Annotated in this window: 56 protein-coding genes (1 of these 56 only partly in view); 40 read left to right on the top strand and 16 right to left on the bottom strand. The window is 32.5% G+C overall.

Going from position 1 to position 57,671, the window contains the following annotated elements:
- The first annotated feature begins 54 nt into the window (after window positions 1-54).
- From hisG to hisIE, 8 genes are all read left to right on the top strand, one after another.
- On the top strand, window positions 55-912 hold the full coding sequence (gene hisG, locus EDB96_RS13335) for an ATP phosphoribosyltransferase (RefSeq protein WP_057118009.1): 858 nt from the start codon (window positions 55-57) through the stop codon (window positions 910-912).
- A gap of 102 nt (window positions 913-1,014) precedes the next feature.
- Window positions 1,015-2,298 carry a histidinol dehydrogenase gene (gene hisD, locus EDB96_RS13330; protein ID WP_057118008.1) on the top strand — a complete coding sequence of 428 codons (1,284 nt, stop codon included), beginning with the start codon at window positions 1,015-1,017 and terminating at the stop codon, window positions 2,296-2,298.
- 124 nt (window positions 2,299-2,422) lie between these two features.
- On the top strand, window positions 2,423-3,469 hold the full coding sequence (gene hisC, locus EDB96_RS13325; RefSeq protein ID WP_134141310.1) for a histidinol-phosphate transaminase: 1,047 nt from the start codon (window positions 2,423-2,425) through the stop codon (window positions 3,467-3,469).
- Between the two features lie 145 nt (window positions 3,470-3,614).
- The gene (gene hisB, locus EDB96_RS13320) at window positions 3,615-4,751 is read left to right on the top strand and encodes a bifunctional histidinol-phosphatase/imidazoleglycerol-phosphate dehydratase HisB (protein WP_134141309.1); all 1,137 of its coding nucleotides are present in this window, start codon (window positions 3,615-3,617) and stop codon (window positions 4,749-4,751) included.
- A gap of 68 nt (window positions 4,752-4,819) precedes the next feature.
- Window positions 4,820-5,413 carry an imidazole glycerol phosphate synthase subunit HisH gene (gene hisH, locus EDB96_RS13315; protein WP_134141308.1) on the top strand — a complete coding sequence of 198 codons (594 nt, stop codon included), beginning with the start codon at window positions 4,820-4,822 and terminating at the stop codon, window positions 5,411-5,413.
- A gap of 115 nt (window positions 5,414-5,528) precedes the next feature.
- Window positions 5,529-6,254 (top strand): 1-(5-phosphoribosyl)-5-[(5-phosphoribosylamino)methylideneamino]imidazole-4-carboxamide isomerase, encoded by a 726-nt coding sequence (gene hisA, locus EDB96_RS13310; RefSeq protein WP_134141306.1) that lies wholly within the window; start codon window positions 5,529-5,531, stop codon window positions 6,252-6,254.
- Between the two features lie 81 nt (window positions 6,255-6,335).
- A complete protein-coding gene (hisF, locus tag EDB96_RS13305; protein ID WP_134141305.1) occupies window positions 6,336-7,091 on the top strand; it encodes an imidazole glycerol phosphate synthase subunit HisF in 756 nt (251 codons plus the stop codon).
- Between the two features lie 95 nt (window positions 7,092-7,186).
- Complete coding sequence (gene hisIE / locus EDB96_RS13300) at window positions 7,187-7,783, top strand: bifunctional phosphoribosyl-AMP cyclohydrolase/phosphoribosyl-ATP diphosphatase HisIE (RefSeq protein WP_057118002.1); 597 nt, start codon at window positions 7,187-7,189, stop codon at window positions 7,781-7,783.
- Between the two features lie 83 nt (window positions 7,784-7,866).
- Here the strand turns inward: hisIE and EDB96_RS13295 are convergent, their stop codons facing one another.
- A complete protein-coding gene (locus EDB96_RS13295) occupies window positions 7,867-8,565 on the bottom strand; it encodes a carbohydrate-binding family 9-like protein (protein WP_057118001.1) in 699 nt (232 codons plus the stop codon).
- A gap of 164 nt (window positions 8,566-8,729) precedes the next feature.
- Between EDB96_RS13295 and EDB96_RS13290 the strand changes: the two genes are divergently transcribed.
- Window positions 8,730-10,385, top strand: coding sequence for a M1 family metallopeptidase (locus EDB96_RS13290; RefSeq protein ID WP_134141304.1), 1,656 nt, complete (start codon window positions 8,730-8,732; stop codon window positions 10,383-10,385).
- A gap of 247 nt (window positions 10,386-10,632) precedes the next feature.
- Here EDB96_RS13290 and EDB96_RS13285 read toward each other — a convergent pair whose 3' ends face one another.
- On the bottom strand, window positions 10,633-12,177 hold the full coding sequence (locus tag EDB96_RS13285) for a hypothetical protein (protein WP_134141302.1): 1,545 nt from the start codon (window positions 12,175-12,177) through the stop codon (window positions 10,633-10,635).
- Between the two features lie 155 nt (window positions 12,178-12,332).
- On the opposite strand from EDB96_RS13285, the gene EDB96_RS13280 reads away from it, so the two are divergent.
- The 7 genes from EDB96_RS13280 to acs all read left to right on the top strand — a co-directional run bounded on the left by EDB96_RS13280 (window position 12,333) and on the right by acs (window position 22,963).
- Complete coding sequence (locus tag EDB96_RS13280; protein ID WP_057117998.1) at window positions 12,333-13,508, top strand: 2-isopropylmalate synthase; 1,176 nt, start codon at window positions 12,333-12,335, stop codon at window positions 13,506-13,508.
- A 79-nt stretch (window positions 13,509-13,587) separates the two neighbouring features.
- Window positions 13,588-14,706 (top strand): 3-isopropylmalate dehydrogenase, encoded by a 1,119-nt coding sequence (leuB, locus tag EDB96_RS13275; RefSeq protein WP_134141301.1) that lies wholly within the window; start codon window positions 13,588-13,590, stop codon window positions 14,704-14,706.
- Between the two features lie 268 nt (window positions 14,707-14,974).
- Window positions 14,975-16,648: a dihydroxy-acid dehydratase gene (gene ilvD, locus EDB96_RS13270; RefSeq protein WP_057117996.1), complete on the top strand. Its 1,674-nt coding sequence runs from the start codon at window positions 14,975-14,977 to the stop codon at window positions 16,646-16,648.
- A 103-nt stretch (window positions 16,649-16,751) separates the two neighbouring features.
- On the top strand, window positions 16,752-18,440 hold the full coding sequence (gene ilvB, locus EDB96_RS13265; protein ID WP_134141300.1) for a biosynthetic-type acetolactate synthase large subunit: 1,689 nt from the start codon (window positions 16,752-16,754) through the stop codon (window positions 18,438-18,440).
- A gap of 84 nt (window positions 18,441-18,524) precedes the next feature.
- Window positions 18,525-19,046 (top strand): acetolactate synthase small subunit, encoded by a 522-nt coding sequence (ilvN, locus tag EDB96_RS13260; protein WP_057117994.1) that lies wholly within the window; start codon window positions 18,525-18,527, stop codon window positions 19,044-19,046.
- Between the two features lie 45 nt (window positions 19,047-19,091).
- The gene (gene ilvC / locus EDB96_RS13255; RefSeq protein WP_134141299.1) at window positions 19,092-20,561 is read left to right on the top strand and encodes a ketol-acid reductoisomerase; all 1,470 of its coding nucleotides are present in this window, start codon (window positions 19,092-19,094) and stop codon (window positions 20,559-20,561) included.
- Window positions 20,562-21,052: 491 nt separating this feature from the next.
- Entirely contained in the window at window positions 21,053-22,963 is a 1,911-nt protein-coding gene (gene acs / locus EDB96_RS13250) for an acetate--CoA ligase (protein WP_057117992.1), read from the top strand.
- 207 nt (window positions 22,964-23,170) lie between these two features.
- Here the strand turns inward: acs and EDB96_RS13245 are convergent, their stop codons facing one another.
- The 4 genes from EDB96_RS13245 to EDB96_RS13230 form a co-directional block, all read right to left on the bottom strand.
- Window positions 23,171-23,767 (bottom strand): 3'-5' exonuclease, encoded by a 597-nt coding sequence (locus EDB96_RS13245; RefSeq protein WP_134141297.1) that lies wholly within the window; start codon window positions 23,765-23,767, stop codon window positions 23,171-23,173.
- Window positions 23,768-23,770: 3 nt separating this feature from the next.
- Window positions 23,771-25,684: a DUF294 nucleotidyltransferase-like domain-containing protein gene (locus EDB96_RS13240; protein WP_057117990.1), complete on the bottom strand. Its 1,914-nt coding sequence runs from the start codon at window positions 25,682-25,684 to the stop codon at window positions 23,771-23,773.
- Between the two features lie 358 nt (window positions 25,685-26,042).
- Window positions 26,043-26,426 carry a hypothetical protein gene (locus EDB96_RS13235; protein WP_057119777.1) on the bottom strand — a complete coding sequence of 128 codons (384 nt, stop codon included), beginning with the start codon at window positions 26,424-26,426 and terminating at the stop codon, window positions 26,043-26,045.
- Window positions 26,427-26,512: 86 nt separating this feature from the next.
- Window positions 26,513-26,929 (bottom strand): hypothetical protein, encoded by a 417-nt coding sequence (locus tag EDB96_RS13230; protein ID WP_057117978.1) that lies wholly within the window; start codon window positions 26,927-26,929, stop codon window positions 26,513-26,515.
- A 143-nt stretch (window positions 26,930-27,072) separates the two neighbouring features.
- Between EDB96_RS13230 and EDB96_RS13225 the strand changes: the two genes are divergently transcribed.
- Window positions 27,073-28,302: a multidrug effflux MFS transporter gene (locus tag EDB96_RS13225; protein WP_134141295.1), complete on the top strand. Its 1,230-nt coding sequence runs from the start codon at window positions 27,073-27,075 to the stop codon at window positions 28,300-28,302.
- A 147-nt stretch (window positions 28,303-28,449) separates the two neighbouring features.
- Here EDB96_RS13225 and EDB96_RS13220 read toward each other — a convergent pair whose 3' ends face one another.
- The 4 genes from EDB96_RS13220 to EDB96_RS13205 form a co-directional block, all read right to left on the bottom strand.
- Window positions 28,450-29,715, bottom strand: a complete 1,266-nt coding sequence (locus tag EDB96_RS13220; protein ID WP_057117976.1) for an NAD(P)/FAD-dependent oxidoreductase — start codon at window positions 29,713-29,715, stop codon at window positions 28,450-28,452.
- Window positions 29,716-29,798: 83 nt separating this feature from the next.
- Complete coding sequence (locus EDB96_RS13215) at window positions 29,799-31,133, bottom strand: DEAD/DEAH box helicase (protein ID WP_134141293.1); 1,335 nt, start codon at window positions 31,131-31,133, stop codon at window positions 29,799-29,801.
- Window positions 31,134-31,307: 174 nt separating this feature from the next.
- Window positions 31,308-32,846 (bottom strand): DEAD/DEAH box helicase, encoded by a 1,539-nt coding sequence (locus EDB96_RS13210; protein ID WP_057117974.1) that lies wholly within the window; start codon window positions 32,844-32,846, stop codon window positions 31,308-31,310.
- Between the two features lie 109 nt (window positions 32,847-32,955).
- On the bottom strand, window positions 32,956-33,489 hold the full coding sequence (locus EDB96_RS13205; protein ID WP_134141291.1) for a DUF6155 family protein: 534 nt from the start codon (window positions 33,487-33,489) through the stop codon (window positions 32,956-32,958).
- A 104-nt stretch (window positions 33,490-33,593) separates the two neighbouring features.
- Here EDB96_RS13205 and EDB96_RS13200 point away from each other — a divergent pair, with 104 nt between their 5' ends.
- Both EDB96_RS13200 and EDB96_RS13195 read left to right on the top strand, forming a co-directional pair.
- Window positions 33,594-33,878, top strand: a complete 285-nt coding sequence (locus tag EDB96_RS13200; RefSeq protein WP_057117972.1) for a DUF3817 domain-containing protein — start codon at window positions 33,594-33,596, stop codon at window positions 33,876-33,878.
- On the top strand, window positions 33,871-35,127 hold the full coding sequence (locus EDB96_RS13195; protein ID WP_057117971.1) for a mechanosensitive ion channel family protein: 1,257 nt from the start codon (window positions 33,871-33,873) through the stop codon (window positions 35,125-35,127). Before EDB96_RS13200 ends, EDB96_RS13195 begins: the two co-directional genes overlap by 8 nt.
- Window positions 35,128-35,206: 79 nt before the next feature.
- Here the strand turns inward: EDB96_RS13195 and EDB96_RS13190 are convergent, their stop codons facing one another.
- Window positions 35,207-35,623, bottom strand: coding sequence for a hypothetical protein (locus tag EDB96_RS13190; RefSeq protein WP_134141289.1), 417 nt, complete (start codon window positions 35,621-35,623; stop codon window positions 35,207-35,209).
- A gap of 70 nt (window positions 35,624-35,693) precedes the next feature.
- Here EDB96_RS13190 and EDB96_RS13185 point away from each other — a divergent pair, with 70 nt between their 5' ends.
- From EDB96_RS13185 to EDB96_RS13170, 4 genes are all read left to right on the top strand, one after another.
- Window positions 35,694-36,098: a glyoxalase gene (locus EDB96_RS13185; protein ID WP_134141288.1), complete on the top strand. Its 405-nt coding sequence runs from the start codon at window positions 35,694-35,696 to the stop codon at window positions 36,096-36,098.
- Window positions 36,099-36,143: 45 nt separating this feature from the next.
- Window positions 36,144-38,282, top strand: coding sequence for a P-loop NTPase fold protein (locus tag EDB96_RS13180; protein WP_134141287.1), 2,139 nt, complete (start codon window positions 36,144-36,146; stop codon window positions 38,280-38,282).
- A gap of 25 nt (window positions 38,283-38,307) precedes the next feature.
- A complete protein-coding gene (locus EDB96_RS13175; RefSeq protein WP_134141285.1) occupies window positions 38,308-38,883 on the top strand; it encodes a Crp/Fnr family transcriptional regulator in 576 nt (191 codons plus the stop codon).
- Between the two features lie 77 nt (window positions 38,884-38,960).
- Window positions 38,961-39,932 carry a zinc-binding alcohol dehydrogenase family protein gene (locus tag EDB96_RS13170; RefSeq protein WP_134141284.1) on the top strand — a complete coding sequence of 324 codons (972 nt, stop codon included), beginning with the start codon at window positions 38,961-38,963 and terminating at the stop codon, window positions 39,930-39,932.
- Between the two features lie 66 nt (window positions 39,933-39,998).
- On the opposite strand, the gene EDB96_RS13165 is transcribed toward EDB96_RS13170, so the two are convergent.
- Window positions 39,999-41,975 carry a thiamine pyrophosphate-dependent enzyme gene (locus EDB96_RS13165; RefSeq protein ID WP_134141282.1) on the bottom strand — a complete coding sequence of 659 codons (1,977 nt, stop codon included), beginning with the start codon at window positions 41,973-41,975 and terminating at the stop codon, window positions 39,999-40,001.
- 187 nt (window positions 41,976-42,162) lie between these two features.
- Between EDB96_RS13165 and EDB96_RS13160 the strand changes: the two genes are divergently transcribed.
- From EDB96_RS13160 to EDB96_RS13090, 15 genes are all read left to right on the top strand, one after another.
- Window positions 42,163-43,113 carry an isopenicillin N synthase family dioxygenase gene (locus EDB96_RS13160; RefSeq protein ID WP_057117965.1) on the top strand — a complete coding sequence of 317 codons (951 nt, stop codon included), beginning with the start codon at window positions 42,163-42,165 and terminating at the stop codon, window positions 43,111-43,113.
- Window positions 43,114-43,223: 110 nt separating this feature from the next.
- Window positions 43,224-43,556: a translation initiation factor gene (locus EDB96_RS13155; RefSeq protein WP_057117964.1), complete on the top strand. Its 333-nt coding sequence runs from the start codon at window positions 43,224-43,226 to the stop codon at window positions 43,554-43,556.
- Window positions 43,557-43,695: 139 nt separating this feature from the next.
- On the top strand, window positions 43,696-44,565 hold the full coding sequence (locus tag EDB96_RS13150; RefSeq protein ID WP_134141281.1) for a nucleoside phosphorylase: 870 nt from the start codon (window positions 43,696-43,698) through the stop codon (window positions 44,563-44,565).
- Between the two features lie 51 nt (window positions 44,566-44,616).
- Window positions 44,617-45,009: a VOC family protein gene (locus EDB96_RS13145; RefSeq protein WP_134141279.1), complete on the top strand. Its 393-nt coding sequence runs from the start codon at window positions 44,617-44,619 to the stop codon at window positions 45,007-45,009.
- Entirely contained in the window at window positions 45,009-45,482 is a 474-nt protein-coding gene (locus tag EDB96_RS13140) for a DUF4265 domain-containing protein (RefSeq protein ID WP_057117961.1), read from the top strand. The genes EDB96_RS13145 and EDB96_RS13140 overlap by 1 nt, the downstream gene beginning before the upstream one ends.
- A gap of 57 nt (window positions 45,483-45,539) precedes the next feature.
- On the top strand, window positions 45,540-46,391 hold the full coding sequence (locus EDB96_RS13135; protein WP_134141278.1) for a substrate-binding domain-containing protein: 852 nt from the start codon (window positions 45,540-45,542) through the stop codon (window positions 46,389-46,391).
- A gap of 19 nt (window positions 46,392-46,410) precedes the next feature.
- Complete coding sequence (locus EDB96_RS13130) at window positions 46,411-47,343, top strand: hypothetical protein (RefSeq protein ID WP_057117959.1); 933 nt, start codon at window positions 46,411-46,413, stop codon at window positions 47,341-47,343.
- A 126-nt stretch (window positions 47,344-47,469) separates the two neighbouring features.
- Window positions 47,470-47,838 carry a hypothetical protein gene (locus tag EDB96_RS13125; protein ID WP_241774379.1) on the top strand — a complete coding sequence of 123 codons (369 nt, stop codon included), beginning with the start codon at window positions 47,470-47,472 and terminating at the stop codon, window positions 47,836-47,838.
- A 202-nt stretch (window positions 47,839-48,040) separates the two neighbouring features.
- Window positions 48,041-49,627 carry a ribosomal protection-like ABC-F family protein gene (abc-f, locus tag EDB96_RS13120; protein ID WP_134141276.1) on the top strand — a complete coding sequence of 529 codons (1,587 nt, stop codon included), beginning with the start codon at window positions 48,041-48,043 and terminating at the stop codon, window positions 49,625-49,627.
- A 221-nt stretch (window positions 49,628-49,848) separates the two neighbouring features.
- Window positions 49,849-50,898 (top strand): linear amide C-N hydrolase, encoded by a 1,050-nt coding sequence (locus tag EDB96_RS13115; RefSeq protein WP_134141274.1) that lies wholly within the window; start codon window positions 49,849-49,851, stop codon window positions 50,896-50,898.
- Between the two features lie 107 nt (window positions 50,899-51,005).
- Window positions 51,006-52,370: a hypothetical protein gene (locus EDB96_RS13110; RefSeq protein ID WP_134141272.1), complete on the top strand. Its 1,365-nt coding sequence runs from the start codon at window positions 51,006-51,008 to the stop codon at window positions 52,368-52,370.
- 125 nt (window positions 52,371-52,495) lie between these two features.
- Entirely contained in the window at window positions 52,496-52,813 is a 318-nt protein-coding gene (locus tag EDB96_RS13105) for an ArsR/SmtB family transcription factor (RefSeq protein WP_057117955.1), read from the top strand.
- Between the two features lie 4 nt (window positions 52,814-52,817).
- Window positions 52,818-53,285 (top strand): SRPBCC domain-containing protein, encoded by a 468-nt coding sequence (locus tag EDB96_RS13100; RefSeq protein ID WP_057117954.1) that lies wholly within the window; start codon window positions 52,818-52,820, stop codon window positions 53,283-53,285.
- A gap of 5 nt (window positions 53,286-53,290) precedes the next feature.
- Window positions 53,291-53,677, top strand: a complete 387-nt coding sequence (locus tag EDB96_RS13095) for a DoxX family protein (RefSeq protein WP_134141271.1) — start codon at window positions 53,291-53,293, stop codon at window positions 53,675-53,677.
- A gap of 4 nt (window positions 53,678-53,681) precedes the next feature.
- A complete protein-coding gene (locus EDB96_RS13090) occupies window positions 53,682-54,239 on the top strand; it encodes a DUF4256 domain-containing protein (RefSeq protein WP_134141270.1) in 558 nt (185 codons plus the stop codon).
- Window positions 54,240-54,281: 42 nt separating this feature from the next.
- Here the strand turns inward: EDB96_RS13090 and EDB96_RS13085 are convergent, their stop codons facing one another.
- Window positions 54,282-54,632, bottom strand: a complete 351-nt coding sequence (locus EDB96_RS13085; RefSeq protein WP_134141268.1) for a DUF2200 domain-containing protein — start codon at window positions 54,630-54,632, stop codon at window positions 54,282-54,284.
- A 132-nt stretch (window positions 54,633-54,764) separates the two neighbouring features.
- On the opposite strand from EDB96_RS13085, the gene EDB96_RS13080 reads away from it, so the two are divergent.
- On the top strand, window positions 54,765-55,172 hold the full coding sequence (locus EDB96_RS13080; protein ID WP_057117950.1) for a VOC family protein: 408 nt from the start codon (window positions 54,765-54,767) through the stop codon (window positions 55,170-55,172).
- Between the two features lie 104 nt (window positions 55,173-55,276).
- On the opposite strand, the gene map is transcribed toward EDB96_RS13080, so the two are convergent.
- From map to EDB96_RS13065, 3 genes are all read right to left on the bottom strand, one after another.
- Window positions 55,277-56,041 (bottom strand): type I methionyl aminopeptidase, encoded by a 765-nt coding sequence (map, locus tag EDB96_RS13075; protein WP_134141267.1) that lies wholly within the window; start codon window positions 56,039-56,041, stop codon window positions 55,277-55,279.
- 118 nt (window positions 56,042-56,159) lie between these two features.
- The gene (locus EDB96_RS13070) at window positions 56,160-56,897 is read right to left on the bottom strand and encodes an SDR family oxidoreductase (protein ID WP_134141265.1); all 738 of its coding nucleotides are present in this window, start codon (window positions 56,895-56,897) and stop codon (window positions 56,160-56,162) included.
- Between the two features lie 80 nt (window positions 56,898-56,977).
- The gene (locus EDB96_RS13065; protein WP_134141264.1) at window positions 56,978-57,547 is read right to left on the bottom strand and encodes a Crp/Fnr family transcriptional regulator; all 570 of its coding nucleotides are present in this window, start codon (window positions 57,545-57,547) and stop codon (window positions 56,978-56,980) included.
- A gap of 123 nt (window positions 57,548-57,670) precedes the next feature.
- Here EDB96_RS13065 and EDB96_RS13060 point away from each other — a divergent pair, with 123 nt between their 5' ends.
- Window position 57,671: a 1-nt sliver of a hypothetical protein gene (locus tag EDB96_RS13060; RefSeq protein WP_134141262.1), read on the top strand. The gene runs 1,211 nt beyond the window's last position; a 1-nt sliver of its 1,212-nt coding sequence is all that appears in the window; its start codon straddles the right edge of the window (only 1 of its three bases is visible, at window position 57,671); its stop codon lies off the right edge, out of view.

The following is a 57,671-nucleotide window of genomic DNA, read 5'->3' as shown; positions in this document are numbered from 1 at the left end:
TTTTTATTCTAACTCTTTGTACTCAAACTATAAACCCAACAAACAACTAAAAAAATGAGTACTTTAAAAATTGCAATTCAAAAATCAGGTCGTTTAAACGAAGACAGCATCCAAATCTTAAAAGACTGCGGTATTTCGATCAACAACGGAATCGACCAGCTAAAGGCCGAAGCTTCTAATTTTCCTCTTGAAGTTTTGTATCTTAGAAATTCAGATATTCCTCAATATTTAATTGATGGAGTAGTAGATCTAGCTATTGTTGGCGACAATCTTTTGGTAGAAAAAGGAAAAGGAATCGAAGTGGTTCAAAAATTAGGATTCTCAAAATGTAAAGTTTCTGTTGCTGTTCCTAAAACTTTGGAATATAATTCAATACAAGATTTAGCTGGATTGCGTATTGCAACTTCTTATCCCAATACAGTTAACGAATATTTTAATAAATTTGGTTTAAGTGTAGACATTCACCAAATTTCTGGTTCTGTAGAAATCGCTCCAAACATTGGTCTTGCAGATGCAATTGTAGATATCGTTTCAAGCGGAAGCACTTTATTCAAGAACAATTTAAAAGAAGTTGAAGTTATCTTGAAAAGTGAAGCAGTTTTAGCCGTTTCTCCAAAAGTTTCTCCAGAAATTCAAAAACACATTGATACTTTAAAATTCAGAATTCAGGCGGTTTTAAGAGCTAGAAATTCAAAATACATTTTAATGAACGTTCCAAACGACAAGATTGATGCTGTTGGAAAAATTCTTCCGGTTTTAAGAAGTTTAACCGTTTTGCCATTGGCACAGGAAGGCTGGAGCAGTGTGCACTCGGTAATCGATAAAGATACTTTTTGGGATGTAATCGACCAGTTAAAAGAAGTTGGAGCAGAAGGAATTTTGGTTTGCCCAATTGAGAAAATGGTTCTTTAAAGCTTTAAGCTTTAGGCAATAGGCTTTAAGCTTTTGCCAAAGAAATTAAAGATAGTTTAAAAAGCTTAAAGCCTACAGCTTATAGCATAAAGCATAAAAATAATGAATAAGATAAACAATCCAAAACCAGAAACCTGGTCTGAAATATTAAAGAGACCAACTCAAACCATTGATGATATTGAGGTTACGGTAAAAGAAATCTTCAAAGAAGTTCAGAAAAAAGGAGATGAAGCAGTTGCAAAATACACTTCAATCTTTGATGGAATTTCCTTAGATAATTATGAAGTTTCTAAAGAAGAAATTAGTGAAGCAATTAATCTGATTCCGAACGAATTAAAAGAGGCAATCAAATTAGCAAAAGACAATATTTATAAATTTCACAAAGCTCAAAAAACAGATAGAATTGAACTAGATACTATCGAAGGCGTAAACTGCTGGCAGGAAAAAAGACCAATTCAGAAAATTGGTTTGTATATTCCAGGAGGAACAGCCCCTTTGTTTTCAACAGTTTTAATGCTTGCTGTTCCTGCTGAAATTGCGGGCTGCAAAGAAATTGTTTTGTGTTCGCCGCCAGATAAATCAGGAAAAATTAATCCAGCAATTTTATATGCAGCAAATTTATGCGGTGTAACTAAGATTTTAAAAGTAGGCGGAATTCAGGCGATCGCCGGAATGACATTTGGAACACAATCTATTCCAAAAGTGTATAAAATTTTCGGCCCTGGAAATCAGTTTGTAACCGTAGCTAAGCAATTAGCAACTCAATTTGGTGTTGCAATTGACATGCCTGCTGGTCCTTCAGAATTATTAATTGTTGCTGATGATACGGCGGTTCCTGCATTTGTAGCATCAGATTTATTGTCTCAGGCAGAACATGGAACTGATAGTCAGGTAATTTTGGTTTCGACTTCAAAGAAATTAATTGATGAAGTAGAAAAGGAAATCCAATCTCAAATAGAAGTTCTTCCCAGAAAAGCAATTGCAGAAAAAGCAATTGAAAATTCGAAATTGATTTATGTGGAAAATGATAAGATTGCTTTAGATTTAATCAACGAATACGGGCCAGAGCACTTTATCATCTGTTCTCAATACGATGATTTTTACTGCAACGGAATCGTAAATGCAGGTTCTGTTTTTATTGGGAATTATACTCCTGAAAGTGCTGGAGATTATGCATCAGGAACCAATCACACCTTGCCAACAAACGGATACGCTAAAAATTACAGTGGTGTAAATCTAGATAGTTTTATGAAATCGATGACCTTTCAAAAGATTTCAGAAAAAGGGATTCAAAATATTGGAAAAGCAATTGAGCTTATGGCTGAAGCGGAAGGTTTGCAAGCGCATAAGAATGCTGTTACCTTAAGATTGAAGAGTTTAGAATAAAGAACACAGAATATAGAACACAGAATATAGAAAATAGAAGAAAGAACATAGAATAGAAAATAAATAGGTAAGGTGGCAAGTCTATTCTCTTTATTCTATTCTCTATATTCTAAAAATTAAAATAATGAAATTCGATATAAATACAATTACACGTGAAAACGTAAAATCTTTAAAACCATATTCTTCGGCGAGAGATGAGTTTGAAGATTTTGATACTGCCGATATGATTTTTTTGGATGCAAATGAAAATCCGTTTCAAAATGGAGTAAATCGTTATCCAGATCCACAACAGAATTCGGTTAAAGCAATTTTAGCCAAAAATAACAATACAAAACAGAGTCAGATTTTGTTAGGAAACGGAAGTGACGAAGTTTTAGATTTGATTTTCAGAGCTTTCTGCGAACCAAAAACAGATAATATTATTACGTTGCCGCCTACGTACGGAATGTACAGCGTTTTAGCGAATATCAACGCAGTAGAAAACAGAGAAATTCTGCTTACAAATGATTTTCAGCCTCAAGTAGAAAAAATTTTAGAAGCTGTTGATGAAAATACAAAAATTATCTTTTTATGTTCGCCCAATAACCCAACTGGAAATTCTTTTTCAGACGAAAGTATTGTAAAATTACTTCAAAACTTTAAAGGTTTAATTGTAATTGATGAAGCTTATATTGACTTTTCAGAAAAAGAAAGCTGGCTTGTAGAAATTGATGAATATCCAAATTTGGTAATTACTCAGACGCTTTCAAAAGCCTATGGTTTAGCTGGAATTCGTTTAGGAATTTGTTATGCATCAGAAGCTGTTATTTCGGTTTTGAATAAAATTAAACCGCCTTATAATGTAAACGAATTAACACAGCAAAGAGCTATTGAACGTTTAAAAGATTCTGAAAAGATAAAACAGGAAATAGCTTCTATTATCAAGCAAAGAGAAGAATTACTTAAAGTGTTACTTGAGGTAGATTTTGTAGAAAAAATTTATCCTACAGAAGCTAATTTTGTTTTGGTAAAAGTAGATGATGCTAACAAAAGATACGATCAATTAATTGAAAAAGGAATTGTAATTCGTAACAGAACCACACAGCCTTTATGCGAAAACTGCCTTCGCTTTACAATTGGAACAAAAGAGGAAAATGCTGTTTTAATTAAAGAATTGAAGTTGTTGAAATAGAAAAAATAGAGTAAAGAATATAGAAAAAAGAATATAGAAAAAAGAATCTAGAAAGAAAGAAAAGAATATAAGGACTTTAAAAATAGGATAAAAGTCTATCCTCTTTACTCTATTTTCTATACTCTTTATTCTCAAAAAATACAACATGAAAAAAGTACTTTTTATCGATCGTGATGGAACGATCGTTTTAGAACCTGAAAATTACCAATTAGACAGCTTAGATAAACTGGAATTTTACCCAAAAGCTTTTCAATATCTAGCAAAAATTGCCAGCGAATTAGACTACGAATTAGCAATGGTAACCAATCAGGACGGATTAGGAACAGATAGTTTTCCTGAAGATACGTTTTGGCCAACGCAGAATTTTATACTTAAAGCCTTTGAAAATGAAGGAGTTGTTTTTGATGAAATTTTTGTTGACAGATCTTTTCCAGAAGAAAATGCGCCAACACGCAAGCCTAGAACAGGAATGCTTACGAAATACTTGAATAATCCAGAATATGATTTAGAAAATTCTTTTGTTTTAGGAGATCGTTTAACCGATGTTGAATTGGCTAAAAATCTGGGAGCAAAAGCGATCTACATGAATGATATCGATGGAATTGGCAGTAACGAAATTTCATTAAAACGCGAAGAATTAAATGAAACAATCGTTTTGCAAACCATGGATTGGAAAAAAATCTATGAGTTTTTAAAGTTAGAAGCACGTTCTGCGTCAATAACTCGTAAAACAAATGAAACGGATATTTATATCAATTTAAACTTGGATGGAACCGGAAAAAGTAAAATTGATACTGGAATTGCTTTTTTTGATCACATGTTAGACCAGATTTCACGTCACGGTCAAATGGATCTGGAAATTCTTGTAAAAGGCGATTTAGAGGTTGATGAGCACCATACAATTGAAGATACGGCAATTGCTTTAGGAGAAGTTTTCGCAAAAGCATTGGGAAATAAACTAGGAATCGAGCGTTACGGATTCTGTTTGCCAATGGACGATTGTTTAGCGCAGGCTGCAATTGATTTTGGAGGAAGAAATTGGCTAATCTGGGAAACCGAATTTAAACGTGAAATGGTGGGTAAAATGCCAACTGAAATGTTTTATCATTTCTTCAAATCGTTCACAGATGGCGCAAAAGCGAACTTAAATATCAAAGCAGAAGGAATCAACGAACATCATAAAATTGAAGCGATCTTTAAAGCTTTCGCGAAAGCAATAAAAGTTGCCGTAAAAAGAGATACCGAAAAAATGATTTTGCCTTCGACGAAAGGAATGTTGTAAAACGCTACAAGCAATAGGCTGTAGGCATTAGGCCTAAAGCTTATGGCTTAAAGCTTAAAGCTTTTTTAATGAAAATAGTAATTATAAATTACGGAGCAGGAAATATTCAGAGCATTATGTTTGCTATTGAAAGATTGGGATTTAAAGCTGTTTTGAGTAACAATCCTAATGAAATTAAATCGGCAGATAAAGTGATTTTTCCTGGTGTAGGTGAGGCGAGTTCGGCGATGTTTAAACTTCGCGAAAGCGGTTTAGATAGTTTGATTCCGCAATTGAAACAACCCGTTTTAGGCATTTGTTTGGGAATGCAGTTAATGTGTAATTCGTCTGAAGAGGGAAATACAAAAGGTTTAGGTATTTTTGATATTGATGTTGTAAAATTCTCAAACAGCGTTAAAGTCCCGCAAATGGGATGGAACCAGATTTATGACTTAAAATCGGATTTATTTAAGGGAATTTCGGAAAATGAATTCATGTATTTAGTGCATAGTTTTTACGCGCCAAATTGCGATGAAGCCATTGCTACAACGAATTACGATCTGGAATATGCATCGGCTTTGCAAAAAGATAATTTTTACGGAACTCAATTTCATCCAGAAAAAAGTGGCGATATTGGAGAGAAGATCCTTGGAAATTTTTTGAAACTAAATCCCAAAGATTAAATTCCAAATTCCAATATAAAAATCAATTTTAATCAAAAATTAATTTTAGAAATTAGTAATTCAATATTTTTTTTGAATAATCTAAATTCTAAAATCAACAATCTAAAATATAAAAATGAGAATAATACCAGCCATAGATATCATTGAAGGAAAATGTGTTCGTTTGTCCAAAGGTGATTATGATACGAAAATAATTTACAATGAGAATCCGCTTGAAGTAGCGAAATCATTTGAAGCACACGGAATTGAATATCTGCATTTAGTGGATCTTGACGGTGCAAAATCAAGTAAAATTGTCAATTATAAAATCTTAGAACAAATTGCAACGCAAACCAGTTTAAAAATTGATTTTGGAGGCGGATTAAAATCGGATGATGATTTGAGAATTGCTTTTGAAAGCGGTGCCAACCAAATTACGGGTGGCAGTATTGCGGTAAAAAACAGAGCAATTTTTGAAAAATGGATTGCCGAATACGGATCAGATAAAATCATTCTGGGAGCAGATGCTAAAGATGAAAAAATAGCAGTTTCAGGCTGGCTGGAAGAATCAAATGAAGATTTAGTTCCGTTTATTCAGGATTATCAAACAAAAGGAATTCAGTATGTTATCTGTACTGATATTGCAAAAGACGGAATGCTTCAAGGTCCGAGTTTTGATTTGTACAGCAAAATTTTAGCGGAAGCAAAAGGAATAAAATTAATAGCTTCTGGCGGAATTTCAACCTTCGACGAACTTCCAAAATTAGCAGAATTAGGCTGCGAAGGAACAATCATAGGAAAAGCGATTTACGAAGGAAGAATCACTTTAAAACAGTTAGAGGATTTTATAATTAGAAAATGAGAAAATTTGATAATTAGATAATTTATGCGTGACGAAAATAATTATCTAATTGACTAATTATCTAATTAACACATTAAAGAAATGTTAGCAAAAAGAATAATACCTTGCTTAGATATAAAAAATGGAAGAACCGTAAAAGGCGTCAATTTCGTGGATTTGCGCGATGCAGGAGATCCTGTGGAATTAGCTGAAATTTATTCAAAAGAAGGCGCAGATGAATTAGTTTTTCTGGATATTTCGGCAACGGAAGAAAGACGCAAAACACTTGTAAATATGGTGCGAAGCGTGGCAGAAAAAATCAATATTCCGTTTACAGTTGGCGGCGGAATTTCATCTGTTGAAGATGTTGACATTCTGCTGAATAACGGCGCAGATAAAGTTTCGATTAATTCATCAGCAGTCAAAAATCCGCAATTAATTAATGATTTGGCTCAGAAATTTGGAAGTCAATGCGTTGTTGTCGCAATCGACGCCAAACAAATTGATGGACAATGGATTGTACATTTAGTAGGAGGAAAAGTACCAACAGAACTAAATCTATTCGATTGGGCTGTTGAAGTGGCAGAACGCGGTGCCGGCGAAATTTTATTTACTTCAATGGACAATGACGGAACTAAAAATGGGTTTGCAAATGAAGCTTTGGCAAAACTATCAGAATTAGTAAATATTCCGATTATTGCGTCGGGCGGAGCTGGAAATATACAACATTTTCTAGATTCGTTTAAAGAAGGAAAAGCTGATGCGGCTTTGGCAGCAAGCGTTTTTCACTTTAAAGAAATCGAAATTAAAGCTTTGAAAGAAGAACTGAAGAATAATGGAGTGGAAGTTAGACTTTAAAGAGAATCAAGAAACAAGAAGAAAGATTAGATTTAATCTAAAATAACAAGAATTCAGAGAATCTAAAATCTGAAATCTAAAATCTAAAATAAAAAATGGATATCGATATCAAAAGCGCACACGGATTAATTCCGGCTATAATCCAAGATTCAGAGACAAAAAATGTTTTGATGCTGGGCTATATGAATGAAGAATCGCTTCAAAAAACAATAGAGACACAGAAAGTAACTTTTTTCAGTCGTTCCAAACAAAGACTTTGGACAAAAGGCGAGGAGAGTGGTAACTTTTTAAATTTGGTAAGTATTAAAAATGACTGCGATGGCGATACGCTTTTGATTCAGGCAAAACCTGTTGGGCCAACTTGCCATACTGGTGCAGATACGTGCTGGCAGGAACCAAATGAAGCGAATTATGGCTTCATTTCTCAATTAGAAAACACAATTAAAACTCGTAGAGAAAACGCTGATTCTGAAAAAAGTTATGTAGCTTCTTTATTCGAAAAAGGAATCAATAAAATTGCTCAAAAAGTGGGTGAAGAAGCTGTAGAAGTGGTTATTGAAGCAAAAGATAATAACGATGATTTGTTTCTTAGTGAAAGCGCCGATTTGCTTTTTCATTACCTAATTTTATTGCAGGCAAAAGGTTATCAGCTGAATGATGTTGTAGATGTTTTAAAGAAACGTCAGAAGTAAAAGTTTTGTTTCAAGTTTCAGGTTTCAGGTTTCAGGTTTCGGGCTAACGTGCGTAACCTGAAACCTGAAACAAATGAAACTAATTACTCCACAAACTCAAAAACCGCAAATTCTGCTGGCTGATGAAAACCAAATTTTAAACTCTTATAAGGTTGTAATGCAAGGTATTCGATACTGTTACCGTAATCTATTCTAAAAGCACTTCCTTTCCATTTTGTACCAATTTCTGGTTTTAAAAAATTACCGTTTTTAATATTTTTAAGGCTTGAAAAAGGAATTTTAATTTCGACACAATAACCATCAGGATTTATTTTACTTACAGATTCTAGTCTTTTAATATCAAAATCCATTGCGGTTTTCCATCCGCCGCATTCTGGCGAAATACATTTTAAAAGCAGATCATAGTTACTTGAAAAAGCGTTTACTCCAATTTCAATATAATTCTGCCCATCTCCATCTGGATCAAGAAAAAGTTCTACTAAATCATCGGTGTAAAAAATCTGGGAATCTTTCTTTTGAGGTTTTCCAATAATTTTAGAATCGATGCAATTGTAAGCTATATAAAGATTTTCGTCATTCCACGAAAGTGAAACAAATGTATTTTGAGCAGCTTTTTCTCCAGAATCGTGAATCGCAAACGGACCTAGAAAAGGTGTTTCCCAATCTGATAAATTTCCATCAATGCTGATTTTATTTTTCGTTTTATGAATAGCTATATTTTGTGAATTTACAGCTGTCGATAACATTACAACCAAAAAAGAAGCTATTACATCAAATCTCATATTTAAATTTTATTGATTAAAAACACTAAAATATAGAAGAATAATGAATTTAGGTGTTATTTTTTCATCCTTAAAACATAAAATTTAAAATACTTGATCTGAATGTTTACATTTGTTGAAGATTAAGTGGTTTAATTACCTTATTTATTACAAATTTATAAATAATGAAAAAATACTTTGGTGGCGTATTTATCGCCTTTTTAGTTGGTTTCACGGCAAATGCCCAAGGACTTTTAAATAAGTCTGAAACTGTTTTTACGCATCAGGATACATTACGTGGCAGTATTACAAAAGAAAGAGCTTGGTGGGATTTAAAATACTATCATTTAGATGTAAAAGTAAAACCATCTGAGAAAACAATTTCGGGTTCAAATACTGTTCGTTATACTGTTTTGACAGAAAATAATAAAATGCAGATCGATTTGCAGCAGCCAATGCAGATTACTAAAGTTACTCAAAACGGAAAAGAAGTAAAATTTGAAAGAGATGGAAATGCTTTCTTTATTACTTTGACTGAAAAGCAAAAAGTTGGAGACACAAAAGAAATTATCATCTCTTTTGAAGGAAAACCAAAAGAAGCGGTTAGAGCACCATGGGATGGCGGATTTTCTTGGAAAAAAGATAAAAACGGAAAAGATTTTATTGCTACTTCTTGCCAGGGCTTAGGCGCAAGTGTTTGGTGGCCGTGTAAAGATCATATGTACGATGAAGTAGAAAATATGCTGATCAGCGTGAATGTTCCCGGAGATTTGACAGAAGTTTCAAATGGAAGGTTAAAAAGCGTTAAAAAAGAAAAAGACGGAACTAAAACTTTTAATTGGTATGTTTCTAATCCGATTAATAACTACGGCGTAAATATCAATATTGGCGATTACGTTAATTTCTCTGAAATATTTAAAGGAGAAAAAGGTAATTTAGATTGTAATTATTATGTTTTAAGAGATAATTTGGCTTTAGCAAAAGAACATTTTAAAGATGCTCCAAAAATGCTGAAAGCTTTTGAAGATTGGTTTGGACCTTATCCATTTTACGAAGACAGTTACAAATTAGTAGAAGTGCCTTATTTAGGAATGGAACACCAAAGCTCTGTGACATACGGGAATCAATATAAACAGGGTTATTTAGGAAAAGATTTAAGCAGAACAGGCTGGGGACTAAAATTTGATTTTATTATCATTCATGAGTCTGGACACGAGTGGTTTGCAAACAACATCACTTATAAAGACATCGCAGACATGTGGATTCACGAGAGTTTTACAAACTATTCTGAAAGTTTATTTTTGGAATATTATTACGGAAAAGAGGCTGGCGCTGAATATGTTATTGGATGCAGAAGAGGTATTGAAAACGACAAACCAATTATCGGTCATTATGATGTAAATAATGAAGGTTCAGGAGATATGTATCCAAAAGGTGCAAATATGCTGCACACCATTCGTCAGATTGTTAATGATGATGCGAAATGGAAATCGATTTTAAGAGGCTTAAATAAGACCTTTTATCATCAAACGGTAACTTCTAAGCAAATTGAGGATTATATCAACGATCAGTCTGGAATTAACTTCAACAGAGTGTATGCACAGTATTTAACTACTACTAAAATTCCTGTTTTTGAATATATGTTTAAAAATGGAACTTTAGGATATCATTGGACCAATTGTGTTTCAAAATTTGATATGCCTGTAAAAGTAAAAATAAGTGGTGTAGAAACTTGGTTGAAACCAACTACAGACTGGCAGTCTATTAAAACTGAAAATGAAGATAGAAAACTCGAAGTTGATAAGAATTTCTATGTAACTACTTCGAATATTGTCGAATAAAGTTTTTGAAAATTCCAATAAAAAAAAATCCAATAAAAAAATCCCAAATTCCAATTAAGTGGAGTTTGGGATTTTATTTTAAGTCCTTCAGTAAACCCGACAGGTTTGTAAATCCTGTCTGGTTTATTGTTTTCGTAACGTTTTGTCATTTCGACCGAAGGCAGAAATTAAAAAAAAGGCTGAAAAACTTATTGTTTTTCAGCCTTTTTTTTATTGGAATTTGGAATTTCTCTATTGGAATTTAATCTTAACGATTATTTAATTTCGCTTTTTCCTTTATAATATCAGCAATTTTTCTATTTTCTATTTTGCTTTCAAGCCACGAAATAATATCAAGATATAAGAATGCTCTTTTCTCATAAGTGTTCTTCTCAAGCTCTACAAAGCGATCGTGCATTTTTTTGAATTCCTTCTTAATATCGGCTGGATAAAAGTTATTTAAATTTTTAAGGAATTTGATGATTTCTTTCTGAACTTCATGTAAATCATTCATTTTCAATAAAAACTTATACGTGCTTTTAAGATGATTTTCTAAGTAATAATCTTTTCCTAACTCATAATGCGCAATTAAAGACAATAATCTTGCAAAACACATCAAGTCTTCTCGCATTGTTAAGTTCTTGTTGTTGATGATTTTATCTAAATAATTGATGCATTCATTGTATTTTTCATTTCCAAAATAAATGGAAGCAATTTTATAGAAAAACAGCATTTCGTGGTGCTCATCAAGATGTTCACTATGTACTTTAAGTTTGCTTAAAATCTCAGGAATTAGATATTCGCTTTCCGCAAAAGTTCCTTCCAAGATGTGCAGATTTAGTTTATTGTTATATACATATAAAAATGACAGTGATGCAATATTATCGTTTACAGGAAATTTAGGATCTGCAATAGTTTCTTCTAAAAGATTCAGATACTTCTTGAAATTAGATTTATACTTTAACATATAAAGCGATTCTAAGAAATAATGATTTCCTTTCAAGAAAAATACAGGATTAAGATAAATCATGTTCGGATTATCATAAAACAATGTAACCCATTTATAGGCATATTTATAACTGGCCAAAAAGTCTTGAACTAGAAAGCTTCGCCACAAGTTGGCATTATAAAACCAGTATTTTTCGCGAAAGCCAAATTTACTTTCATCTAATTTTGAAATATGTCTATTGAAATAATCGTCAATATATTTGTATTCGGCGTCACTTTTTACGTATCCCGTTTTTAGCATGATTCCGTACAGTTGAAGCGATAAATTTGACAGTTTGCTTGAAATCGTATTTCGGTAATTCAATTCTTTAGCCTGCACAACCAATTCGTCTGCACGACCTTGAATACTTCGGGTAATATATTGGGATTCTATTAGTTTTTCAAATTCAACAATTTCATACGCCATATATTTTTCATCATTCTCCAGCGCTTGTTGTTTGGTCTTATCTAAAATTTTCAAACTCTGCTTATACAATCCTTTATTATAAAGAATCACAGCAAAATCCATTTGTTCACGAAGCTGGTAGCGAATATTCTGGCTGGGAATATTCAATCTTATACTTACTAAGATTTGCTTGTATAAGTATGATTTTAAGTTAGATAGCTGAACTTTTTGGATAATGCCGCTTTTAAGAATGAGCTTTTCATCATAAACTTCAGATTTATCAAGAATGTTGAATAATTCAATAAATTTTGTATTTGAACTCGTCTCTAATCGGCTTGCAAAAATTTTAAACTGTCTTTTTTCTGATTTCGAAAGTGATTTGATTAAAACAAATAAGAAATCTTTTTGATGGTTAGCCATTGTAAAAAATAATAATGTAACTTATTGATAATAAATTAGTTAATAAGGTATAAATCGTTTTATGAACAGTATAATTTCATTAAAATGAATTTCGTACTGCGATAGTACGATATATATTTGTTATCAAGATGTGAAATTACATTAAATAAATGAATATGAATAGAGAGAAAGTTCAAATTTTTGACACCACTTTGCGAGATGGTGAACAAGTTCCAGGATGTAAGTTAGATACTAAACAAAAATTAGTTATCGCAGAAAGACTTGACAAAATGGGAGTTGATATCATCGAAGCAGGCTTTCCTGTATCAAGTCCAGGCGATTTTTTATCCGTCTCTGAGATTTGTAAAATTGTAGAAAATGCAACCGTCTGCGGACTAACAAGAGCCGTAAAAAACGACATTGATGTTGCTGCAGCTGCTTTAAAGCACGCTAAGAAACCAAGAATCCATACTGGAATCGGAACTTCACAATCTCACATACTCCACAAATTAAATACTACGCCGGAAGATATTATTGCAAGAGCAAAATATGCTGTAGCACACGCAAAATCTTATGTAGAAGATGTTGAATTCTACGCAGAAGATGCTGGGAGAACAGACAACGCTTTCTTGGCCAAAGTTTGTGAGGAAGTTATTAAATCTGGAGCAACAGTATTGAATATTCCTGATACTACTGGATATTGTCTTCCAGAAGAATACGGAGCAAAAATTAAATATTTAAAAGAAAACGTAAAAGGAATCGAAAACGTAATCCTTTCATGTCACTGTCATAATGATTTAGGAATGGCAACTGCAAACTCGATTGCAGGGGCTATAAATGGAGCAAGACAAATAGAATGTACTATTAATGGTATTGGTGAAAGAGCTGGAAATACTGCACTTGAAGAAGTGGTAATGATTTTCAAACAACACCCATATTTAAATTTAGATACAAACATTAATACTAGAGAATTGAACGAAATGAGCCGTTTGGTTTCTGAAAGTATGGGAATGATTGTACAGCCAAATAAAGCGATTGTAGGAGCAAATGCTTTTGCACACAGTTCTGGTATTCACCAAGATGGTGTAATCAAAAACAGAGCAACTTACGAGATCATGGATCCGCTTGATGTTGGTGTAAACGAATCTTCAATTATTTTGACTGCAAGAAGCGGAAGAGCTGCTTTGGCTTATAGAGCTAAAAAAGTGGGTTACGAACTTACAAAAACACAGTTAGATATTGTATATGTTGAATTTTTGAAATTTGCAGATATTAAAAAAGAAGTTTTAGATGCTGATATTCATCAAATCATCGAGGCTTCTAAAATTGAAGGTGAATTAATTAGAAGCTAGTTAAGAAGAGAATAGAAAATAGAGCAAAGAAGAAAGAGAAAAATAATAAAGGATTTAAATACATAAAGAACGAGACGTTATGAATTTGAAAATTGCAGTTTTGCCAGGAGATGGAATTGGACCTGAGGTTATTTTACAAGCCAAAAAAGCATTGTATGCTATTGCTGAAGTTTATAATCATGAATTTGTTTTTGAAGATGCGCTCATGGGAGCAGTTGCAATTGATAAAACAGGAAGCCCTTTGCCGGAACAAACACTAAATCTATGTTTAAATACAGATGCAGTTTTGCTTGGTGCAATCGGAGATCCTAAATATGATAATAATCCGAATGCAAAAGTTCGACCTGAACAAGGTTTATTGAAGCTTCGTAAAGAATTAGGTTTGTTTGCGAATATTCGTCCGATAAAACCTTACAAAGCGTTAATTGAAGCTTCTCCTTTAAAAAGAGAAATTATTGAAGGAGCTGATTTTACAATTTTCAGAGAATTAACAGGCGGTGCTTATTTCGGAACTAAAACACTTAATGAAGAAGGAACACATGCTTCAGATTTATGTGAATATTCAGAAGAAGAAATCACCAGAATTGCACATTTAGCTTTTAAATCGGCACAAAAACGACGCAAAAAGTTAACAATGGTAGACAAAGCCAATGTTTTGGAAACTTCAAGATTGTGGAGAAAAGTAGTTCAGAAAGTGAGCGAAAATTATCCAGATGTTAAGCTTGATTTTTTATTTGTTGATAATGCGGCAATGCAGTTGATTTTAAATCCGAAACAATTTGATGTGATTTTGACTGAGAACTTATTCGGAGATATTTTATCTGATGAAGCTAGTGTAATCACAGGATCTATTGGTTTACTGCCATCGGTATCTTTAGGAGAAAAAAATGCTTTGTTTGAACCAATTCACGGATCATATCCGCAGGCAAAAGGAAAAAACATCGCTAATCCGATTGCTTCGATTTTAGCCGCAGCGCTTTTGTTAGAGCATTTTGGATTAACTAAAGAAGCTAATGTAATCTATAAAGCGGTAGAAAAAGCAATTGAATACAAAGTTGTAACAGTTGACTTAAAACCAGATTCAAAATTCGGAACAAACGAAGTAGGGGAGTTCGTTTCTAATTTTATTTTCAGTAAAGATGATTTACTGTATTTTAATAATGACAATGTAAGTATTGGACAATCTACAATTGTTTAATATTTTTTGTTAAAAAGTGAATTTAATAACAAGAAGTATCTGAAATGTTGAGATTTTATTTTTTTAGTTCCTAAAGTTTCTGTACTTTTGTGACACTAAAAAATAAATGATGCAAATCTCAATTATTATTATTTCTGTCGTTGTTGTCAATGTGATTCACACATCTGCATCGGGAATGTTATAAATATAATTGAAAAACTATATTACAAACCTTCCAAATACTGGAAGGTTTTTTTTTGAATAAAAATTAAAATAAAATAAAGCAATAATGGAATTAAATAAGTACAGCAAGACCATCACTCAAGATCAAACACAGCCTGCGGCGCAAGCAATGTTGTACGGAATTGGTTTAACTGAAGAAGATTTAAAAAAAGCACAAGTTGGAATTGTGAGCATGGGTTACGATGGTAACACTTGTAATATGCACTTGAACGATTTAGCAAAAGATGTTAAAAAAGGTGTTTGGGATGCAGATCTTGTCGGACTTATTTTTAATACCATTGGTGTCAGTGACGGAATTTCAAACGGAACTGAAGGAATGCGTTATTCATTGGTTTCTCGTGATGTAATTGCAGATTCTATTGAAACAGTTGTTGGAGCGCAATGGTACGATGGTGTAATTGCAATTCCAGGCTGTGATAAAAATATGCCGGGAGCTTTAATCGCAATGGGACGATTAAACCGTCCAGCAATGATGGTTTACGGAGGATCTATTCACTCTGGAAAGTGGAAAGGTGAATCTTTAAATATTGTGTCAGCATTTGAAGCTTTAGGAAAAAAGGTTAAAAACGAAATTACTCCAGAAGATTTTAAAGGAGTTATTCAAAATGCTTGTCCAGGTGCTGGTGCATGCGGTGGTATGTATACGGCAAACACAATGTCTTCTGCAATTGAAGCATTAGGAATGAGCTTACCATACAGTTCATCAAACCCTGCTTTAAGCCAGGAAAAAAGAGACGAATGTCTTGCCGCCGGAGCTGCAATTAAAGTTTTATTAGAAAAAGATATTAAGCCAAGAGATATTATGACTCGCAAGGCTTTCGAAAATGCTATTACAATTGTAGCAGTTTTAGGAGGTTCTACAAATGCAGTTATGCACTTAATCGCAATGGCTCACTCTGTTGATATCAAAATTACTTTGGATGATTTCCAAGCAATTAATGACAGAACACCAGTTTTGGCTGATATGAAACCAAGTGGTAAATACATGATGGAAGATATTCATGAAGTTGGAGGAATTCCAGCTGTAATGAAATATTTATTGAAAGCAGGACTTATTCACGGAGATTGTTTAACAGTAACAGGAAAAACAGTTGCTGAAAATTTAGCTTCAACTCCAGATTTACAAGACGGACAAGAAGTAATTCATGAAATTCAAAAAGCGTTAAAACCAACTGGAAATATTCAAGTTTTATACGGAAACCTTGCTTCTGAAGGAGCTGTTGCAAAAATCAGCGGAAAAGAAGGAGAGTATTTCGAAGGTCCAGCTGTAGTATTTGAAGGTGAATTTGAAGTAATTCCAGGTCTTCAAGCCGGAAAAATTAAACCAGGTAATGTAGTCGTCATCAGGTATTGCGGGCCAAAAGGTGGTCCAGGGATGCCTGAAATGCTGAAACCTACATCTGCTATTATTGGTGCTGGATTAGGAAGCAGCTGTGCTCTTATTACAGATGGAAGGTTCTCTGGAGGTTCGCATGGATTCGTGGTAGGACACGTTACACCAGAAGCTTATGATGGTGGTGGTATTGCTCTAGTAAAAGATGGCGATTTAATTGCGATCGATGCTGTAAAAAATACTATTGACCTGAAAATTTCCGACGAAGAATTTGCAGCTAGAAAAGCGGCTTGGGTACAACCACCGTTAAAAGTTACAAAAGGAGTTTTACTTAAATACGCAAGATCGGTTTCTAGTGCATCAACAGGCTGTGTTACCGATAATTAATTAATAAAATAACAATATCAAAAATCAATTGCAATAACAATATTAATCGAAATATAAAATTGATATTGAAATTTGAAATTGATTTTTGAAAACAAAATATACTATGAAAATATCAGGGGCAGAAGCCGTTATAAGATGTTTATTAGCAGAAGGTGTAGACTTGGTTTATGGTTATCCGGGAGGAGCAATCATGCCAGTTTATGATGAATTGTATAAATTTCAAGATCAGTTACACCATGTATTAGTACGCCACGAACAAGGTGCAACGCATGCAGCTCAAGGGTATGCAAGAGCTACAGGAAAAGTAGGTGTGGCAATTGCAACATCAGGACCAGGTGCAACAAACCTTGTAACAGGAATTGCAGATGCTCAAATCGATTCAACTCCGTTAGTTTGTATTACAGGACAAGTTGGAAGACATTTATTAGGATCTGATGCTTTTCAGGAAACAGATATTATCGGAATTTCGACTCCGGTTACAAAATGGAATTTTCAGGTAACTGAAGCTTCTCAAATTCCAGAAATTATTGCTAAAGCATTTTATATTGCTCGTTCTGGACGTCCAGGACCTGTATTAATTGATATTACTAAAAACGCTCAATTTGATGAGTTTGATTTTAGTTATGAAAAATGTACTGGAATTAGAAGTTATGTTCCAGTTCCGAAATTAAAATTAGATAAAGTTGCCGAAGCTGCAGCTATAATTAATAGTGCGCAAAAACCACTTATCGTTTTTGGTCAGGGAATTATTTTAGGTCAAGCAGAAGCTGAGTTTAAAGCTTTTGTAGAAAAATCTGGAATTCCTGCTGCATGGACAATTTTAGGATTATCGGCATTGCCAACAGATCATCCTTTGAATGTGGGAATGCTGGGAATGCACGGGAATTACGCACCAAATTTGCTTACAAACGAATGTGACGTTTTAATTGCATTGGGAATGCGTTTTGATGACCGTGTTACTGGAAATTTAAAAACGTACGCTAAACAAGCAAAAGTAATTCACTTTGAAATTGATCCAGCAGAGGTTGATAAAAATGTAAAAACAGAAGTTGCAGTTTTAGGAGATGTAAAAGAATCTTTAGCAGCTTTACTTCCTTTAGTTGATGCAAAATCTCATGACTTGTGGTTCAACCAATTTAGAGAATTAAGAAATATTGAATTTGAATCTGTAATAAAAGAAGAATTAAATCCAACGAATGGCAAAGGAATTTCAATGGGAGAAACTATTGAAATGATTAATAAACATTCAAATGGAGATGCAATTATCGTTTCAGATGTTGGGCAGCATCAAATGTTTGCTTGCCGTTATGCTAAATTTAATTCTACTAAAAGTAATATTACTTCAGGAGGTTTAGGAACTATGGGATTTGCTCTGCCTGCTGCTATTGGGGCAAAAATGGGAAAACCAGAACGTGAAGTAGTTGCGATTATTGGTGATGGAGGCTTCCAGATGACAATTCAAGAGCTTGGAACAATTTTTCAAACCAAAGTTCCAGTGAAAATTGTGATTTTAAACAATGAATTCTTAGGAATGGTTCGTCAATGGCAGGAATTGTTCTTTGATAACAGATATGCTTCAACAAAAATGATTAATCCAAATTTCATTGCAATTGCCGAAGGATATTATATCAAATCTAAAAAAGTTACGCAAAGAGAAGATTTAGATGCAGCGGTCGCTGAGATGCTGGCTTCAAAAGATTCTTACTTCTTAGAAGTTATGGTGGAAAAAGAAAATAACGTTTTCCCAATGATTCCAACAGGAGCTTGTGTTTCAGAAATTAGATTAAGCTAAAGAAAAGTTTCATGTTTCAAGTTTTACGTTTCAAGTTGGAAAACCTGAAACGTGAAACCTGAAACAAAATAAACTAAAAAACAAATGGAAGATAAAACATTTACCATATCGGTATACTCAGAAAATAACGTGGGTTTATTAAATAGAATATCTGGAATATTCTTAAAGCGTCACATTAATATATTAAGTCTAAATGTTTCTGAATCAGAAATAGAGAATGTTTCAAGATTTATCATTGTAGTAAACACTACAGAAAAATGGGTTCAGAATATTGTTGGACAAATTGAAAAACAAATTGAAGTTATAAAAGCATTTTATCACACAGATGAAGAAACTATTTATCTAGAAAATGCATTATTTAAAATCGCTTCTAATTTGTTGTTCGATGAAAAACAAATTCAAAATATAATTAAAGACAGCCAGTCTACGATTGTAACAGTTTCAAGAGATTTCTTTGTGATTTCAAAATCAGGAAGACGTTCAGAAATTGAAGAATTATACGAAAAATTCAAACCGTACGGAATTATGCAGTTTGTACGTTCAGGAAGAATTTCTGTTTCTAAAGAAAAAATGGAAATATCTTCATTATTAGAATCTTATAAATAAAACAATTTAGTTACTATAACATTATCATTAAACATTAAAACAAAAATGGCAAATTATTTCAATACATTACCACTTAGATTACAATTAGAACAATTAGGAGTTTGTGAATTTATGGAGCAGTCTGAGTTTGCAGACGGGATTGCAGCATTAGCAGGAAAAAAAGTTGTAATTGTAGGCTGTGGAGCACAAGGTTTGAATCAAGGATTAAATATGAGAGATTCTGGCTTAGATATTTCTTATGCATTACGTGCAGATGCAATAGCTGAAAAAAGAGCTTCTTATAAAAATGCAACTGAAAATGGTTTCACTGTAGGAACTTATGAAGAATTGATTCCAACTGCAGATTTAGTTTGTAACCTTACACCAGACAAACAACATACAGCTGTGGTAAATGCTATTATGCCATTAATGAAAAAAGATTCTACTCTAGCTTATTCTCACGGATTCAATATTGTAGAAGAAGGAATGCAGATTCGTGAAGATATCACTGTAATTATGTGTGCTCCAAAATGTCCTGGTTCTGAAGTTCGTGAAGAATACAAAAGAGGTTTTGGTGTTCCAACACTTATCGCAGTTCACCCAGAAAACGATCCAAACGGTCTTGGTTTAGATCAGGCAAAAGCTTACGCTGTAGCAACTGGAGGACATAGAGCCGGAGTTTTAAGATCATCATTCGTTGCTGAAGTAAAATCAGATTTAATGGGTGAGCAGACAATTCTTTGCGGTTTATTGCAAACTGGATCTATTTTATGTTTTGATAAAATGGTTGAAAAAGGAATCGATTCTGCATATGCTTCTAAATTAATTCAATACGGATGGGAAACTATTACTGAAGCTTTGAAACACGGTGGTATTACAAATATGATGGACCGTTTGTCAAATCCTGCAAAAATTGAAGCATATGAATTGGCTGAAGAATTAAAAGACATTATGCGTCCATTATTCCAAAAACACCAAGACGATATTATTTCTGGAGAATTCTCAAGAACTATGATGATTGACTGGGCTAATGACGATGTGAATTTATTAAAATGGAGAGCTGCAACAGGAGAAACTAACTTCGAAAAAACAGCTCCGCAAGAAGCTCCAATTTCTGAGCAAGAATATTTTGATAATGGAGTATTGATGATTGCAATGGTAAAAGCTGGTGTTGAGTTAGCTTTTGAAACAATGACTGAAGCAGGTATCATCGAAGAATCTGCTTACTATGAGTCATTACACGAATTACCATTAATTGCAAATACAATTGCAAGAAAGAAATTATTCGAAATGAACCGTGTAATTTCTGATACTGCAGAATACGGTTGTTACTTATTTGATCATGCATGTAAGCCTTTATTGACTGAATTCATGAAAAAAGTGGATACTAATATTATTGGTAAACCATTTTCAACTTCAAATGGAGTAGACAATGCAGTATTAATCGCTGTAAACAAAGAAATCCGCCAGCATCCTATCGAAGAAGTTGGAGCATGGTTGAGAGAGTCTATGACAGCTATGAAAAAAATTGGATAATTAAAAATTTGGGAATTCCCGCAAAATTGGATTTTGCGGGTTTTGCACTGTATCAATGATTTGTAATATTTTGAATTAGTAAGCACTTATTAAAGAAAAAAGATATAGATGCATATTGCATTCACTTAACTTCTGTGAGAGTAGTTAAGTGAAGCTGATCCCTTATAATGGGGTATATTTGATAAAATATACTTGTTGAAATTTCTGTTTTAATTAATAATGATGCTGCTATTTTCAAAATAGAGAAAAGTATGGTAAGGCATTTAAGAAATTAATTGTTATTGAAATTTGTTAAATTAAAAAAGGCATAATATCTATTTATTATGCCTTTTTTGCCCTTTCTATTTTGGTTTAAAAGTAAAATTTTATATCATATGCAAATAATTGTAATATTTTATTAAAGAAATGTTTTTTTTTGATAAAATTTATGAATTAAATTGTTTCTAGAATACATTCAGATTTAATACATTTATAAAAAAATTCAACAAACGATGAGCTATTACAAAATTGAAAATTTAGAACAATATTTTAAACATTACAATAAGTCAATAAGGGAGCCAAGAAAATTTTGGGGAAAAATAGCTGAGGAGAATTTCACATGGTACCAACAATGGGAAAAAGTAGTTGATTTTAATATGGCTGATGCTGAAGTAAAATGGTTTACAGAAGCTAAAGTTAACATTACCAAAAACTGTATCGATAGACATTTAAGCAAAAGGGGAGATAAAACGGCTATTATTTTTGAACCGAACGATCCTTCTGAAGATGCTTTACATATAACGTATAACGAATTATACGAAAGAGTTTCAAAAATGGCAAACGTTCTTCGCGAGCAGGGTGTTCGAAAAGGAGATAGAGTTTGTATTTATTTGCCAATGATTCCAGAATTAGCCGTTGCTGTATTGGCTTGTGCTAGAATTGGAGCGATACATTCTGTTGTTTTTGCTGGATTTTCTGCATCTGCAGTATCTGCAAGAATTAACGACTGCGAATGTAAAATGGTTATCACATCTGATGGAGGTTATAGAGGTAACAAAACAATTGACTTAAAGGGAATTGTTGACGAAGCTTTAGAAACTTGTCCATCTGTAGAAAAAGTTTTAGTGGCAAAAAGAACTAAAACTGATGTAAAAATGAAAGAAGGCCGTGATATCTGGTTACAGCCATTATTAGATGCAGCTTTAGACAATAGTGTTGCCGAAATTATGGATGCAGAAGATCCTTTGTTTATTTTATATACTTCAGGATCAACAGGTAAACCAAAAGGAATGGTTCACACTACTGCTGGTTACATGGTTTATACAGCGTATACTTTTAAAAATGTTTTCAGCCACGAAGAAAATGATATTTTCTGGTGTACAGCAGATATAGGCTGGATCACAGGACATTCTTATATATTATACGGACCATTATTAAATGGAGGTACGACTGTACTTTTTGAAGGTGTTCCTTCTTACCCTGATTTCAGCCGTTTTTGGGAAATTATCGAAAAACATAAAATTACACAATTCTATACAGCACCAACAGCAATTCGTTCGTTAGCAAAAGAAAGCCTAGATTATATTCAAAAATATCCTCTAAAATCTCTTAAAGTTATTGGATCTGTTGGAGAACCAATTAACGAGGAAGCTTGGCACTGGTTCAATGACCATGTTGGAGATAAAAGATGTCCAGTTGTAGATACCTGGTGGCAGACAGAAACTGGAGGAATCATGATTTCACCGATTGCGTTTGTTACACCTACAAAACCTACTTATGCAACTTTACCATTACCAGGAATTCAACCCGTTTTGATGGATGAGAAACGTAATGAGATTGAAGGAAACCAAGTAGTGGGAAGTTTATGTATTAAATTCCCGTGGCCTGGAATTGCCAGAACAATCTGGAACAATCACGAACGTTACAAAGAAACTTATTTCTCTGCTTTTCCTGGAAAATATTTTACAGGAGACGGAGCATTAAGAGATGAAGTAGGATATTACAGAATTACAGGTAGAGTAGATGACGTTGTAATTGTTTCTGGCCACAATTTAGGAACAGCGCCAATTGAAGACGCAATCAACGAACACCCTGCAGTTGCAGAATCTGCTATTGTTGGATTTCCTCATGATATTAAAGGAAATGCTTTGTATGGTTACGTTATTCTAAAAGAAACTGGAGAAGTTAGAAATAAAGAGAATTTGTCTAAAGAGATCAATCAATATATTGCAGATCACATTGGACCAATTGCTAAATTAGATAAAATTCAGTTTGTATCTGGTTTGCCAAAAACACGTTCAGGAAAAATCATGCGTAGAATTTTACGTAAAATAGCTGAAGGAGATTTTTCTAATTTTGGTGATACTTCAACTTTATTAAATCCAGAAGTTGTAGAACAAATTATGAAAGAAAGAATTTCTTAAGTAAACTATAGAAAAATAAAAAATGCCTCTTAAATTTAAGAGGCATTTTTTTTATATTTTAATCTAAAAGAAAAATGGCTTAATAATTTGTCGGACTTAGCGAAGTTGAACTCCGTTTGCAGAATCGCTTTGTGGGACTTCGACTTCGCTAAGTCTGACAATCGCATTATTTTCTTTTATAAAAATTTAAAAAAAGAAATTTTACTTTTATTTAATTCCTAAACGAGATTTTAACTTCAAAAATAATAGACCAATTCTATAAGCATCTTCAGAAGAAGAATTTCGATCGCTTTTCGGAATTTTATAAATTTCACACAAATCGTCAAGCGAAAACTGTTTGTCATTTATATCAGTTAGTTTTCTGTACATCACGTCAACATCAAGAGCTTCATTTTTTAATCTGCCGCAATCCAGACGTTCTAAAGCTGCATTGAGCATTTCCACATCAAAATTAATATGATGTCCGACCAAAACTGAATTTCCGATAAAATTAACAAAAGCTTCAAGTGCATCTGGTTCAGGCATTTTCATCATTTTGCTTTCAATGATAAATTCATTTGAAAGACCATTATCCTGAAGATATTTGTATTGAAGCAAAACAGTTTCAAAACTTTCCTTAATAACAATACTGTCATCAATAACTGAGAACGCACCAAGAGACAATATAACATCTCTATCCGGATTTAACCCTGATGTTTCTGTTGATAGAACAACAAACTTATTAGGTTTAGTTTCGAATTTAGTTAAATAATCTTTCCAGAATTCTGGATAGTCTTTATTAATATTTTTCAGCCAGTCTAGCATATTTTATGAGAATTGTGTCAATTGAAATTTACTCTTAATCAGTTCCTCCAGGTCTTTCATTGGGGTTAAAGCATTTTTTAATTTCTCTTTGTCAGTTTTTGACATTTCTCTTAAATTAATATATTGGCCAGAGTCGTCATTTTTTAATCCTTCAACAGTTCTAAATTTCGAAAGGGTTAAGAAAGCATCTGCACAGCTTAAATAAATTTCTGCATTTTTAGAATCTGTTATCGCTAATTGTTTGAATCTTAAGTAAGTATTTTGAATTCCTTTAATATTAGCATTTAATATCAATAAACGCGCACCATCAATTAATGGCATTAAAGCACGTGTTTTTATATCAAATTTACCTTTATGCGGACCTTCTTCTTCAACAATAAATTTCTTAAAGAAGCTTAAAGGAGAATTTCTTTTTAAGGCATCATTTCCTAAAAAGTCAAAAAACAAAGTATTGTTGACAGCATTTTTGAAAATGACATTTTCAATAGCTTCTTCAATTTTTGGTTCACCAAAAACAATTTCATAATCAAAGAAAATACTGCTCAAATCATTACTGTTTTCACCTGGAGTATTCATCCAGCTGTTGTACTGTTTTGTCCAGTCACTCAATGACTTACACCAAAGCATATTGCTTCCCATATGTCCATTAGGGCAATATTCGTAACCCACTTTTTCAAGTATAGAAGTTGTTCTTTTTGCTAATCTCAAGAAATAATCTTTTACTTCTCTATATTTTTCAGGTGTAACATCTTCAAAAATTAAAATACTGTCTTGATCGGTAAGCAAAAGCTGCTCTTTACGTCCTTGACTTCCAATACTTAACCATGCAAAACGTGCAGGAGGGGAGCCTAAATCTAAAATTGACAGCTCAACAGCGCGTTTGATGATAGCCAAGTTTATTTCACTTGCAATATTACTCACATGCGAAATTGGAATATTTTTTTGAATTGAATTTTGAATCAAATCTGATAAACGATCACGTATTTGTTTTAAATCTTTCGGAAGCTGCGAACGTTTAATTTCTTTAATTAAAACACCAGGGTTACTGGCTTGAGCCACAATTAGATCATGTTCAGAAATAATTCCTTTTACAACAGATTTGCTTGTTCCGTCTTTGGTAACACATAGGTGTGTCACATTATGTTTCAGCATTAACAATTGCGCCTCTGCCAATGAAACATTTTCTAAAACTGTAACAACTGGCGAAGACATAATTTTGTCAATAGTTTCAGTAATAGGATAACGGCCAGTAGCAATCTTTGAAGATAGATCCGCATTGGTAACAATACCAATAGGGTGATTTTTTTCGCAGATTATAATATTATCGACCATCGAATCGGTCATTAAGATCGCAACATCTTTAATGATATGATTAGATTGCGTTGTTAATGGCGAATTATTGTAGTTAAGTGACTGAATATATTGCATTTCCGATTGCTGATCTAAGAAATCAGTATCAGAAATCAGTTTACCGTTTGAGCTGACGCTGTCTTTTGTATGTCTTGAATTTACAGCAAAACTTTCTAATAAAAAGTTTAAAACGTCTGAATTGTTAGCTACAAAAGGTCTAAACACAGCGATAGGAATAGCATAGATAATGCTTTCTTCACGGGCTTTAGCAGTCATCATGTAGTTATTTTTGGCAAAAAACGGACGTAAACCAAAAATATCTCCTTCGTGACATTTATTTATAATTGTTTCTTCAGCGTCTGCAATAGTCGTAAGATTAATGACACCAGAAGCTACAACATAAAAACTATCATGAAGCGGATCGTTATTTTGAAACAAAACCGCATGTTTTTCTAAATTAATGACACGAATATTCGTAGCAATATCTGATAATTCCTGAAAAGTTAAATTATCAAATGGTTTGTATTCTTTTAAAAAATCTGCAATATGCTCAGCGACTGTATTCATATGTTTGATAATTTATTTTTAAAGTATCGAATGTAAAAATAATAAAATAAAGTCTTACAATGAAAGCATCTTGATGAGAATATAAGGAATATTAAGAAAATGTTAAACATTACTGATTTAAAGGCTTAAAAATGGTTTTTTAAAGTTAAGATTTGGCTATTTATTTTTTTAAAGAGTTTAAATTTATCAGTTTGCGTTTAAACTAAATTTAGAAATAAATATTTTTAGAGGAGTACCCAGAGACGTTTGTAAACGGTTATATAAAAAAGATTAAAGTAGCATGAGCAGCGGTTTTTAAAATATTCTATTTTACATAATATAAATTATAGTTCAAATTGAAATAACTCTCAGAGAAGAGCTATTCGTATAATTTATTCAAAATTACATCTTTAGGAACCAAATCTCCGCCACCGCGTTTTGTGAATTGTAAAACTCCTTCATTCGTAATTAAAACTGCGCTTGCAGAAATTCCATCTTTATCTTTAAGTTTGATTTGAGCTCTGTCGCCAAGCGGATAAACATATCCGGAAACTTCTAAAACTCCAGAATTTAATTCCTTATGTTCACTGGTAACTTCGGCAGTTCCAAAAATCGCATAATTAGACTGTGCGATTGTAATTGTGAAAATATATTCTTTTTTACAGTTTTTACAATTTTCATTGCTCCAGGTTCCAGAAAATCTATTATGCTGTGAATATGACTTTAGAGAAATTAAAATTGCCAGAAAAAGAAATTTTTTCATTGTAGATTGTTGTATAAAAATTTGAACCAAATATAAAACAAAAAAAGCATCATGAATCATGATGCTTTTTCTAAGTTTAATAAAAACTATAATTTTTTCAAATAAACTGATTTTCCATTTAATGAAACGTCAATTTGATTTGTTTTTTCATTGAAAGTTGTTCTCAAAGCATTTCCGTTAAAAATTGTAACGTCGCCGTATACGTGGCCAGCTTCATTTGAAACATAATCAAAAACTACTTTTTTATTACCAGGCTCAATTCCTAATTTGTAGCTTGAAAATTTTGTGCCTCTCAAGTCAAAATCCTGCTGTGTATCAATAACATTTCCATCTGCATAAAAATTTGTTACAGATTTACTTAAAGTTATATCAGGATAATACTGATTTACTTTTTTTAAGAGTTCGTACTGGGCAACACTGGCTTCTTCTTGTTTTGATGTGATAGTTTGAGCAAAAGAAAGAGATGTAAATAAAATGGTTAATAGTAAAATGTACTTTTTCATATTTTTTAAATTAATGATTAATAAATAGTTACGCCAAAATATTTGGCAATAACTGTAATTTATTGTTATAAACTTCTTGAAGTTATACTACAAGGTATGAAATCTTTACCTTTGCACGAAATGAAAAGCCCTTTTTTAAGAAAATGACAACAAAAAAATATATTCAGCTGATCCTTATTTTAGGTTCACTTACAGCCTTAGGTCCCTTTTCTATTGATATGTATCTGCCTGGTTTCTCTGGAATTGCAAAAGATTTAAATACAACCGTAGCAAAAGTTTCGATGAGTTTATCGAGTTATTTCATCGGTATTTCCGCTGGACAATTGCTTTATGGACCATTATTGGATCGTTTTGGACGAAAAAAACCGCTCTTCATCGGTCTACTTGTTTACATTTTGGCTTCTTTAGGCTGTATTTATGTTGCTGATATTGATTCTTTTATCTTACTTCGTTTTGTGCAGGCGATTGGAAGTTGTGCTGCAACTGTAGCTTCTGTTGCAATGGTTCGAGATTTGTTTCCTGTAAAGGATATTCCAAAAGTATTTTCGCTTTTAATGCTTGTTGTGGGACTTTCGCCAATGCTGGCGCCTACAATTGGCGGTTATGTTACAGAAGATTTAGGCTGGCACGCCGTATTCTTTATATTAATGTGTATGGGAATTGTAATTTTAGCGGCGTCTCAAATTGGGCTTCCAAACACTTATAAACCAGATACTTCAATTTCATTAAAACCAAAACCGATTATTACTAATTTCTTAGCCGTTTTAAAAGAACCTCAATTTTATACGTATGCTTTCACTGGAGCAATAGCTTTCTCAGGATTATTTTCTTATGTAGCAGCATCTCCTATCGTATTTATGGATATTTATAAGGTTGACGCCAAAACTTACGGTTGGATTTTTGCTTTAATGTCTGTGAGTTTTATTGGATCAAGTCAATTAAATTCGATATTGTTAAAGAAATTTTCTAGTGAACAAATGATTTTTGGAGCATTAATTGCGCAATCAGTAATTAGTATTATATTCTTGATTTTAGCTTTAAATGACCTGTTAGGATTATACCAAACTATCGGAATGTTATTTTTATTTTTGGCTTGTTTGGGAATTTCAAATCCGAATACAGCTGGATTAACGCTTGCTCCTTTTGCTAAAAATACAGGAAGCGCATCTGCTTTAATGGGAGCTATTCAGTTGGGATTAGGTGCGTTAGCATCATTTGCAATTGGTGTTTTCGTAAAAGATTCTGTAGCTCCAATGGTTGCCATTATGGCAACTACAACTATAACAGCATTTATTATTTTAAATATCGGGAAACGATTTATAAAAAATAAAGTAGAACTTTCGGATAGCGATGATGTTATGATTGCTCATTAAAACTTTTAAATTTTCAATTTTTTAAATTCCAAATTCCAACTTATAAAAAAGCAGAATCTAAAAATATAGATTCTGCTTTTTTTTGATTCCTATCTTGGAATTTGGAATTTAAAAAATTGGAATTTAAAGTTTTGGAATTTAAAAACTCTAACTTTGCTGTCTTTTTTCTGGTCGAATAATCATTCTAAGAGATTGATCTTTTGCGAAATAAGCAACCATCCAATTCCAGAATGTATTTAATCTGTTTCGGTAAGTAATCAAAGAAATCAAGTGAATAAACAGCCAGATAACCCAAGCAAAAAATCCTTTAAAATGCCATTTTGGACTTGGTAAATCTACTACAGCTTTGTTTTTTCCAATGATTGCCATTGAACCTTTGTCTTTATACATAAATGGAGTCAAAGGTTTATTTTTAACCATAGCTTTAAAGTTTTTAGCTAGATTAAGTCCTTGTTGAATAGCAACTTGCGCAACCTGTGGGTGTCCGTCAGGGAAATTTTTATCTCCAGCAGTAATTGCTGTATCACCAATCGCATAGACATTTTCTAATCCGTTTACTTTATTGTATTGGTCAGTCGCCATACGTCTTCCGCGGCCATAACTTTCTTTCGGAATTCCTTCGAAAATTTTAGCAGAAACTCCAGCGGCCCAGATTAAGTTTTTAGTTTTAATCGTTTCTCCACCTTCAAAAAATACAGTATCATCTACATAATCAACAACTTTAGTGTTTAGTTTTACCACAACTCCTAATTTTGTCAACGCCTCTAAAGTATCTTTTTGAGATTCTTTACTCATTGGAGACAGTAAAGCATCTCCTCCATCAACTAAATAAACATTACTTGCAGATGTATCTAATTCTGGATATTCTTTTAAAAGTATATTTTTTCGCATTTCTGCAAACATTCCAGAAACCTCCACTCCTGTTGGTCCTCCTCCGGCAACTACGATGGTCAATAATTTGCGTCTTTTACGCATATCTTTACAAATAGCAGCCTTTTCTAGGTTTTTAAGCAATGCGTTACGCATTTCGATGGCATCATTTAATGTCTTCATCGGAATGGCATTTTTCATTACGTTTTCCATGCCAAAGTAGCTGGTTTCGGCTCCAGTTGCAAAAACCAAATGATCGTATGTCAATTCTCCATTGTTCAGCACGATTTTCTTTTCTGCTGGGACAACAGATAATAATTCACCTAAACGAAACTGCAGGTTTTTTTTACCTGCAAAAAACTTTCTAAAAGGATAACTGATGCTTGATGGCTCCAAAAAAGCCGTAGCAACTTGATATATAAGTGGTGGGAAAAAGTTATAATTATTCTTGTCTACAAGTGTTACTTGTATTTGAGGATGGTCTACAAGTTCTTTTGCCAGATTGATTCCTGCAAATCCACCTCCAATAATGACTATTTTCATATATGTTGTTAATTTAAGTAGGATTATAAAATAATTCCTTATAAATGTACAACTTTAATATACAATGACAAAAGTCATAATTATTACTTTTTGAATTTTTTAACAGGTTTTTCAACTATATCGATTTTGTTCTGCAAAATATAATTCGCCATCAATTTCTCTATTAGTTCTTCTTTTGTTAAATGATGAAAAACAGTTTTTACTTTTGTTTTTAGCTCAATTGCAATCTCATGATTTGGTTTTGTTTTGAAGATTTGTTTTGCCCACAAAAGCATATTGTTTTCTTCCAGACTTGCTGCAGATGGTTTTTTAAATTCTAAAAATTTAATTCCCAATTCTCTTTCAAAATCGGCAATTTCAGCAGTTTCTTCTTGTTGTAAAACTGTTAGAGAAAGTCCCTTTGCTCCTGCCCTTGCTGTTCTTCCACTTCTGTGAACATAGTTTTCGTATGTGTCAGGAAGGTGGTAATTAACCACATAAGAAATTTCTTTTACATCTATTCCTCTCGCAGCCAAATCGGTAGCGACTAAAATATTGATATGTCCTTCACGGAATTGCTCCATAATCCTGTCACGAATTCCCTGGCTCAAACTTCCATGAAGTGCTCCAGATGAGAACTTATTTATAGCCAAATTTTTAGCTAGTTTATTAACAGCAGCTTTTGTTTTGCAGAAAATAATACCGCGCTCTCCGTCTTTTGAATTCAAGAAATGCATTAAAACTTCCAATTTTTCGATCGGATCAACCACAATGTATTCGTGATCAATTCCTTCGTTTCCAACAGTTTCCATATTGGCACTTACTTGAACTACATTTTTGTTCAAATAATTCTGAATCAGTTGTTTGATTGTTCCAGGAAGCGTTGCCGAAAATAATAGTGTACGATGTTTTTTTGGTAATTCAGCGACGATTTCGTCTAAACTTTCTTTCAGGATAGCAACCATTTCATCGGCTTCATCCAAAACTAAATATTCTGTCTGCTTTAGATCAATTGCTTTACGCTGAATCAAATCGATAAGACGTCCTGGAGTTGCTACAACAATTTGTGCACCTTCTTTAAGTCTTTCAATTTGTGGTTTTATCGGAGTTCCTCCGCAGATTGAAGCAATAGATATATTAGGAATATATTTTGAAAATCCTTCTAAGTTTCTAAAAATCTGCTGTCCAAGTTCTCTAGTAGGAACTAAAATAACGGCTTGAACTACAGTTGATTCTGAATTAACCAATTGTAATATTGGTAAACCAAAAGCAGCAGTTTTTCCTGTTCCAGTTTTTGCTAAACCCACAACGTCATGGATTTCAGACAGTAAAAGCGGAATTGTTTTTTGTTGAATTTCAGTAGGTTCAACAATGTTTAATTCGCCTAAAGCTTTTAAAATTGGCGCTGAAAGTCCTAATGTTGAGAATTGTTTAGACATAGTTATTTAGTTTTTGTTTCAAGTTTCATGTTTCAAGTTACACAGAAACTTATTAAGTTGTAAAGGAGAAATCACATTTGCTCTGAAATGCTATTTCTCCTTTTGTAAATATATTAATGTTTTAGATTCCAACAACTTGAAACATGAAACCTGAAACTTTTCAACTAAAATTTATCAATCCGGTTCGTTCATGATTTTCTCACGATATTTTTTACCGATTAATAAAGTTAATCTTTGTTTGTAATCGTCTACAAGCCATTCACGGTAGTTTTTACTGCACTGGCTCAAACATTTAGAATAACGCTTAATACGATCTTCTATATCGTCATCAAGTTCTTTTGCTAATGATTTTGCTTCCTGTAATGTTTCTGTATTGTCTACACACATTGCAGCATGCTGATCAAGCGATTTATCTAAAACTACTTTTGAACGAAGATTTTGTTTGATAATTAATTTATGTTCTTCATCAACATCAAAGGTAACATCGGCAGTTTTACTGAATTTAGCTCGCAATTCTGGCGGCATGCTATATTTGAAAAACAATTCAATTTCATGGTCATCACGCAGATTTTCCAAATAAAACTCTGGCGATTTAAATATGTGCTGCCAATTTACAGGGTCACTCCATAAACCAAAACGTGCAGCATTATTACCTAAATCAATAACTGTAAATTCATCTTTTCCAGGCAATTTACGAGAACCACGGCCAATCATCTGAAAATAAAGCGTCAGGGATTTGGTTGCTCTGTTCAAAATAATAGTTTCTACAGTCGGCTCATCAAAACCAGTTGTCAAAATTCCAACAGAAGTCAAAATCGCATCTGGAGTCTTTTTAAACCATTGCAAAATGTCTTTACGTTCTTCAGAACTACTTGTATTATCAAGGTGTCTAATATCATAACCTGCTTCTCTAAATGTTTCATAAACATATAAAGAAGTATGAATACCGTTATTGAAAATCAATGTTTTCTTGCCTAAAGAACGTTCTGTATACGCATGAAGCAGTTTTTCCTGCATCAAAGTATTCGTATACAAATCATCAGATGATTTTACTGTATAATCACCATTGATACCTACTTTTAATGACGTTAAACCAACATCATAACTATAAGTAGTTGCTCTAGCCAAAAATCCTTTGTCAATCAATGACCCAATTGTATCACCAACAATAAGTTCGTGGTAGCTTTGGTGCATTGGTAATTTTATATTGGAACTCAAAGGCGTTGCTGTTACTCCAAGAATAAAAGCATTTTTGAATGAGTTTAATAATTTACGAAATGAATTGTAATGTGCCTCATCAATAATAACCAAACCAATATTATCCAGATGAAGTTTTTCATCATTAATACGGTTTTTTAAAGTTTCAACCATCGCCACAAAACATGAAAAATCGTTTTGGTCAGGAAGTTCTTTTACCTTACTATTGATAATTTTGTTTGTAACACCAAAACCTGTCAACATCTTTGAAGTTTGTTTACAAAGTTCGATACGGTGCGTTAAAACAACCACTTTTTTATCATTATTAGATAAATAGCGGCGAACGATTTCAGAAAATATTACTGTTTTACCTCCTCCTGTTGGAAGCTGGTACAGTAAATGGTGTCTTGGAGGAGCATTGTCTAAACGGTCAAAAATGGCATCAATATCACCTTTTTGATATGCATACAGTTCTTTTTTCTCTTCTCTTTCTATTTCTAAAGTGTTTTGAGACATTGTTTATTTTTGGATTTTTGCAAAAATACACCGAAAAAACAGTTATTCATCTTATTTTAACCTAAAATAAATGTTTTTTTTAAACTAAGATTTTTTATGAGAGAGGCATTTAGTAGTCGATTTTCTCCAAAATGGCTTCAAAATCGTACTTATTTTTCCATTTTTGGTCTAAAGTTTCTTGCTGAATTTCATTAATTCGTAATTTATATTCGTTAAAAATGCCATTTGAAACAATAAAATTAACGGCCTGCTCAAAAGAATTAAATATACTTTTGTAAAATAATTCTTGTTTTATGAAATTTTGAGAAGAATAAGTCTGGGCAATTTCAATATTATACAACATTATATCTGCAATCACGAAAGCATCAACTCCAAGCATAATAAAATGTTTTATAAGCTTTTGAGCGACAGATCTACGCATTTTGACTCTCGGACGCCATTTTGCTCCTGGTTTTTTAATTGGGAAATATTCGTGTGAGATTTTAACTTTGGCATCCTGGAGTAATTTGTCTTCTTTCGGATTAAAAACAAAGTCATAATATACTTTTACTGGACTGAATTTTTCATATAATTCGATCAATTGTTCTTCGAGTTGTTCCTTATTTAATTCAGATAAATATTTTTTTAAATCGCGTTTGCTCATTATCAAAGTTTAAGAATACAAAAGTAAATTACTTTCTTGATACATAACTTAAAAACCAACCATAATACTTAATTTTGCTGCTATAATTTAAAAAAATAGTATCAATGCTCAAGATTTTTAAAGTTACAGCCATCCTAGAAGGAATTTCTTACTTAGTGTTATTCGCTAATATGCTTATTATCAAAACGAATAATCCTGAACTTTATCATACCTTATTACGTCCGTTAGGAATGACACATGGTGTTTTATTTATCGGATATATTATTTTGGCTTTTTTATTGAAAAAATCACAAAATTGGGATTTAAAAACTTTTGGGATCATTTTAATCGCTTCTCTTATTCCTTTTGGAACTTTCTATATTGAGAAAAAATACTTAGAAAATGCATAAGCTTTTGGATAAAGTATTCAATTTTTTATATCCTGTTTTTAGAGATTGGGGAATGAGCCGCAACTTTGCGTCTTATATCAGTTTGATCTTTAACATAATTATTTTAATAGCATTAGCATACGTTATTTACTATGCTGCCAAATTTGTTTTAGTAACCCTGACAGCAGTTTTTGCACAGCGTACTAAAACAAAATTTGACGATTATTTAATCCAAAACAAAACCACAAGATATACCGCTTATTTAATTCCGTTTTTCTTTATTTATAAAGCAGTTCCAATTATTTTGGATAAGTACGATTATTGGGAATTATTGTTCGGAAAAATAGTTGGTATTTATATTGTATTACTTGGATTATGGATCGTTAGAACCGTTTTTAATTCGTTACGCGATTATTTAAAACAAAAACCAGAATACAGCGATAAACCGATCGATAGTTTCGTTCAGGTAATTATGATTGTGCTTTGGATTTTTGGAGTGGCACTTATTATTTCAACTTTATTCGGAATCAAAAAAGGCGAACTTTTAACCATTCTAGGAACGCTTTCGGCAATTATTATCTTGATTTTTAGGGATACCATTCTTGGATTTGTTTCCAGTGTTCAGGTTGCAATCAACGATATGGTTCGTATTGGCGACTGGATTACAATGGATAAATTTGGTGCTGATGGAGATGTTATTGAAATCAATTTGACGACAGTAAAAGTTCGAAACTTTGATAATACCATTACTACAATTCCTACTTATGCTTTAAGTTCAGATTCTTTTCAGAACTGGCGCGGCATGCAGAAATCAGAAGGAAGACGTATTAAAAGACATGTTCTAATAAAAAGCAGTACGATTCGTTTTTTGAATACTGAAGATCTCGCTCAAATGCGAAAAATTCAGCTTATTACAGCTTATATTGACAGCAGACAAGCCGAGATTGAAAAATACAACGATTTGAGAGGTGTTGACAAAACGCTTTCGCTAAATGGACGTAATATGACCAATTTAGGTTTGTTCCGAAAATACATCATGCAGTATTTAATGGATCATCCAGGATTGAATAAAAACATGCATATTATGTGCAGACAATTGCAGTCAACAGCCCACGGAGTTCCGTTAGAAATTTATGTGTTTTCAAGTGATAAACGCTGGGCAAACTACGAATATATTATGGCAGATATTTTCGACCACGTTATGGCTTCTGTAGGTTATTTTGATTTGGAAATATTTGAACTTCCTTCTCAGATTGGAAAATTAGAATAGTTTTTTTTGTTTCAAGTTTCAGGTTTCAAGTTATCGCAAAGAACCTGAAACCTGAAACCTGAAACCTGAAACAAATCCCCTACTCCTCTATTCTCTCAAAAATAAACTCTGAGTTATTGTACTCAATTGGAACTCCAGGTACAAAACAGGGAAGATTGAAGTAAGTTCCGATAACACCTTTTCCTAAGTAAAGTTTGTTATCCTTCTTTAAAAGTGCCAGTGGAACTCTTTTCCAGCTTCCGCCAAAAGAAATATAATGATAATCGCCTCGAAGTGTATCGCCTTTAAGATCACCTCTTACGTCACCAGAATCTTTTCCATATCCGTAACGCGAAATTTCATATCGTCCATAAAAACGTTTGTCATTCATATGAATATCTAAAACTGCGGTATCTTTATTGTTTATAGCACGATAAAAGGCATGATTGTATTTATCTTTATCTTCTTTTGAATTGCAGGAGACTAGCAGTAAGCTCAGAAATAGAAATAATCGCATATTTTTATTTTATAAAAAACAAAAATAGGTTTTTACTGTGGGATTATTTATTTAACTTTAAAGAAAAAACATGGCAGATAGAGACACTTTTTTAAAAGAATTCAGAGGCGAAACTTTAGGAACTGTAAGTGCTCAATCTTCTCCAGATGAGATCTTTCAAAATCAAACCATTCGACCTATTTTAAAGCTTCAAAACGACCTTTTTGTAGCGGTTTTTATAAATTATGTGAATAAAAACAAACCCGATTTTTATTCGTATTCCGTCGAAAAGAAATTACAGGCAATTGAAAATTCAATTCAAAAAGATATTAAGTTCAGAAATTCGTTAAAAGGAATTGTAATGGCGCTTTTTACCATTCAAGAGTATGATACTTATATTCAAAATTCTTCAAGTTTAAATAAAAGAATGATGAATTTGTTAATAGATCGTTTGAAAAATCAAGTGCAGCTGTTTGAAGTGGAATCGGATAATTAGAAATTTTAGAATAATTTATTTTTTTTTAATGTATTTACAATTTAAATGAATCAAATATATAACTCAGACAAACCAATTATTGAGAAAAAATATGACAGGTTTAATAGATTTAAATTTTCTAGAAGAATATCTGAAACAATCATTAAACGGAGTAGTGATGAAGGGATAGTAGTTGGATTGTATGGACTTTGGGGAGAAGGAAAATCATCTGTGTTGAATATGATAGAAAATGATTTAAAATTAGCAGATGATATTTTAGTAATTAAATTCAATCCTTGGCGTTTTAAAGATGAAGATACTTTAATACTGAATTTTTTTAAAAATTTATCGGAAAAGTTAGATTTTGAATTAAATAATAAAACAGAAAAGCTAGGTCAGTTTTTTAAAAAGTACGGAAGTGTTGGAAGTGTTGTAAATCTAGATTTATCTAAAATTGGAGAAAATTTATCTGATACGCAACTTGAAGACTTAAAGAAAAGAGTGAATGATTTTTTAGCGAGTTATGATAAAAAAATTGTTGTAATAATTGATGATATTGACAGATTAGATAAGCAAGAATTATTCTCACTATTTAAATTGATAAAATTAACTGGCGATTTTACAAAGACCTATTATATTCTTTCGTTTGATGATGAAATGGTTGCTTCTTCTATTGGCGAACGATTTGCGAAAGGAGATAATAATTCAGGGCATAATTTTTTAGAAAAAGTAATACAAGTTCCTTTGAGGATACCGCAAGCTTTACCTAAAGATTTACTACAATACACATTTGATTTATTAAATTATATTTTGAATGAATATAAAATTGATCTTGGGAGAGAAGAAGAACAAAATGTCGGTAGTTTAATTTCTCAATTTCTTCTCCTAAGAATTAAAACCCCGAGGTTAGCTATAAGATATGTGAACTCTCTTTCTTTTTTAATTCCTCTTCTTGATGGAGAAGTAAATATGTCTGATTTAATTCTATTTGAAGGAGTTAAAATTTTATATCCAAAATATTATGACTTTATCAAATCTTCACCAGAATATTTCATCGAAACATATTATGATTTTACTTATGAGAAAAAGAACTTAGAAAAAATAGAAGAATTAAAAAGTAATTTTGAGGAATTAAAGAAAGATTTGTCTAAAAATGAACAAAATGCTATATTAAAATTGCTTAAACATTTATTTCCGTTCATAAAAGAAGGATTGGAAAATTACAGTTTAAGAAATAGAGATGATTTATGGATAAGAGAAAAAAGGATTGCTTCTTCAAAATATTTTTATAAATACTTCATATATAGTGTGTCAAAAGATGATATCTCAGATGTTTATTTTGAAAATTATATTAAAAATCTCTCAACGAAAGAATATGATCAAATCTTACACGAAACTGAAGAAATTTTTAGCAGTATTGATCCAGTTGAATATTTAAATAAAATTAGTTTTTATGAAGATTCATTAGAATGGGAAACAAAAAAGGTTTTAATAGAATTAGTTTGTTCAATCCAAGGAAAATTCGAAGGGATGAAGGGTGGGACCTTCTCACTTGGTTACAATCCAAAATCTCAAGCAGCAGTACTAGTAAATAGGTTATTATTATCGCATAAAAATTATTCAGAGAGATTTAATGTAGCAAAAAAAACAATATCATCTGAAGTGCCATTCGAATTTTCAAAAGAATTACTTAAATGGTTTAAAGTTGGGAAATCTGACGAAGAAAAAACTCTAAAAATAGATGAAATTAAGTTTTTAAACAAAGTAATTTTAGACAGAGCTCTAGATGATTCTAAAAAATGTAATAGTAATTTATTTGAAAAGTATGAGCATTCGATATTTTTACTATTAAGTCTATTTCACGAAAGCGATCCTATTGGACTGACTGTTTATATTAAGAATTTATTAGATGAAAATCCAAAATTTATTAAAACAATAATATATTCTCTTACATCAATGATATATAGTTCAACAAGAATTGATCCTTATAAAAATGATTTTGCAAGAGATACATTTCAATCCTTAAAAAGATATTATGATATCAATATTTTGCACAAATTATTAATGGAAAATTTTGAAGAAGAAATTGTTAAGGAGGAAGTTTTTTTCTTTGATAATGATGAAGGTCAAACTATATTAAATGCGCTTAGACAATTTAATCACTGGTATAATTTAGATGTTTCAGAAAATTTAATAAATCAATAAAAGATGTATAGTTATTATTAAAAAAATGTTCGACCAATTCCGAAATAAATTCCCTGTAACCGATGAAAAATGGATTGAATATACCAATTATTTCAATCGCATTGAAGTTGCTTCCAAAATAACTCTTTTAGAAGAAGGGGAAATTTCAAAAAAACTTTTTGTTATCGAAAAAGGCTGTATTCGTGTTTGGTTCAATCATAACGGAAAAGATCTGACTTCGCAGTTCTTTTTCGAAAATCAAAGCGTTTCTTCTATTGAAAGTTTTATGAAAAAATTTCCAAGTCCGGTTTTTATAGAAACAATCGAACCTTCTGTTTTATGGTGGATTCATAAAGAAGATGTTGATACCATAATTGAAGAAATAAAGGAAATTCCAGAACTGCGAGACAGATTAATTAATATGCTTTTTCAGAGAACATTTGATTATATGAAACATTTTTTCTCATTTCTAAAAGATTCTCCTGCCCAGCGTTATCTTAGTTTAATTGAAGAAAAACCTCAAATAGTACAAAGAGTGCCACAGCATTATATTGCTTCTTATTTGGGTGTGAGTACTGTTCATTTAAGCCGAATAAAAAGTAAACTGCTTCAAAATAAATAGCTCTTTTCATTTGATAACAAATGTTATCGTCTGTCCACAAATGACTCTATAATTTTGCTTCATAAAATTTAATAATTATGAAAGCAGCAGTAGTTTATAAAAAAGGCGAATTACCAAAATATGCAGATTTTGCAGAACCAATTGTATCAAATGAAAACGAGGTTTTAATTTCGGTTAAAGCAGTTGCGATTACCAATTTAGACAAAGGAATTGCCAGCGGAGATCATTATTCTTCAGAAAATGAAAATCAAAACGGATTTGTAGTCGGCAGTGATGCTGTTGGAGTTTTGGAAAACGGAACAACAGTTTATGCGCGCGGAATTTCTGGAACAATTGCCGAAAAAGCTTTAGTAGAAAAAAGCAGAATGGTTGTATTGCCTGAGGGAATTGACGATACGACGGCCGCAACAATGCCCAATGCAGTTGCAGGTTCGGCAATGGCACTTCGATTTAGAGCCGGAATAAAACCTGGTGAAACGGTTTTGATAAATGGAGCAACAGGTTTTACAGGTCAAATGGCGATACAGATTGCTAAACATTATGGAGCAAAGAAAATAATCGTTACTGGAAGAAACGAAAAAACACTTCAAAGTCTTTTAGAATTGGGTGCTGACGAGATTGTTTCTCTAAAACAAAAGGACGAATCTTTTATTAATCAGTTAAAACAAATTCATCAAAACTCTCCGATTGATATTGTTGTTGATTATTTATGGGGACATTCGGCTGAGCTTATTCTTTCAGTTTTAAAAGGAAATGGAAACTTTACTCCTAAAACAAGATATGTTTCTGTTGGTTCTATGTCTGGAGATACGATTCAATTATCTGCACAAATTCTAAGAAGCGTTGATTTACAATTGTCAGGATCAGGTTTAGGAAGCTGGACAAAGGATGAAGTGAAATTATTATTTTCTGAAATACTTCCAGAAATGTTTCTTTTGGCTTCTAAAAATATACTAAAAGTAAATATCGAAAAAGTAAATTTATCAGATATTGAAAAAATGTGGAATGCCGAAGTTGTTGACGGAAAAAGATTAGTGGTTCTTATTTAAGATACTAAGGTTCTAAGATGCTAAGATTCTAAGTTTTTTAACTCAGAATCTTAGTTTCTCACTATTTTAATATTTTAAAAGCTCAAGTAAAACTTCTTCAAAACGATTTCTTGGTAAAAATTGATCTTCTAAAGCTTTTGTAAACGGAATTGGAGAATCTAAACTGGCAACTCTTTTTACTGGAGCATCCAAATATTCGAAACAATTTTCCATAATCAAAGCCGAAATATCACTTGCGATTCCACCAAACATAGTGTCTTCTTGATAAATAATAGCTTTTCCTGTCTTTTTTATAGAAGCAAAAATTGTTTCAGTATCTAAAGGCTGTAAAGTTCTTAAATCAATTAAATCGGCATCAATTTCTGGATGTTGCGCTAAAGTATCTAAAGCCCAGTGTACTGGCGCACCAAAAGTGATTATCGTAACTGCGTTTCCTTCTTTTAATACAGCTGCTTTTCCAAACGGAATCGTGTAGTAATCTTTAGGAACATCTTGATAAATACTTCGGTACAATAATTTATGTTCAAAAAACAAGACCGGATTTGGATCGTTAATAGCAGTGTTTAAAAGTCCTTTTGCATCGTATGGAAAAGCTGGATAAACCACTTTCAAACCAGGAGTTTTGGTAAACCAAGCTTCATTGGTCTGCGAATGGAAAGGTCCTGCCTGCGTTCCGCCTCCGCAAGGCATACGAACGACAACATCTGCTTTTTCACCCCAGCGGTAATGTGATTTTGCCAATAAATTCACAATCGGATTAAATCCTGTTGAAACAAAATCCGCAAACTGCATTTCTACAATTGCTTTATAACCGTTTATAGAAAGTCCCATTCCTGTCGAAACAACAGCACTTTCACAAATAGGTGTATTGCGAACCCTGTCTTTTCCAAAAACGTCAACAAAATTATCTGTAATTTTAAAAGCCCCTCCATATTCAGCGATATCCTGTCCCATAATGACAAGGTTTTTATGACGCCACATAGATTGCTCTAAACTATTTCGAATAGCATCTATAAAACGAATATTTTCTAATTCAGAATTATGGCTATATTCTTCATATTTATACGGTTTATAAACATCATCTAATTCTCCGCTATAAGTTGCTTCAATTTCAGGTTCGGCATTTGCCATTGCCCAATTCTCGTCAATTTCTTGTTTGATTTCGGCGTGAAATTGCTCGTCTAATTCTGAAGTTAGAGTACCATTTTCAGTCAAATATTTTCTGTAATTGGTAACTGGATCTCTTTGTTCCCACTGATCCATTAAATCTTGAGGAACATATTTAGTGCCGCTCGCCTCTTCATGGCCGCGCATTCTGAAAGTTTTAAATTCCAATAAAACGGGACGCGGATTTTCCTGCATTTCTTTTTTAAGCTGAGACAATTTATTATAAACTTCTACAATATTATTTCCGTCAATAATCCAGCTTTCAATTCCGTAGCCAATGCCTTTATCGGCAAGGTTTTCGCAGGCATATTGTTCATTTGTCGGCGTTGAAAGTCCGTAGCCGTTATTTTCAATAATAAACATTACTGGGAGCTTCCAAACTGCAGCAATATTCAATGCTTCATGAAAATCTCCCTCGCTTGTTGCGCCTTCGCCTGTAAAAACGGCTGTAATTTTTTTATTGTTTTGAAGTTTATCCGCTAAAGCGATTCCGTCAGCAATTCCTAACTGCGGGCCAAGATGCGAAATCATTCCAATAATATTATATTCTTGTGTTCCAAAGTGAAAACTTCTATCACGGCCTTTTGTAAAACCATTTGCTTTTCCCTGCCATTGCGAAAATAAACGATGAAGCGGAATTTCTCTTGTAGTAAAAACACCTAAATTTCGGTGCATTGGAAGTATATATTCTGACTGATCTAAAACAGCCGTAACACCAACAGCAATAGCTTCTTGCCCGATTCCGGAGAACCATTTAGAAACTTTTCCCTGTCGAATCAAGATCAGCATCTTTTCTTCGATTAATCGGGGTTTTAATATCTTTTTATAGAGGTCTAATAATTGAGCGTCGGTTAGGTTTTGTCGGTAAAAAATCATTTACTTTTTTGTTTTTTAGTGTTTCAAATATAACAATTTGCGTTAATTTTATTCAATTCTGAAATATTTTTTTAATCAGAAATCTGCTTTTAATACCTGAGCTTAATATTATTTTCTAAATATTCTATACCTTTGTTAGCGAAAGGTGCTTATGACACCTTTTGTTCTTAAATATAAAATGTAAAGTATGCAAAACATTCCTAGTGTAGACTTACGTGATTTCCTTTCGGACGACCCGAAACGTAAACAAAAATTTGTAAATGAAATCGGCAGTGCATTTGAAAACATTGGCTTCGTAGCCTTAAAAGGTCATTTTCTTGATGATCAATTGGTAAACGAACTTTATGGTGAAATTAGAAACTTTTTCGCCTTGCCAATAGAAACTAAGCATAAATATGAAATTCCTGGAATCGGCGGACAAAGAGGTTATGTTTCTTTTGGAAAAGAACATGCTAAAGGTCGCAAAGAAGGAGATTTAAAAGAATTTTGGCATTTTGGCCAGTACGTTGACAAAGACTCAAGATGGGCTTCGGAATATCCAGATAACGTGGAAGTTACTGAATTACCTCGATTTAACGCGGTTGGTAAAGAAGCGTATCAAAAATTAGAAAAAACAGGTGTTTATGTATTAAGAGCTTTGGCTTTGCATTTAGGTCTTGACGAATTCTATTTTGATAACTATGCAAAAGAAGGAAACTCAATTTTAAGACCTATCCATTACCCTCCAATTACATCTGAGCCAGAAAACGCTATTCGTGCAGCGGCTCACGGTGATATCAACCTTATTACTTTATTAATGGGAGCTCAAGGTAAAGGGTTACAAGTTCAAAATCATAATGGTGAATGGATTGATGCCATTGCTGAAGATGACGAATTGGTAATTAATGTTGGTGATATGTTGTCAAGACATACAAACAATAAATTAAAATCTACAATTCACCAAGTGGTAAATCCACCGAGAGAATTATGGGGAACTTCACGTTATTCAATTCCGTTTTTTATGCATCCGGTAAGCGATATGCGTTTGGATTGTCTTGAAAACTGTATTGATGAAGAAAACCCGAAGAAATTTGAAGATATTTCTGCGGGAGAGTTTTTACACGAACGTTTAGTAGAGTTAGGTTTAATTAAAAAATAAACTTAAATAAATTCCAATATAAAATTCCAAATTCCAATCTTCTGTTGGAGTTTGGAATTTAATTTTTATGAACTATATTTATTGAGATTTATTTTTAGAATAAAAAACTTATGGACTTTAAAGATCAATTAAAGAATTTATTTCCAGATCATGTAGAATCAAATGAACCAGAGCAAGTTGAAGAACAAGAACACGTTCTCTATGTTCAAAAAGAACCTATGATCTGTAAGTTTGAAAAAAGAAAAGGAAAACCAACAACGATTATTGAAGGTTATGAAGGCTCTGACGAAGATTTTAAAATCTTAGCCAAAGAAATCAAAACCAAATTAAGCGTTGGCGGCACCTTTAAAGATGATTCCATTATTATTCAAGGCGATTACCGTGATAAAATTATGGCAATCTTAAAAGAAAAAGGATTTAAAACCAAACGTGTAGGTGGCTAAAAAGTTTCAAGTTTCAGGTTCCAAGTTCTTCAAGGCAACCTGAAACTTGAAACTTGAAACTTGAAACTTGAAACTTGAAACTTGAAACTTGAAACAAAAAAAACTTAGTACCTCAGAACCTTAGCAACTTAAAGAAAAAATGATCCAATCATCAGAATTAATAGTAAATCCAGACGGAAGTGTTTATCATTTAAACCTTCGTCCTGAACATATTGCGCACGACATTATTTTTGTTGGTGACCAAAATAGAGTTGAAAAAATCACTCAGTTTTTCGATTCAATCGAATATTCTACTCAAAAAAGAGAATTTAAAACCCAAACAGGAATTTATAAAGGAAAAAGAATTTCTGTAATTTCTACTGGAATCGGCCCAGACAATATCGATATCGTCTTAAATGAATTAGATGCACTAGTTAATATCGATTTAAAGACGCGTGAGCCAAAAGAAACCTTAACTTCACTAAATATTATCCGAATTGGAACTTCTGGTTCTCTTCAGGCAGATATTCCTGTAGACAGCTTCGTGATGTCAAAATTTGGTTTAGGTTTAGATAATATGCTCCGCTCCTATTTAATTGACGACGTGTCGATTACCGAAATAGAAGATGCTTTTGTAAAACATACCGATTGGGATCCTAGAAAAGGGAAACCTTATGTAACAAAATGTTCTGAAAAATTAGAAAAATTAATCGAATCTAGTAGAATATTTAAAGGAATTACGGCAACTGCAGGAGGTTTTTACGGTCCGCAGGGAAGAGTTTTGCGTTTGAATATTCAAGATGCTGAATTGAATAATAAAATGGATAATTTTAGTTTTAATGAAACTAAAATCACTAATTTAGAGATGGAAACAGCAGCAATCTACGGACTTTCTGCGCTTCTTGGGCACAGTGCTTTGTCGCTTAATGCTATTATCGCCAATCGTGCTTCGGGAACTTTTAGTGCAGATCCATATAAAGCTGTAGATGAATTAATTGGTTATACATTGAATAAGCTGGCTGGTAATTAATTGGATAATTCGTTAAATTAGGAAATGAGATAATTATAAAAATACTGAATTATGTTTTTGAGAGTGGCAAGACATACCAACAATCTAGAAAAAATAGAAGATTTTTATGTGAATATTCTAGGTTTCGAGCGATTAGACGGTTTTGAAAAACATAATAAGTACGATGGAATTTTTATAGGAAAGCCAGGTTTAGACTGGCATTTTGAGTTTACAAAGTCTGAAATAGAAGCTAAACATACCTTTGATGAAGATGATATAATCGTACTTTATCCAAAAACAATTTCAAATTACAACGATTTAATACATAAACTTACACGCAATAATATTGAAATGATACCAGCGATTAATCCGTATTGGAATGAAAATGGCAAAATGATTCAGGATCCAGACGGTTATCGCATAGTAATATCCTCATTAAAAGCCATAATAAACGAAATAGAATAATGTCTGAAACCCATAAAAAAATACTATTTAAATACTATAGCGATTATCTGGACGAAGTAGTTTCTGAAACCATGTGGGCGGAAATTATAGATCTGGAAAAAGGTCTTTTTAAACTGGATAATATTCCATTTTTTGGTCCATTAATTGCAACAGACGATATATTTTATGCAGAATTCGATGAAACCGAAGAACGTTTTATGCATAGAAAAACAATACAAAATTCAGGAAACTCGATTGTACAGATCGCTATTTTAGAAAAAGGTTTTGATAAGGAAATCATCCGCGAAAAATTAAAGGCAATAAATTGTTTGTCGGAAGGATTGAACGAAACTTTTTTTGCAGCAGAAATTGCGAAAGATGTTGATTATACATTGGTAAGAAGCCTATTGAACGAATACGAGTCGCAGGAAATTATCGAATTTGCAGAACCTTGTCTTTCAGAAAAACACAGAGCAGATTTATTAAAAAACTAAACAAACAACTTTAGAATACGCATACCAAGCAAGCAACTTAACTTAAACTTAAAATAAATGAAAACTGTCAAAATTGCGGGTGTTCCGGAACACTTCAATTTGCCATGGCATCTATGTATAGAAAATGGTGAATTTGAAGAAGAGAACATCGATTTACAATGGACAAATGTACCCGAAGGAACTGGGAAGATGTGTCAAATGCTTCGTGATGGAGAAACAGATTTAGCTGTTATTTTGACCGAAGGAATTCTAAAAGATATCGCAGCTGGAAACCCAAGTAAGATTGTTCAGATTTATGTGCAGTCGCCTTTAATTTGGGGAATTCACGTTGCTGCAAAATCAGATTATCAAACCCTAAAAGATCTTAAAAATAAAAAAGCCGCTATCTCAAGACTTGGTTCTGGATCTCAGTTAATGGCATATGTAAATGCCAATGAGCAAGGCTGGGAAATGGATGATTTAGAATTTGAAATTGTAAATACCATTGACGGCGCTGTTGATGCTCTGACCAACAAAAAAGCAGACTACTTTATGTGGGAACGTTTTATGACAAAACCTCTTGTAGATCAAGGAATTTTTAGACGCATTGACGACTGCCCTACTCCTTGGCCTTCATTTGTAATTGCGGTACGCGATGAATTCTTGAAAAAGAATCCAAAGATCGTAGAGAAAATTCTTGAAATCATCAACAAAACAACGGTTGATTTTAAAGAAATTCCAGAAATAGACGAGAAATTATCTAAACTTTTTCACCAAAAAGCTGAAGATATTAAAGAGTGGCTGAAACTAACACAATGGTCACAGAAAAACCTAACAGAAAAGTCCTTTAATAAAATTCAAAATCAATTATTTGATCTGGGAATTATTGATAAAAAAAGTATTTTTGTAGAAACCGTAAAAGCACTGTAATACTGCTTTTTTGATTCGTATGATGAAATTCCCTAAAATTGACTTTCCGCAGTTAAAATCCAAGCTACAGGTGAAATCACCTTGGGATAGGATTATTATTTCGATTTTGAGTCTTTTGATTACGATTCCGATTTTCATCATACTGCATCAAAATTTAATCGATTTAGAATGGTCATTCAATCTCGATCGTGTATTTATCTTTATTTTTCTTTTTACAGCAATATTTTTTCTGCTGATGTATCTCAGAACTATTATTATTCTGTGCATTGCGGTTTATTTATTGGTTTTGTTTTACGGAACTGTTATTGGGAATTATGGTTTTAGCGAAATCTCAGAAGATTATAATTCTATGATTTATACCATGTCTGATAATCCGTATCCGCAGGACATCATTGTAGCAAAACTGCTTCCTTTTCCAAATAAAACAAAAATTATTAATGCAATAGAATACCAAAACCCTAAAGTGCGAAATTTTGCTATAATGGCGACAACGAAGCATTTTAAAGGAATTAGAGGTTATTCAGATTATCGAACTATTATTCAATGTTTTGCAGTTTTCAAAGAGATAAACGGCAGATGGAATTATGTTAACGATCCAAAAGAAGGTGATTATATTGCTACCGCTAGCGAATCTTTAGATTATTTTTCTGGCGACTGCGATGATCATTCTATTTTGATGGCGGCGGCGATTCGATCTATTGGCGGAACTCCCCGACTTATTCATACAAAAGGACATATTTATCCAGAGATTTTGATTGGTTCTACGATTGATTTGGAGAAAGTGAATTACTTGATTAAAAACGTTCTTTTTCCAAAAGAAAGCTACGGCAAGAAACTGCATTACCATATAGACGAACGCGGTCAAGTTTGGATGAATCTTGACTACACTGCAACTTATCCCGGCGGTCCATTCATGTATGAAGAAATTTTAGGGGCTTTGACTCTTAATTAAAGTATCTCTGGAAAAGGCCTTGCGTAATGTCAGGTAAAAAAAAATCTTTATAAATATTTGATTACGAATAATTTAATGTCATTTTTTTTTGTAACTTTTTCCTGTTTAACTTTTAACCTCATAATCATGAAAAACTCTAAATTATTTACCCTCGTAATTGCAATTGCTGTTGTATTAATGGTTTCATGTCATAGTAAAAGAAATAAACTAGTGAATTCATGGAAAGTTAGTGCTGTCGAAGCCAAAATTCCGATGACTGATTCTGCTAAAAATGTAATTCTAACCAATGGGGAACTTACTTTTACAGAAGATGGTCATGTTACTGGATTTTTACTTCGAGAAATAACAGACGGAACTTATGCATTAACAAAAAAAGGAACTAGTCTGGTTATTAAAGATGAAGTTGGTACGCCTTATCCTTGTGTAAGCACAATTACCGACGATAAATTAATTTTAGAAGCTAAAGAAGCTAAGTTAACATTCAATAAAATTTAAATTAAGCATTTCAGTTTATATCAATACAAAAAGCCATTCTTTTTATCTGAGAATGGCTTTTTGATTTTTTGCTTTAAAATAAATATCTTTGCATCTCTTTAAATAAGTACAACGTATGTGAAAAATAATTTCTTTCGAAAAGTTTAGTAAGTAACCGCATTTTGTGGTCACTTAATTTATTTATCTATAAAAGAAAGGAATTATGCTTATTCTTCAAAATATCTCATATCAGCATGAGAATAAAGACATGCTGTTTCAAAACATTAGTTTTACTCTAAACAATCACGATAAAACCGCTTTGATCGGAAATAATGGCGTTGGAAAATCTACGTTATTAAAAATTATTGCTGGACATCTTCACCCCTTTTCAGGGCAAATTAATCAAAATTTTAAACCTTATTTTGTTCCACAGTTATTTGGACAATTCAATGATTTGACAATTGCGGAAGCATTAAACATAAAGGATAAAATAACTTCACTTAAAGAAATACTTGAAGGTATTGTAACCGACGAAAACTTAGAGTTGTTAAATGATGACTGGACAATTGAAGAACGCTGTAATGAGGCTTTAATGTATTGGCAGCTTCAAGATTTAGACCTTGACCAGAAAATGGAAACTTTGAGCGGCGGACAGAAAACAAAAGTTTTTTTGGCTGGCATTATGATACACGAACCAGATTTGGTTTTATTAGACGAACCCAGCAATCATTTGGATTTTGCTGGTAGAAACTTGATGTATGATTTTATAAGATCTACTTCTATCGCTTTACTCGTTGTAAGTCATGACAGAACATTGCTGAATATTCTAAATAAAACTTTAGAAATGAGTAAAAATGGGATTTCTGTTTATGGCGGGAATTATGACTTTTACGACGAACAGAAAAAGATTGAAAATAACACTTTAGAACAAGATGTCCAGAGCAAAGAAAAAGCACTCAAAAAAGCCAAGGAAAAAGAACGCGAAACTATTGAACGCCAAAATAAATTAGATTCTAGGGGCAAAAAGAAACAAGAAAAATCGGGAGTTGCCAGGATTATGATGAATACGCTTCGTAACAAGGCTGAAAACAGCAGTTCGAAATTAAAAGATGTTCATGCAGAAAAAATTGATAATATTTCTAATGACTTGCGTGAGCTTCGATCATCACTTTCGGCTATAGATCAAATGAAATTTGGTTTTAACACTGCTGCTTTTCATAAAGGAAAAACACTTTTTAAAGCCGATGAAATCAATTACAGCTATGAAAATCAATTACTTTGGAAAGAAAATCTAAATTTTGAAATACTTTCTGGAGAGCGATTGGTACTAAAAGGTTCAAATGGCTCTGGAAAAACTACTTTAATCAAAATTATTCTTGGAGAGCTGCGCCCGAAGCTGGGAAATTTTACTTCCTTAAGTAAAAAAGCAATTTACATCGATCAGGATTATTCTCTGCTTGACAGCAATTTAAATATTTACCAGCAAGCACAGCTTTTTAATGATTCTGGATTAGAAGAGCATGAAATTAAGATGAGATTAAATCGTTTTTTGTTCTCTCAAAATGATTGGAATAAACCATGCAGTGCTTTAAGCGGTGGCGAAAGAATGCGTCTTATGCTATGTTGTTTAACGATAAGCAATGAATCTCCTGAAATTATTATTTTGGATGAACCCACAAATAATTTAGATATTCAAAATATCGAAATTTTAACAACAGCAATTAATGAGTATCAGGGAACTTTGATTGTTGTTTCACACGATCAGTTGTTTTTAAAACAAATAAATATCGAAAAAGAAATTTGGCTTTAAATAAGCAGCATTACAAATATTTTGGCGCTGCTCATTGTTTATTGAATCAATTAGTGATAACTGTCTTTTGTTATCACTAAAACTTTTACTTTTATATTTATCTGATAAACAAAACATTATTTAAAATTCGTAAATTGCATCGAAAGATTTTCTTTACAGAAATAGTTTTGGCTATCAAGCAATTTATATATAAATCAAGTTTAATTGAATGGTAAAAAATTATGAAATCAAGAAACAGAATTTTGGCGCTTTTACTTACTTTTTGTTTTATAAGTGAAACTGTACTTCCTTGTACAAGAGTTGTATACGAAGGCATAAATGGTACAATAATAACTGCAAGATCAATGGACTGGAAAGGAGAAATTCCAGCAAATTTGTGGATTTTCCCACGTGGTATTGACCGATCTGGAGAAGCCGGCACTAGTTCGGTAAAATGGAAATCTAAGTATGGAAGTGTAATTACGAGCTCTTGGGATATTGCATCTTCAGACGGAATGAACGAAAAAGGACTTGTGGGCAATCTTTTATGGCTGGTTGAATCTCAATATCCTAAGTTTGAAAAAAACGGAAAAGTAAAAGGTCTGGCCGTTTCTTTATGGCTGCAATATGTTTTGGATAATTTCTCGACCGTTTCTGAGGCTGTAAATGCATTAGCAAAAAATGAATTCGTAATTGTGTCATCGCATATTCCCGGAACAGACATTTTTGCTACAGTTCATTTATCTATTTCTGATGCTACCGGTGATAATGCTATTTTCGAATATATAAATGGAAAATTGGTAATTCATCATGATAGAAAATATGTTACAATGACTAATTCTCCAATTTTTGACGAACAGCTGGCTATAAATACTTATTGGAAAAGTATTCCCGGAACAGTTATGCTTCCAGGAACGAATAGAGCTGCCGATCGTTTTGTGAGAGCTTCATATTATATTGATGCAATTCCGAAAACGGATGACACCAGAAGAGCTTTGGCAAGTGTATTCGGTGTGATTCGAAATTGTTCTGTTCCTTTAGGAATTGCTTCAGAAACAGAGCCTAACATCTCCTCTACTCGCTGGAGAACTGTTGCAGATCAAAAAAATCTCGTTTATTATTTTGATAATGTTTTAAACCCGAATGTAATTTGGGTTGAATTCAATAAAATAGATTTTAGCGAAAAGGGAAAGATTAAAAAACTCAGCTTAGCCAATAATGAAAACTATTCTGGTGAATCTTTATTGAATTTTAAAGAAACGAAACCGTTTCAATTTGCGGGATTGGATTAGATAAAATTAAAAAATTGAATGCTTTTGGTGTTTTTTTAGGTTTTATAATTAAAATCATACAAAATTGTTATATTTGATTAACTAATCCTAAACAAATTCCTAAAACCATGAAACAATTTTACAGTAAAGTATTTTTGAGTATTTTTTCCGTCATATTTCTTTTTAGCTGCCAGAACGATGATGCAGATTCTCCTGTTCAGCAGGCAAAGGTTTTATTCTCAGTAAATTATGGAAGTTCTCATACCGGAGACATAAAGGGATACCTTGCCGCATATACTCCAGAAGGTGAGCTATTAAATTATGGCAGTTTGGGAGATTCTTTAAAATGGGATTTGAAAGCAAAATACAATGGTGACAAAATAGATATTTTATATTTTGAAGTGGTGAATGGAATGCAAGTTCAGCATATCAAAAATATTAGTGTTGGACAAACTTTTACCAATTTGCGAAATATTTTCCTTTATCAGGAAACAGATCGTAAAACCTTTAAATTTAAAGTTGAAGATTTTGGTAAAAGAGAAGGAAATGGTAATGTAGAAAACGGATTTTCGAGCACAGCATATTTAATTCATAGCGGTTATGCAACTTTTAATCCTTTAACTTGGAGTAAAATTGAAAACGGATATTCTTATGCTGATATCACTTTTACTAAAGGGAATGATATAGAAGAAAAGGAATATGGAGCTGAGCTGCTTCTTTTTGAAAAAAACACTAATAAACCTTACGTCAAATATTTAGATTTAAAAAGGCTTACTCAAAACTACACAAGCAATGATGTAATTACATTAAATAAAAGTGATTTCAGTCCCGCAGAAATTAAAACTGTACAGGTAGACGCTAACAACGTTCCGTATGAAAACATGTTTTTGTATACCTATAATATACAAGCAGACAGAAGAAATATTATAAGATCATTTAATCATATAATTGAGGGTAATAAAATTTGGTATGTGAGCAGTAACGACGAAATACCAATTAATTACTGGCGATTAGTATATTCTGCTAAAACTGGAAACACTTCTTACGTTGCAGAAAGTAATAAAAAAGATGTACCGTCACTTGTAAACGTAAAAGAACTTTCTGGGCATAGTATAACCAAAAATGGAGATAAATTTTCTTTTAAACATGGCGCTGTTTTTCCAGATAAAAAACTTTTAAGGACTTTCGTTTCCTTTTATAAATATAGATATTCAGCGAATAGTATAACTTATATTTGGAATTTTGACAGTACAGAAAGTACAGGAACTTTAAATTTAAAACCTTTTAAATTTCCAGCTGGCTTATTAGATAAATTTCCAAATATCAAACAAACGGATCAAAGAGAATGGGAAACTGGAGATTATGGCCAAGTCTACGATACAAGATCTTCTACCAATGTAATGTTAAACTATTTAAATGATATTTTGTTGTGGAAAACAAATGTATATACTGTAAATGATTATACATTTGAAACATATTCGATTAAGCTTTAAGTTATTACAAAACATACAGTAAAACCTTCAAATTATATAGTTTGAAGGTTTTTTTATTTAAAAAAAGTAAAAAAATATTGCGCAGTCAAATGACTTCATTATATTTGCAGTCAAATAACTGCGTAATGGAAATTAGAAGAGATGTTTTTCAAGCAATAGCCGATCCTACCCGACGAGCTATTTTAGGTTTAGTGGCCATTCAAGCAATGACGCCTGGCGCAATAGCAGATAACTTTGATTCGTCTAGACAGACTATTTCAAAACATATCAAGATATTGAATGAATGTGAATTACTGCATCAAGTACAGAATGGGCGAGAAATTTATTATCATTTAAATCCTCAAAAAATGAAAGAAATTGACAATTTCATCGAGCCGTTCAGACAAATGTGGGATGATCGTTTCAATAAATTAGAATCAATCATGAAAAATCATAAAAAGTAAAAACATGGAAAGAAAGACAAAAATAACGGCAGAAGATGGTAAACAAGATCTCATTATCACTAGAGAATTTGATCTGCCATTAGAATTATTGTTTAAAGCGCATGTTGATCCAGAAATTGTTTCGCAATGGATGGGAACAAAAGTTTTAAAATTGGAAAGCAAAAAACACGGAGGATGGCATTTTGAAACTAGCGATCCCAGCGGAAATGTGGTGTTTAGCGCCAATGGCGTAATTCATGATTTTGTTCTAAATGAGAGAATTACAAGAACTTTTGAAATGGATAATGCAAATTTCGCGCCTCAATTAGAGTTTCTTGAATTTGAAAAACTAACAGATGAAACTAGTAAATTAACGATGCTGATTATTTACAAATCTATTGAGCATAGAGAACAGCAATTAAAATTACCTTTTGCGCAAGGTTTAAATATGGCACATAATAGATTAGAAGAAATTGTAACGAAACTAAAATAAGTATTATGACTAAAAGAAATAAAATTATTTACTGGATTGCTACGCTTTGGCTGGCACTAGGAATGGCTTCGACTGGAATTGTACAATTAATCCAGAATAAAGAAGAAACTGAAATGATGAAACATTTAGGTTATCCGCTTTATTTTTTAACGCTTTTAGGAGTTTGGAAATTATTGGGCGTTATTGCTATACTTATTCCTAGATTTGGTTTATTAAAAGAATGGGCTTATGCTGGTTTCTTCTTTGCAATGTCTGGAGCAATAGTTTCTCATTTAGCTTGTGGAGATGGTGCAAAAGAACTTTTTGGACCATTACTATTAATTGTTTTGACTATTTTTTCGTGGTATTACAGACCAGCGGAAAGAAAGTGTTTTAGTGAATTAAAAAGTTAATCAAATGAAAAAAGTATTGACAACCAACGAACAGGATGAGATTTTAAGTACGCTTGAAAAACGTTTTGAGCAAAATAAAAACCGTCATAAAGATTTAGATTGGACAAAAATTGAAGCCAAACTAAAAGCTAATCCGGAAAAATTGTGGTCGCTTGAAGAAATGGAAAAAACGGAAGGCGAACCAGATGTTATTGGTTATGATAAAAAAAAAGACCAATACCTTTTTGCTGACTGCTCTGCAGAAAGTCCAAAAGGACGAAGAAGTATCTGCTACGATCATGAAGCACTTGAAAAAAGAAAAGAGCACAAACCTGCTGACAGCGCTGTAAATATGGCCGAAGGAATGGGAATTGAAATTCTGAACGAAGAACAATATAAAGAATTACAAAAGCTGGGAAAGTTTGACACCAAAACATCAAGCTGGATTTTGACTCCACCAGAAATAAGAAAATTAGGCGGTGCAATTTTCTCTGATTTTAGATACAATACCGTTTTTGTATATCATAACGGTGCAGAATCTTATTATGCTGCAAGAGGTTTTCGCGGTTTACTAAGAGTTTAGAAAGATTAAAACCTTCAAATAATTCATTTGGAGGTTTTGTTTTTACTCTCTTAAAATCTTTTCCATCTTTTTTCCTTTTGCCAACTCGTCTATTAATTTATCTAAATAACGAACTTTCTGCATTAGCGGATCTTCAATTTCTTCCACACGATAACCACATATTACACCAGTAATTTTGGATACATTCGGATTCAATTTTGGAGCTTCTGCAAAGAAGGTTTCAAAGTCTGCCTTTTTCTCAATTTGAGCTTTAAGTTGTTCGTCGCTATATCCTGTTAACCATTTTGTTATTGTATCTACTTCTTCTTTAGTTCTTCCTTTCTTTTCTGCCTTTTGAATATATAAAGGATAAACGCTTGAAAATAGTAATTTATATACTCTTTCGTTTTTCATTTCACGCTTTTTAGATAATTTAGGCTTTAAGGTAAAGATAATTCAAAACTAAAAAAACTCCAATACAAGAATTATTTATACCTTAGATTTGTTTTATTAATGTCAATTTTCGCTAACTAAAAAACTATTTATATGGAAAACCAAAACCATTCAAACGACAACACGCCAAAAGTGACCGGAATTGGCGGTATTTTCTTTTTTCTAGACAATCCAAAGGAAACTAAAGATTGGTACGCCAAAAATTTAGGATTAGAGATTAATGATTGGGGTTCAGCAAGTTTTGAATCGAGAAATCTTGATAATCCAGAGCAAATCGAATCGACTCAATGGTGTCCTTTTAAGAAAGGAGATGAATACTTTTCTCCGTCTAAAAAAGACTTTATGGTTAATTACCGTGTTCAAAATATCGAAGGCCTTTTAGAAAAACTCAAACAAAATGGCGTAACAATCTTAGATGATATCGAAACGTACGATTATGGAAAATTTGTACATATAATGGATACTGAAGGCAATAAAATTGAGCTTTGGGAACCGATTTAATTTTTAATGGTGAATTGTTAATGGTTAATAGTTGATTGTTGATCTTGAGATATAAAAAAAAAACTTCACTATTTCTAATGGAGTTTTTTAGTTTTATGTTTGGGTTAATTCCAGATTTCATTCATTTCGGTTAAAATGATTGGTTTGCCTTCTGTTACTACAATTGTATGTTCGTGTTGTGCCATAAAACCGCCTTTATTTCCTACCATTGTCCAGCCGTCTTGCAAAGTCTCCGCATAAGTTGACGTTGTTGAAATAAACGTTTCTATGGCAACTACAGAATTCTTTTTAAATCTCGTGACATTAAAACGATCTCTATAATTGGCTATTTCGTGCGGTGCTTCGTGAAGGCTTCGCCCTACTCCATGCCCAGTAAGGTTTTTTATAACTTTGTATCCTCTTTTTTTAGCTTCAGTTTCTATTAAAAAACCAATATCAGAAATACGAACGCCTCCTTTTATATTATGAATGGCTTTGTGCAAGATTTGTCTCGAAGCTTCAACCAATTTTTGATGTTCGTTTACATCAGAACCAATTACAAAGGAGCCGCCGTTGTCTGACCAGAAACCGTCTAATTCTGCAGAAACATCAATATTAATCAAATCACCTTCTTTTAAAATTCTAGTCTCAGATGGAATGCCGTGACAAAACTCATTATCAACACTAATGCAAGTCCATCCAGGAAAACCGTAAGTCAAATAAGGTGCAGATTTAGCGCCGAGATCATTTAGAATTTGTCCGCCATAATCATCCAATTCTTTGGTTGACATGCCCGGTTTGGCAAATTTTCTCATTTCTTTTAAAGTGAATGCAACTGCTTCACTTGCTTTTTTCATTCCTGCTAATTCTGCTTCTGTGGTAATTGACATAATTTGTTTTCTTTAGAATTAAATCTGAATCAAAATTACCACTTTTATTTTTTTTAAGATGATTATTAAATTAAAAACCTCCAAAATCAAAGACTTTAGAGGTTTTAATATGGTTTTATTACCAAGGACTTTCTTCGCTTTCATCTTCAATATCATTACTAAAGAATTTTCCAGTTGGTCCGTTTTCATCGGTTAGAGTATGTTTTATAATAAAACTCGCCGCGCTTTCTACACTTCCAGGTCCGCTGTGATGATTAAAATCTGTAGCAGTATAGCCTGGATCAATTGAATTTACTTTAAAACCTAAATCTTTTAATTCATAAGCCAAAGTAACTGTAAAAGCATTTAAAGCCGTTTTTGACGAAACGTATGAAACTGCTTTTATCGCATAATATTTCCAAGCTGGATCGCTGTGTAAAGTAAGGGAACCCAAACCAGAAGTAATATTACTGATTCTCGGATTTTTTGATTTTTTAAGCAGTTCTAAAAAAGTCTGAGTAACTCTGATAACACCAAAAAAGTTAGTGTCAAATGTCTGTTGGATTTTTTCGACAGAAGTTGTTGAAGAATCTTGCGGTACATCTCCTAGAACTCCAGCATTATTAATTAGAACATCTAATTTTCCCTGCTCGTTTTCTATAATTTCTTTCGCACTTAAAACACTATCAGCGTTTGTTACATCAATCTGAATTGCTTTAATATTATTAAAACCTTCCTGAGTTAGTTTTTTTACTACTTCCTCTCCTTTTTGAAGATCGCGGCTTCCTAAATAAACAAACAATCCTTTTTGTGAAAGTTGTTTTGCGGTTTCTAAACCAATGCTTCTATTTGCGCCTGTAATTAATACTGAATCCATTTTTTTATCTTTTTAAATTATTGATTACAAAGTTGCGTTGATAAAAAACAAAAACATTTGCCATTTGGCAAAAAGCAACTTTAACGGATATTTTTTCTAATTCTGCTCAAAGAAGATTGCGTGATACCCAAATAAGAAGCCAAATAAGAAAGCGGAACCCGATTAATTACTTTTGGAAACATTTCCATAAAAGATAAATAACGAGTTGTAGCATCTTCTGAAACCAGCGGACTTCTTCTAGCTACTTTCTGAATCAAAGCTTTATTGATAATTTTATGAACTATTTTGTCCCAGCCAATAATTGTATTTAATAGTTCTTCCCAATCTTTTTTAGAAAAAACAATCATTTTACAATCGGTAACAGCTTGAACGTAGGCAGAAGAACAAATACTGTTTTCGAAACTTTCTAAATCGACTACAAGATTATTTTCATCTATAAAATATTTAGTAATTTCTTCGCCTTTATTATTGTAGTAACAGACTCTCATGATTCCTTCGATAATGAAACCAACTTCCACGGAAATTTTACCAGCTTCAGAAAAATAATTATCCTTGCTAATATCTTTTTCTTGGGCTTTGCTTAAAATTAAATCAATTTGGTGCTGATTTAAACTGCCAAACTGCAATATATATGCTACTAATTCTTTCATGCACGAAAGTTAGTTATAAGTTTTTAATCAAAATTTGTCATATGGCAAAAAAAGAATTGAATAAAATTTATTAGGCGCCCCTTTATTCTTACTTTGCGTTAAAAATCTCTTTTTGCATAGAAAA

The organism is Flavobacterium sp. S87F.05.LMB.W.Kidney.N (genome assembly GCF_004366435.1).
Taxonomy (GTDB): domain Bacteria; phylum Bacteroidota; class Bacteroidia; order Flavobacteriales; family Flavobacteriaceae; genus Flavobacterium.
The sequence above is the reverse complement of the archived record's forward strand: the minus strand, read 5'-3'. Positions and strand labels throughout refer to the sequence as shown.

Coding starts and splice junctions, on each gene's coding strand:
- EDB96_RS13085 (WP_134141268.1), bottom strand. CDS start 54,632: ATGAAAAACGAAAGAGTATATAAATTACTATTTTCAAGCGTTTATCCT.
- EDB96_RS13285 (WP_134141302.1), bottom strand. CDS start 12,177: ATGGCTAACCATCAAAAAGATTTCTTATTTGTTTTAATCAAATCACTT.
- EDB96_RS13130 (WP_057117959.1), top strand. CDS start 46,411: ATGATGAAATTCCCTAAAATTGACTTTCCGCAGTTAAAATCCAAGCTA.
- leuB (WP_134141301.1), top strand. CDS start 13,588: ATGAATTTGAAAATTGCAGTTTTGCCAGGAGATGGAATTGGACCTGAG.
- EDB96_RS13115 (WP_134141274.1), top strand. CDS start 49,849: ATGAAATCAAGAAACAGAATTTTGGCGCTTTTACTTACTTTTTGTTTT.
- EDB96_RS13240 (WP_057117990.1), bottom strand. CDS start 25,684: ATGAATACAGTCGCTGAGCATATTGCAGATTTTTTAAAAGAATACAAA.
- EDB96_RS13235 (WP_057119777.1), bottom strand. CDS start 26,426: ATGAAAAAATTTCTTTTTCTGGCAATTTTAATTTCTCTAAAGTCATAT.
- EDB96_RS13220 (WP_057117976.1), bottom strand. CDS start 29,715: ATGAAAATAGTCATTATTGGAGGTGGATTTGCAGGAATCAATCTGGCA.
- map (WP_134141267.1), bottom strand. CDS start 56,041: ATGTCAATTACCACAGAAGCAGAATTAGCAGGAATGAAAAAAGCAAGT.
- EDB96_RS13230 (WP_057117978.1), bottom strand. CDS start 26,929: ATGAAAAAGTACATTTTACTATTAACCATTTTATTTACATCTCTTTCT.
- hisD (WP_057118008.1), top strand. CDS start 1,015: ATGAATAAGATAAACAATCCAAAACCAGAAACCTGGTCTGAAATATTA.
- EDB96_RS13195 (WP_057117971.1), top strand. CDS start 33,871: ATGCATAAGCTTTTGGATAAAGTATTCAATTTTTTATATCCTGTTTTT.
- ilvB (WP_134141300.1), top strand. CDS start 16,752: ATGAAAATATCAGGGGCAGAAGCCGTTATAAGATGTTTATTAGCAGAA.
- EDB96_RS13190 (WP_134141289.1), bottom strand. CDS start 35,623: ATGCGATTATTTCTATTTCTGAGCTTACTGCTAGTCTCCTGCAATTCA.
- EDB96_RS13095 (WP_134141271.1), top strand. CDS start 53,291: ATGACTAAAAGAAATAAAATTATTTACTGGATTGCTACGCTTTGGCTG.
- EDB96_RS13135 (WP_134141278.1), top strand. CDS start 45,540: ATGAAAACTGTCAAAATTGCGGGTGTTCCGGAACACTTCAATTTGCCA.
- hisG (WP_057118009.1), top strand. CDS start 55: ATGAGTACTTTAAAAATTGCAATTCAAAAATCAGGTCGTTTAAACGAA.
- EDB96_RS13280 (WP_057117998.1), top strand. CDS start 12,333: ATGAATAGAGAGAAAGTTCAAATTTTTGACACCACTTTGCGAGATGGT.
- EDB96_RS13155 (WP_057117964.1), top strand. CDS start 43,224: ATGGACTTTAAAGATCAATTAAAGAATTTATTTCCAGATCATGTAGAA.
- EDB96_RS13185 (WP_134141288.1), top strand. CDS start 35,694: ATGGCAGATAGAGACACTTTTTTAAAAGAATTCAGAGGCGAAACTTTA.
- hisIE (WP_057118002.1), top strand. CDS start 7,187: ATGGATATCGATATCAAAAGCGCACACGGATTAATTCCGGCTATAATC.
- hisH (WP_134141308.1), top strand. CDS start 4,820: ATGAAAATAGTAATTATAAATTACGGAGCAGGAAATATTCAGAGCATT.
- hisA (WP_134141306.1), top strand. CDS start 5,529: ATGAGAATAATACCAGCCATAGATATCATTGAAGGAAAATGTGTTCGT.
- EDB96_RS13145 (WP_134141279.1), top strand. CDS start 44,617: ATGTTTTTGAGAGTGGCAAGACATACCAACAATCTAGAAAAAATAGAA.
- EDB96_RS13090 (WP_134141270.1), top strand. CDS start 53,682: ATGAAAAAAGTATTGACAACCAACGAACAGGATGAGATTTTAAGTACG.
- EDB96_RS13080 (WP_057117950.1), top strand. CDS start 54,765: ATGGAAAACCAAAACCATTCAAACGACAACACGCCAAAAGTGACCGGA.
- EDB96_RS13110 (WP_134141272.1), top strand. CDS start 51,006: ATGAAACAATTTTACAGTAAAGTATTTTTGAGTATTTTTTCCGTCATA.
- EDB96_RS13180 (WP_134141287.1), top strand. CDS start 36,144: ATGAATCAAATATATAACTCAGACAAACCAATTATTGAGAAAAAATAT.
- EDB96_RS13170 (WP_134141284.1), top strand. CDS start 38,961: ATGAAAGCAGCAGTAGTTTATAAAAAAGGCGAATTACCAAAATATGCA.
- EDB96_RS13100 (WP_057117954.1), top strand. CDS start 52,818: ATGGAAAGAAAGACAAAAATAACGGCAGAAGATGGTAAACAAGATCTC.
- EDB96_RS13200 (WP_057117972.1), top strand. CDS start 33,594: ATGCTCAAGATTTTTAAAGTTACAGCCATCCTAGAAGGAATTTCTTAC.
- EDB96_RS13140 (WP_057117961.1), top strand. CDS start 45,009: ATGTCTGAAACCCATAAAAAAATACTATTTAAATACTATAGCGATTAT.
- acs (WP_057117992.1), top strand. CDS start 21,053: ATGAGCTATTACAAAATTGAAAATTTAGAACAATATTTTAAACATTAC.
- EDB96_RS13205 (WP_134141291.1), bottom strand. CDS start 33,489: ATGAGCAAACGCGATTTAAAAAAATATTTATCTGAATTAAATAAGGAA.
- EDB96_RS13245 (WP_134141297.1), bottom strand. CDS start 23,767: ATGCTAGACTGGCTGAAAAATATTAATAAAGACTATCCAGAATTCTGG.
- hisF (WP_134141305.1), top strand. CDS start 6,336: ATGTTAGCAAAAAGAATAATACCTTGCTTAGATATAAAAAATGGAAGA.
- EDB96_RS13215 (WP_134141293.1), bottom strand. CDS start 31,133: ATGTCTAAACAATTCTCAACATTAGGACTTTCAGCGCCAATTTTAAAA.
- EDB96_RS13160 (WP_057117965.1), top strand. CDS start 42,163: ATGCAAAACATTCCTAGTGTAGACTTACGTGATTTCCTTTCGGACGAC.
- EDB96_RS13065 (WP_134141264.1), bottom strand. CDS start 57,547: ATGAAAGAATTAGTAGCATATATATTGCAGTTTGGCAGTTTAAATCAG.
- EDB96_RS13150 (WP_134141281.1), top strand. CDS start 43,696: ATGATCCAATCATCAGAATTAATAGTAAATCCAGACGGAAGTGTTTAT.
- EDB96_RS13165 (WP_134141282.1), bottom strand. CDS start 41,975: ATGATTTTTTACCGACAAAACCTAACCGACGCTCAATTATTAGACCTC.
- EDB96_RS13210 (WP_057117974.1), bottom strand. CDS start 32,846: ATGTCTCAAAACACTTTAGAAATAGAAAGAGAAGAGAAAAAAGAACTG.
- abc-f (WP_134141276.1), top strand. CDS start 48,041: ATGCTTATTCTTCAAAATATCTCATATCAGCATGAGAATAAAGACATG.
- EDB96_RS13225 (WP_134141295.1), top strand. CDS start 27,073: ATGACAACAAAAAAATATATTCAGCTGATCCTTATTTTAGGTTCACTT.
- ilvD (WP_057117996.1), top strand. CDS start 14,975: ATGGAATTAAATAAGTACAGCAAGACCATCACTCAAGATCAAACACAG.
- EDB96_RS13295 (WP_057118001.1), bottom strand. CDS start 8,565: ATGAGATTTGATGTAATAGCTTCTTTTTTGGTTGTAATGTTATCGACA.
- hisB (WP_134141309.1), top strand. CDS start 3,615: ATGAAAAAAGTACTTTTTATCGATCGTGATGGAACGATCGTTTTAGAA.
- ilvC (WP_134141299.1), top strand. CDS start 19,092: ATGGCAAATTATTTCAATACATTACCACTTAGATTACAATTAGAACAA.
- EDB96_RS13105 (WP_057117955.1), top strand. CDS start 52,496: ATGGAAATTAGAAGAGATGTTTTTCAAGCAATAGCCGATCCTACCCGA.
- EDB96_RS13290 (WP_134141304.1), top strand. CDS start 8,730: ATGAAAAAATACTTTGGTGGCGTATTTATCGCCTTTTTAGTTGGTTTC.
- EDB96_RS13125 (WP_241774379.1), top strand. CDS start 47,470: ATGAAAAACTCTAAATTATTTACCCTCGTAATTGCAATTGCTGTTGTA.
- hisC (WP_134141310.1), top strand. CDS start 2,423: ATGAAATTCGATATAAATACAATTACACGTGAAAACGTAAAATCTTTA.
- EDB96_RS13070 (WP_134141265.1), bottom strand. CDS start 56,897: ATGGATTCAGTATTAATTACAGGCGCAAATAGAAGCATTGGTTTAGAA.
- ilvN (WP_057117994.1), top strand. CDS start 18,525: ATGGAAGATAAAACATTTACCATATCGGTATACTCAGAAAATAACGTG.
- EDB96_RS13175 (WP_134141285.1), top strand. CDS start 38,308: ATGTTCGACCAATTCCGAAATAAATTCCCTGTAACCGATGAAAAATGG.